This is a genomic window from Shewanella jiangmenensis, assembly GCF_018596335.1.
In the GTDB taxonomy this organism is placed as follows: Bacteria; Pseudomonadota; Gammaproteobacteria; order Enterobacterales; family Shewanellaceae; genus Shewanella; species Shewanella jiangmenensis.
In genome coordinates this window covers 691,398-749,068 of sequence record NZ_JAHEPS010000002.1, presented here as the reverse complement: position 1 = coordinate 749,068, position 57,671 = coordinate 691,398, and the positions used below count along the sequence as shown (strand labels likewise).

Annotated in this window: 47 protein-coding genes and 1 riboswitch (2 of these 48 cut by a window edge); of the genes, 23 read left to right on the top strand and 24 right to left on the bottom strand. The window is 55.0% G+C overall.

The annotated features are described in order from the left end of the window. The 3 genes in view from KJI95_RS08715 to KJI95_RS08705 are tightly spaced (each overlapping or abutting the next) and all read left to right on the top strand, a layout consistent with a single transcriptional unit that may run on beyond the window. Window positions 1-432, top strand: partial view of an RNA polymerase sigma factor gene (locus KJI95_RS08715; protein WP_214506784.1) — the 3' portion only. It extends 132 nt beyond the left edge of the window; only the last 432 of its 564 coding nucleotides appear in the window; its start codon lies beyond the left edge, outside the window; its stop codon occupies window positions 430-432. After that, on the top strand, window positions 429-974 hold the full coding sequence (locus tag KJI95_RS08710; RefSeq protein ID WP_214506783.1) for a hypothetical protein: 546 nt from the start codon (window positions 429-431) through the stop codon (window positions 972-974). The genes KJI95_RS08715 and KJI95_RS08710 overlap by 4 nt, the downstream gene beginning before the upstream one ends. Then, entirely contained in the window at window positions 971-1,903 is a 933-nt protein-coding gene (locus tag KJI95_RS08705) for a DUF4097 family beta strand repeat-containing protein (RefSeq protein ID WP_214506782.1), read from the top strand. Before KJI95_RS08710 ends, KJI95_RS08705 begins: the two co-directional genes overlap by 4 nt. 184 nt (window positions 1,904-2,087) lie before the next feature. On the opposite strand, the gene rsuA is transcribed toward KJI95_RS08705, so the two are convergent. Beyond that, window positions 2,088-2,825 carry a 16S rRNA pseudouridine(516) synthase RsuA gene (rsuA, locus tag KJI95_RS08700; RefSeq protein ID WP_214506781.1) on the bottom strand — a complete coding sequence of 246 codons (738 nt, stop codon included), beginning with the start codon at window positions 2,823-2,825 and terminating at the stop codon, window positions 2,088-2,090. 196 nt (window positions 2,826-3,021) lie between these two features. Here rsuA and KJI95_RS08695 point away from each other — a divergent pair, with 196 nt between their 5' ends. From KJI95_RS08695 to KJI95_RS08685, 3 genes are all read left to right on the top strand, one after another. Then, the gene (locus tag KJI95_RS08695; RefSeq protein ID WP_214506780.1) at window positions 3,022-5,109 is read left to right on the top strand and encodes a M13 family metallopeptidase; all 2,088 of its coding nucleotides are present in this window, start codon (window positions 3,022-3,024) and stop codon (window positions 5,107-5,109) included. A 103-nt stretch (window positions 5,110-5,212) separates the two neighbouring features. Continuing rightward, window positions 5,213-5,614: an SMI1/KNR4 family protein gene (locus tag KJI95_RS08690; RefSeq protein WP_214506779.1), complete on the top strand. Its 402-nt coding sequence runs from the start codon at window positions 5,213-5,215 to the stop codon at window positions 5,612-5,614. A 13-nt stretch (window positions 5,615-5,627) separates the two neighbouring features. After that, window positions 5,628-6,131, top strand: a complete 504-nt coding sequence (locus KJI95_RS08685; RefSeq protein ID WP_214506778.1) for a DUF4447 family protein — start codon at window positions 5,628-5,630, stop codon at window positions 6,129-6,131. Between the two features lie 103 nt (window positions 6,132-6,234). On the opposite strand, the gene KJI95_RS08680 is transcribed toward KJI95_RS08685, so the two are convergent. Further along, complete coding sequence (locus KJI95_RS08680) at window positions 6,235-8,817, bottom strand: TonB-dependent receptor plug domain-containing protein (RefSeq protein WP_214506777.1); 2,583 nt, start codon at window positions 8,815-8,817, stop codon at window positions 6,235-6,237. A 191-nt stretch (window positions 8,818-9,008) separates the two neighbouring features. Here KJI95_RS08680 and KJI95_RS08675 point away from each other — a divergent pair, with 191 nt between their 5' ends. The 3 genes from KJI95_RS08675 (at window position 9,009) to KJI95_RS08665 (ending at window position 12,754) form a co-directional block, all read left to right on the top strand. Continuing rightward, entirely contained in the window at window positions 9,009-10,079 is a 1,071-nt protein-coding gene (locus tag KJI95_RS08675; protein WP_214506776.1) for a serine hydrolase domain-containing protein, read from the top strand. 131 nt (window positions 10,080-10,210) lie between these two features. Next, entirely contained in the window at window positions 10,211-10,675 is a 465-nt protein-coding gene (locus tag KJI95_RS08670; RefSeq protein WP_214506775.1) for a YehS family protein, read from the top strand. Window positions 10,676-11,065: 390 nt separating this feature from the next. Next, entirely contained in the window at window positions 11,066-12,754 is a 1,689-nt protein-coding gene (locus KJI95_RS08665) for an NAD-dependent malic enzyme (RefSeq protein ID WP_214506774.1), read from the top strand. Between the two features lie 105 nt (window positions 12,755-12,859). Here the strand turns inward: KJI95_RS08665 and KJI95_RS08660 are convergent, their stop codons facing one another. After that, window positions 12,860-13,294 carry a DUF3069 domain-containing protein gene (locus KJI95_RS08660; protein WP_214506773.1) on the bottom strand — a complete coding sequence of 145 codons (435 nt, stop codon included), beginning with the start codon at window positions 13,292-13,294 and terminating at the stop codon, window positions 12,860-12,862. A 242-nt stretch (window positions 13,295-13,536) separates the two neighbouring features. Between KJI95_RS08660 and KJI95_RS08655 the strand changes: the two genes are divergently transcribed. After that, window positions 13,537-15,492: a tetratricopeptide repeat-containing diguanylate cyclase gene (locus KJI95_RS08655; RefSeq protein WP_214506772.1), complete on the top strand. Its 1,956-nt coding sequence runs from the start codon at window positions 13,537-13,539 to the stop codon at window positions 15,490-15,492. 177 nt (window positions 15,493-15,669) lie between these two features. Here KJI95_RS08655 and KJI95_RS08650 read toward each other — a convergent pair whose 3' ends face one another. Then, window positions 15,670-16,494 (bottom strand): substrate-binding periplasmic protein, encoded by an 825-nt coding sequence (locus KJI95_RS08650; protein ID WP_250885701.1) that lies wholly within the window; start codon window positions 16,492-16,494, stop codon window positions 15,670-15,672. Between the two features lie 141 nt (window positions 16,495-16,635). On the opposite strand from KJI95_RS08650, the gene queG reads away from it, so the two are divergent. Continuing rightward, window positions 16,636-17,901 carry a tRNA epoxyqueuosine(34) reductase QueG gene (queG, locus tag KJI95_RS08645; RefSeq protein ID WP_214506771.1) on the top strand — a complete coding sequence of 422 codons (1,266 nt, stop codon included), beginning with the start codon at window positions 16,636-16,638 and terminating at the stop codon, window positions 17,899-17,901. A 2-nt stretch (window positions 17,902-17,903) separates the two neighbouring features. Here the strand turns inward: queG and KJI95_RS08640 are convergent, their stop codons facing one another. Continuing rightward, window positions 17,904-18,116: a dodecin gene (locus tag KJI95_RS08640; RefSeq protein ID WP_214506770.1), complete on the bottom strand. Its 213-nt coding sequence runs from the start codon at window positions 18,114-18,116 to the stop codon at window positions 17,904-17,906. A 173-nt stretch (window positions 18,117-18,289) separates the two neighbouring features. Continuing rightward, window positions 18,290-20,560 (bottom strand): 5-methyltetrahydropteroyltriglutamate--homocysteine S-methyltransferase, encoded by a 2,271-nt coding sequence (gene metE / locus KJI95_RS08635; RefSeq protein WP_214506769.1) that lies wholly within the window; start codon window positions 20,558-20,560, stop codon window positions 18,290-18,292. Between the two features lie 163 nt (window positions 20,561-20,723). Between metE and KJI95_RS08630 the strand changes: the two genes are divergently transcribed. Continuing rightward, on the top strand, window positions 20,724-21,620 hold the full coding sequence (locus KJI95_RS08630; RefSeq protein ID WP_214506768.1) for a LysR family transcriptional regulator: 897 nt from the start codon (window positions 20,724-20,726) through the stop codon (window positions 21,618-21,620). Between the two features lie 118 nt (window positions 21,621-21,738). On the opposite strand, the gene KJI95_RS08625 is transcribed toward KJI95_RS08630, so the two are convergent. From KJI95_RS08625 to KJI95_RS08610, 4 genes are all read right to left on the bottom strand, one after another. Next, entirely contained in the window at window positions 21,739-22,470 is a 732-nt protein-coding gene (locus tag KJI95_RS08625; protein WP_214506767.1) for an HDOD domain-containing protein, read from the bottom strand. A gap of 153 nt (window positions 22,471-22,623) precedes the next feature. Beyond that, on the bottom strand, window positions 22,624-23,232 hold the full coding sequence (locus KJI95_RS08620; protein ID WP_214506766.1) for a GDSL-type esterase/lipase family protein: 609 nt from the start codon (window positions 23,230-23,232) through the stop codon (window positions 22,624-22,626). A gap of 83 nt (window positions 23,233-23,315) precedes the next feature. Continuing rightward, the gene (locus KJI95_RS08615; RefSeq protein WP_214506765.1) at window positions 23,316-25,265 is read right to left on the bottom strand and encodes a TonB-dependent receptor; all 1,950 of its coding nucleotides are present in this window, start codon (window positions 25,263-25,265) and stop codon (window positions 23,316-23,318) included. Between the two features lie 85 nt (window positions 25,266-25,350). Further along, window positions 25,351-25,479: riboswitch (cobalamin riboswitch) on the bottom strand. Window positions 25,480-25,657: 178 nt separating this feature from the next. Continuing rightward, window positions 25,658-26,248 (bottom strand): hypothetical protein, encoded by a 591-nt coding sequence (locus KJI95_RS08610; RefSeq protein WP_214506764.1) that lies wholly within the window; start codon window positions 26,246-26,248, stop codon window positions 25,658-25,660. A 392-nt stretch (window positions 26,249-26,640) separates the two neighbouring features. Here KJI95_RS08610 and azu point away from each other — a divergent pair, with 392 nt between their 5' ends. Together azu and KJI95_RS08600 are read left to right on the top strand one after the other, a co-directional pair. Then, window positions 26,641-27,093 (top strand): azurin, encoded by a 453-nt coding sequence (gene azu / locus KJI95_RS08605; RefSeq protein ID WP_214506763.1) that lies wholly within the window; start codon window positions 26,641-26,643, stop codon window positions 27,091-27,093. Between the two features lie 207 nt (window positions 27,094-27,300). Further along, on the top strand, window positions 27,301-29,343 hold the full coding sequence (locus tag KJI95_RS08600) for an MOSC N-terminal beta barrel domain-containing protein (protein WP_214506762.1): 2,043 nt from the start codon (window positions 27,301-27,303) through the stop codon (window positions 29,341-29,343). A 324-nt stretch (window positions 29,344-29,667) separates the two neighbouring features. On the opposite strand, the gene KJI95_RS08595 is transcribed toward KJI95_RS08600, so the two are convergent. The 12 genes from KJI95_RS08595 to KJI95_RS08540 form a co-directional block, all read right to left on the bottom strand. Further along, the gene (locus KJI95_RS08595; RefSeq protein ID WP_214506761.1) at window positions 29,668-31,788 is read right to left on the bottom strand and encodes a methyl-accepting chemotaxis protein; all 2,121 of its coding nucleotides are present in this window, start codon (window positions 31,786-31,788) and stop codon (window positions 29,668-29,670) included. A 125-nt stretch (window positions 31,789-31,913) separates the two neighbouring features. Further along, on the bottom strand, window positions 31,914-33,191 hold the full coding sequence (gene gabT / locus KJI95_RS08590) for a 4-aminobutyrate--2-oxoglutarate transaminase (RefSeq protein ID WP_214506760.1): 1,278 nt from the start codon (window positions 33,189-33,191) through the stop codon (window positions 31,914-31,916). Between the two features lie 21 nt (window positions 33,192-33,212). Next, window positions 33,213-34,655 carry an NADP-dependent succinate-semialdehyde dehydrogenase gene (gene gabD, locus KJI95_RS08585; RefSeq protein WP_214506759.1) on the bottom strand — a complete coding sequence of 481 codons (1,443 nt, stop codon included), beginning with the start codon at window positions 34,653-34,655 and terminating at the stop codon, window positions 33,213-33,215. A 69-nt stretch (window positions 34,656-34,724) separates the two neighbouring features. Continuing rightward, window positions 34,725-36,011, bottom strand: a complete 1,287-nt coding sequence (locus KJI95_RS08580; protein WP_214506758.1) for an NAD(P)/FAD-dependent oxidoreductase — start codon at window positions 36,009-36,011, stop codon at window positions 34,725-34,727. 165 nt (window positions 36,012-36,176) lie between these two features. After that, complete coding sequence (locus KJI95_RS08575) at window positions 36,177-36,992, bottom strand: ABC transporter permease subunit (protein ID WP_214506757.1); 816 nt, start codon at window positions 36,990-36,992, stop codon at window positions 36,177-36,179. Then, window positions 36,989-37,900, bottom strand: coding sequence for an ABC transporter permease subunit (locus KJI95_RS08570; RefSeq protein ID WP_214506756.1), 912 nt, complete (start codon window positions 37,898-37,900; stop codon window positions 36,989-36,991). The genes KJI95_RS08575 and KJI95_RS08570 overlap by 4 nt, the downstream gene beginning before the upstream one ends. Next, window positions 37,897-39,033: a polyamine ABC transporter ATP-binding protein gene (gene potA / locus KJI95_RS08565; RefSeq protein WP_214506755.1), complete on the bottom strand. Its 1,137-nt coding sequence runs from the start codon at window positions 39,031-39,033 to the stop codon at window positions 37,897-37,899. Before potA ends, KJI95_RS08570 begins: the two co-directional genes overlap by 4 nt. Before the next feature lie 113 nt (window positions 39,034-39,146). Next, window positions 39,147-40,247: a polyamine ABC transporter substrate-binding protein gene (locus KJI95_RS08560; protein WP_214506754.1), complete on the bottom strand. Its 1,101-nt coding sequence runs from the start codon at window positions 40,245-40,247 to the stop codon at window positions 39,147-39,149. Between the two features lie 190 nt (window positions 40,248-40,437). Next, the gene (locus tag KJI95_RS08555; RefSeq protein WP_284730693.1) at window positions 40,438-41,817 is read right to left on the bottom strand and encodes an aspartate aminotransferase family protein; all 1,380 of its coding nucleotides are present in this window, start codon (window positions 41,815-41,817) and stop codon (window positions 40,438-40,440) included. A 45-nt stretch (window positions 41,818-41,862) separates the two neighbouring features. After that, the gene (locus tag KJI95_RS08550) at window positions 41,863-43,218 is read right to left on the bottom strand and encodes a glutamine synthetase family protein (protein WP_214506753.1); all 1,356 of its coding nucleotides are present in this window, start codon (window positions 43,216-43,218) and stop codon (window positions 41,863-41,865) included. Between the two features lie 5 nt (window positions 43,219-43,223). Beyond that, on the bottom strand, window positions 43,224-43,988 hold the full coding sequence (locus tag KJI95_RS08545; RefSeq protein ID WP_214506752.1) for a gamma-glutamyl-gamma-aminobutyrate hydrolase family protein: 765 nt from the start codon (window positions 43,986-43,988) through the stop codon (window positions 43,224-43,226). 388 nt (window positions 43,989-44,376) lie between these two features. Further along, window positions 44,377-44,925, bottom strand: a complete 549-nt coding sequence (locus KJI95_RS08540) for a cupin domain-containing protein (protein ID WP_214506751.1) — start codon at window positions 44,923-44,925, stop codon at window positions 44,377-44,379. A 294-nt stretch (window positions 44,926-45,219) separates the two neighbouring features. On the opposite strand from KJI95_RS08540, the gene KJI95_RS08535 reads away from it, so the two are divergent. After that, window positions 45,220-46,527: an NAD(P)/FAD-dependent oxidoreductase gene (locus tag KJI95_RS08535; RefSeq protein WP_214506750.1), complete on the top strand. Its 1,308-nt coding sequence runs from the start codon at window positions 45,220-45,222 to the stop codon at window positions 46,525-46,527. A gap of 66 nt (window positions 46,528-46,593) precedes the next feature. On the opposite strand, the gene KJI95_RS08530 is transcribed toward KJI95_RS08535, so the two are convergent. Further along, a complete protein-coding gene (locus KJI95_RS08530; RefSeq protein WP_214506749.1) occupies window positions 46,594-48,090 on the bottom strand; it encodes an aldehyde dehydrogenase in 1,497 nt (498 codons plus the stop codon). A gap of 271 nt (window positions 48,091-48,361) precedes the next feature. Between KJI95_RS08530 and aptA the strand changes: the two genes are divergently transcribed. The 4 genes from aptA (at window position 48,362) to KJI95_RS08510 (ending at window position 52,510) form a co-directional block, all read left to right on the top strand. Then, complete coding sequence (gene aptA, locus KJI95_RS08525) at window positions 48,362-49,702, top strand: omega-aminotransferase AptA (RefSeq protein WP_214506748.1); 1,341 nt, start codon at window positions 48,362-48,364, stop codon at window positions 49,700-49,702. Between the two features lie 32 nt (window positions 49,703-49,734). After that, on the top strand, window positions 49,735-51,219 hold the full coding sequence (locus KJI95_RS08520; protein ID WP_214506747.1) for a CoA-acylating methylmalonate-semialdehyde dehydrogenase: 1,485 nt from the start codon (window positions 49,735-49,737) through the stop codon (window positions 51,217-51,219). Window positions 51,220-51,269: 50 nt separating this feature from the next. Continuing rightward, on the top strand, window positions 51,270-51,635 hold the full coding sequence (locus KJI95_RS08515; RefSeq protein ID WP_214506746.1) for a cupin domain-containing protein: 366 nt from the start codon (window positions 51,270-51,272) through the stop codon (window positions 51,633-51,635). Window positions 51,636-51,745: 110 nt separating this feature from the next. After that, window positions 51,746-52,510: a TorF family putative porin gene (locus KJI95_RS08510; RefSeq protein ID WP_214506745.1), complete on the top strand. Its 765-nt coding sequence runs from the start codon at window positions 51,746-51,748 to the stop codon at window positions 52,508-52,510. Window positions 52,511-52,728: 218 nt separating this feature from the next. Here KJI95_RS08510 and KJI95_RS08505 read toward each other — a convergent pair whose 3' ends face one another. Next, window positions 52,729-52,911: a cysteine hydrolase family protein gene (locus KJI95_RS08505; RefSeq protein ID WP_214506744.1), complete on the bottom strand. Its 183-nt coding sequence runs from the start codon at window positions 52,909-52,911 to the stop codon at window positions 52,729-52,731. 212 nt (window positions 52,912-53,123) lie between these two features. Between KJI95_RS08505 and KJI95_RS08500 the strand changes: the two genes are divergently transcribed. From KJI95_RS08500 to KJI95_RS08485, 4 genes are all read left to right on the top strand, one after another. Beyond that, window positions 53,124-53,468 carry a DUF3634 family protein gene (locus KJI95_RS08500; protein WP_214506743.1) on the top strand — a complete coding sequence of 115 codons (345 nt, stop codon included), beginning with the start codon at window positions 53,124-53,126 and terminating at the stop codon, window positions 53,466-53,468. 192 nt (window positions 53,469-53,660) lie between these two features. Next, the gene (locus tag KJI95_RS08495) at window positions 53,661-55,760 is read left to right on the top strand and encodes an alkyl/aryl-sulfatase (RefSeq protein ID WP_432653793.1); all 2,100 of its coding nucleotides are present in this window, start codon (window positions 53,661-53,663) and stop codon (window positions 55,758-55,760) included. Between the two features lie 140 nt (window positions 55,761-55,900). Then, window positions 55,901-56,815: a LysR family transcriptional regulator gene (locus KJI95_RS08490; protein ID WP_214506741.1), complete on the top strand. Its 915-nt coding sequence runs from the start codon at window positions 55,901-55,903 to the stop codon at window positions 56,813-56,815. A 142-nt stretch (window positions 56,816-56,957) separates the two neighbouring features. Next, window positions 56,958-57,671 carry the 5' portion of a DUF6662 family protein gene (locus KJI95_RS08485; protein WP_214506740.1) on the top strand. It continues 183 nt past the right edge of the window, so only the first 714 of its 897 coding nucleotides appear in the window; it begins with the start codon at window positions 56,958-56,960; its stop codon lies off the right edge, out of view.

Here is a 57,671-nt window from a genome sequence, read left to right as displayed (position 1 = left end):
CTGGCACTGAGGCTCGCCGGCGAGCCGAGTGTTGCCGATGAAATTCTGCAGGAAAGCTTTGTCCGCCTGTGGCACAAGCTGCCGCAATTTCGGGGAGAGAGCCAGTTTGGCAGCTGGTTTTATTCGCTGGCGCTAAATCAGGCCCTCAATACCTTAAAGCAGCACCGAAGTTTCTGGTCACGCTTTATGCCGGATTGGCATTTGCATGAAGCTGCGCCGTCGGAGCCTTGCGCACATGGCGGCAATGATGATGAGTTGCTGCTCGACCGGCTGATTTTAAGATTGCCCGAGCGGGCGCGGCTGGTGTTTGTGCTGATCGCGGTGGAAGGGTTTTCCCACGATGAAGTGGCCCGATTGCTTGCTATTTCAAGCGGTACCAGCAAGGCCCATTACCACAGAGCGCGGGAACTGATGAAGGAGATGCTGTCATGATAAAGAGCAAAGACGATCGCCTCGATAGCCTGATTGCCAGCGCCCCCCGTGAACTGGCGCCGGCTACTGACAACTGGCAGGCCATCGCCTCAAGGCTCGACAGGCCTTTGCCGGACACCGAGACATTGCCGTACACCGAGAAATCGCCAGATACAGAGAAAGCGCCGCGCCGCTTACCACTGGCAATAGCCGCAATAGCCATGCTGCTGGTGCTGGTGCCGCTTTTTAACCGCGAACCGGCGCCAACTGATGATGGACTGCACGCACTGATAGACAGTATCGAGCTTGCCCATCAGCAGGAGGTAGCGGTGCTCATCGCGCCATCACAGCTGGCTTGGCAGAAGGTCGGTTTCAGCGACAGTATCGATGCCGGCTTAACTGAGCTGCGTGAAGCGGCCAAGCTCATCCTTAATGCACTGAAAGCCAATCCGCAGGATAAACAACTCTGGCAGCTCTGGCTCTGGGTCCAGCGCCGCGAAATTGAACTGCTTACCCAGGGGCAACGGTTGCCACAAGGCGCCACACAAGGAGATACACTATGAAAACGTTGCACTCATTACCGCTGCTGTGGCTGCTCGCCCTGCCGGCACTGGCCGCCGAGCAGGTCAACCAAACCCTGGATGCGCCGGCAAACCTGCTGCTTGATGTCAAAGTCCAGCGCGGCAAAGTCGAGTTCAGCCCCTGGGATCAGCCCAAGGTGCAGGTTCAGGGCACCCTGGATGAACTCAGTGAAGGATTGGTTTTTGAAAACCGTGACGGCCGGATCCTGCTGGAAGACAAAATGCCCAAAAGCTATCAGGGCAACAACAGCGCAGGTTCGATGCTGGTGATTAAGGTACCGGCAAACCTCACCCTGAGCGCCGAAGCCATCTCGGCCGACATCAAGCTGGCAAATTTGAATGGCGAGCTGACTCTGGGCACTGTCTCCGGCGATATCAACGCCCAGACGCTCAGCGGCAAGCTGCAGGTTAACTCGGTATCGGGCGACATAGGCACCAGCAAACTGAGCGGCGCGGTGGCGCTTGAAACTGTCTCCGGCACCATTACCGACACCGAATCCACCAATACCGATGGGCGCTATAAATCCGTCAGCGGTGATATCAATCTGAAAAATCAGGCCGAAACTGTGCGTATTGAGCAGGTATCAGGCGATACCGAAGCAAGCCTTGGCAGCGCAGGCTCGCTGAAATATAACGCCGTCAGCGGCGATGCCAAACTCAGCGTTAAAGGTGATGTCAAACTGTCGGCAGAATCGGTCAGCGGTGATATCGCACTAAGCTTACTGACCAGCCCCGATGTGCGTCTCAGCATCAACGGCGGCCCGGGCGGCGCTATTCACAACGGTCTGTCGGACGATAAGCCGCTGTCACCCAAATACGGCCCCGGCAGCAAGCTTGAAACCCGCATCGGTGAGGGCAAGGGCGTAATTGAAGTCTCCACCCTGAGCGGTGATATCAGCCTTAAAAAGTAAAATAGAAAAAGGGCCGGTTCGCTGGCCCTTTTGCTGCGCGCTTTTTATAACGCACTTTTTTATAACGCACTTTTTTATAACGCAATCTTTTAACGCAATCTTTTAACGCAAGTAAACATGCGCGCTTTGGATTAGGCGCTTTGATTACAGATTGAAGTAAGCCTTTGCCGTAGCGATTTTGCCATCACTTAACCGAGGCAACCTCGGCATCGGTCAAATAACGCCATTCGCCATGGGCAAGCTCTGGGTCAAGTTCAATTGCGCCTACCGCTTCCCGGTGCAGCCCAACCACCTTGTTGCCCACGGCAGCAAACATCCGCTTTACCTGATGATACTTGCCTTCGGTAATCGCCAGCAGCGCCTCGGTGTCACTAAGTATCTCAAGTGTGGCCGGCTTGGTGAGGCCCTCTTCGCCATTAAGCTGCAGCCCTTTGGCAAACACCTCGACCAACTCTGGTGTCAGCGGGTCTGCCAGCTGCACCCGATAGCGCTTGGCGCAGTCGCGCCGCGGCGAGGTGATCTTATGGGACCACTGGCCATCGTCGGTGATGAGCACCAATCCGGTGGTATCGGCATCAAGCCTGCCGGCAATATGCAGTTTGTCCGGGCGGGCGATATCGAGCAAGGATATCACCGACGGATAGTATTCATCCTGAGTCGAGCAGATGGTATCCACTGGCTTATTGAGCATCAGATAGCGAATGCCCACCAACTCCAGATGCTCGCCCTCAAGGCACACCCGCGCCCCTGCTGCCACCTTGAATGCCGGGTCTTTGATAACCTGCTCATCCACAGTGACATCGCCGCCATTGATGGCTTTTTTGGCCAGCCCACGACTTAAGTCAGTGGTCTCAGCCAGAAATTTATCCAGTCTCACGCTTGTGTGCTCCGCTCTTTGCCAAGGCGTCTTTCGGGCCGCCATTATGCCGCGCCCCGCTTAAAAGGCAATCTCGACAATTTTGCTTACAACCACGGCAAAACTTATCTGTGCCCGCCCCTGTTTACATTACCGCAAAAGCTTTAACATATCCGCCGGACATAAGCACAGTAACCGCCTGCAAACAGAACGAAATACTTAAAATGGGTTCGAATGCGGGCGAAACAACCAAGGAAAAGCAATGAGAAAAGTACTCATCGGGGGATTGTGTGCCTCGCTCATCATGGGTTTGGCCGCCTGCAATCAGGAAAAGACCGCAGAAACCAAGGCACCTGAAGTGGCCAAAACCGCCACCGCCGACGCCGTAGCCAAGGCGCTGAGCTCAGGTATTGATTTCGCCAACTTTGACAAGAACATCCGCCCACAGGATGACTTCTACGACTATGTCAACGGCAGCTGGAACAAGAGCACCGAGATCCCGGGCGATCGCACCAGCGTGGGCGCCTTCTACGATCTGCGTGAAAAATCCCGCGATGACGTAAAAGCCATCATCGACGAAGTGGCCGCGACCGCAAATCTGAAAGATGGCACCGACGAGCAGAAAGTGGCCGATCTGTACCGCGCCTTTATGGACGTTGAGACCCTGAACAAACTGGGTATCACCCCAATTCAGCCTGAACTCGATGCCATCGCGGCCATCGCCAGCACCGATGATCTGGTGAAATTTTTCGCCCAGAGCCAAATCGTCGGCGGCGGCACGCCACTGGCATTTTACATCGGCATCGATGCCAAAGACTCCAGCCGCTATGCCACCCACATCTGGCAATACGGCCTGAGCCTGCCTGAGAAAGATTACTACTTCAACGAAGACGAGCGCTTCGTGAAAATCCGTGAAGCCTTCAAGGCCCACATCGAGAAAATGTACCAGCTCGCTGGCCTGCCCAATGGCAAAGCCGCTGCCGAAACCGTACTGAAACTCGAAACCGCCATCGCCAACGCCCACTGGAACGTGGTTGATTCACGCGACAGCACCAAAACTTACAACAAGTTTATGGTGGCCGATCTGGCCAAGCTGGCGCCGGATATCAACTGGAACCTGTACCTGTCGGTGCTGGGCGGCGACAAGCAAGCCGATATCATCATCAACCAGCCAAGCTTTATCGAAGGCCTGAACGCGCTGGTGAAAAACGAGTCTCTGGACAGCTGGAAAACCTACCTGCAGTGGCAAACTCTGACCCACGCCGCCGGTTTCCTGTCTGAGCCGCTGGATAACGAAAACTTCGAGTTCTTCTCCAAGACCCTGAACGGCCAGGCCGAGCAGGAGCCACGTTGGAAGCGCGGCGTTGCCACTGTAAACGGCACTCTGGGCGAAGTGGTTGGCAAGGTGTATGTGAAGCGTCACTTCACCCCAGAAGCCAAAGAGCGTATGCAAGTGCTGGTTGAAAACCTGCGCGGCGCCTACGGCAAGAGCATCGATGAACTGGCCTGGATGAGCGCCGACACCAAGGTTGCCGCCAAGGACAAGCTGGCCAAGTTCAATCCAAAAATCGGCTATCCGAACAAGTGGGAAGACTACAGCAAGCTGACCATCAAGGCTGACGATCTTATCGGCAACAGCAAGCGCGCTGCAGCATTGCAGCACGAGAAAGAGCTGGCCAAGCTGGGCTCACCTATCGATCGCGACGAGTGGCACATGACCCCACAAACCGTGAACGCTTACTACAACCCAACCATGAACGAAATCGTGTTCCCTGCCGCCATTCTGCAGCCACCTTTCTTTAACATGGAAGCCGACGATGCGGTGAACTACGGTGGTATCGGCGCCGTGATCGGCCACGAAATGGGCCATGGTTTTGACGACCAGGGCGCCAAGTTCGACGGCGAAGGCAACATGCGCGACTGGTGGACCGAGCAAGACCTCAAAGAGTTTGCCGCCCGCGGCAAGGCGCTGGTTGAGCAGTACAGCGGCTACAAGGTGTTTGATGACCTGAACGTCAACGGTGAGCTGACCCTCGGCGAAAACATCGGCGATCTGTCCGGTGTGACCATTGCCTACAAGGCCTACAAGATGTCACTGAACGGCAAAGAAGCCCCGGTGATTGACGGCCTGACCGGCGATGAGCGCTTCTTCATCGGCTTTGCCCAGATCTGGCGCGCCAAGATGAAAGAAGAAGCCATGCGTAACCGCGTGGCCACCGACCCACACTCACCGGCCAAATTCCGCGCCCTGGGTGCCCTGTCCAACATGCCTGAGTTCTACACCACCTTCGGCGTGAAAGAAGGCGATGCCATGTATATAGCCCCGGAAAAACGGGTAAAAATCTGGTAAGCGAGTCGCATAAAGCGAAACAAATCAAGGGCGCCTGTGGGTGCCCTTTTTTTTATTCCAGACTGTGCTTATACTCGCCGGAGTATGCCAAGGAGCAACAGATATGCATGAACTCATCGAACAATTACAAGAAATGAGTGAAAGGGTTCCAGTACCGCTGGAATTACCTTCATTTGACCAACTGCTGGATGTGGAAGAAGAAATCCTTATCCCGCTGCCATCGGATTTAAAAGAGTACCTGCTGCACGCCAGCGACGTGATTGTCGGCAGTTTTGAACCCGTGACCGCCGCCGACCGCCACAGCCACACATTTTTGCCGGAAGTCGCAGCCTATGCCTGGTCCATCGGCCTGCCACGCGCCATGATCCCCATCTGCCAGAATGGCGATAACTTTTACTGTATCGACCAGGAAGGTCAGGTACACTACTGGGCTTTTGGCGACTTTACCGACGATCAATGGGATTCCTTCTGGGAGTGGGCCGAAGACGTCTGGATGAACAGTTAATACGGAACCTCTCATGGCAAAAGAAATTGGCCTTAACGGCATCGAAATGCAGTATCTGCGCCTGTCACTCGGTCTGACCGAAGCGCAGGTGGGCAGCATTACCGGCCACAGCGAAGACGCAGTAAAAAGCTGGGAAAGCGGCGAGAGCGAAGCGCCGGGGCTGGCGCAGAAAAAACTGCTGGATATCGATGAAGTGATTGAGATGCAGGTGCTCAATACCTCCGACGGTATCGAGGCCATGTTCAAAAAAGAGCCCAAGCGTCACTTAGCCTTTGTGGTGTACCCGACCCAGGCGTTGTATGCCCAATACAATCCGGAGTTTTTAAGCTCGCTGCCACTGGCAGAGCTTTACAACACTTCCGCCTGGCGCATCAAGAAAGAGTGCCAGTTGGTGCTCGAAGTCGATATCACCCTGGTGCCGCTGGAAGTCGAAAGCTACAAGGCCTATCGCGAGCAGCATGGCCTTGGTGAAAGCCGCGAAAGCCGCGCCAAATGGGCAGCCGCGCAGCTGAAATAAGTGCTGCGGCTTAAAAAGCCCTGGCGTTCTACGCGCGACTACTCATAAAAAAACGGCATCCATTGGATGCCGTTTTTATTTTCCTGTCATCAGGCGGGCATGATTAGAAGTTCATGCTCATCTTGATGTAGGCATAACGGCCCATCGGGTTGTGGGTAGCCATCACATAACCGTACAGATCGGCGTCACCGTCACCAATGGCGAATGGTGGCTCTTCATCCAGCACGTTGTTCAGACCCACGGTCCACTTCAGGGTTTCGCTGAAACGGTAAGAGGCTGACATGTCCACCAGCAGCTGGCCATCGACAGTGCGGGTTTCGTTGTAGTCGGCAAACTCACCGGTGTAGGTCAGGTTAAGGTTGGCGGCAAAGTTATCCATCACCCAATTGGTGGTACCCAACCAGCGATGCTCTGGGTAACGGTATTTACCGGTCCAGTCGGTCAGTACACCTTCTGAGTCCACTTTCTCGAAGTTGATAAGGTAGCTGTATTCCAGACCAAACTTGAGTTCACCGTAGCTGTCGAGCTCCATGCGATAGTGGCTCGACAGGTCGATGCCCTGCACTTCCTGAGAGCTTAAGTTAACAAAGCTTGAAAGGATTTTATCGATAGTGCCGAGGCTGTCGGTGCCCACAGGTGGCAAACGCTTACAGATTGGGCTGTTCTGGTTGGCACAGTTGGCATCGTAAACAGCTTGCGGCTCAAGCTTGTCAATCTTGTTGTCCTGCAGAATGTTGAACCAGTCGAAACTGATATCAAACTCCTGGCTTGGCGCATAAATCATGCCCACGTTCCAGCTCTCAGACTCTTCGGCGTCCAAATCCTTGTTACCGGAGAACAGGAAGTTCTGGTCTAGGTTTTCACACTCAGACTGTGGCAAACCGTTGGCGGCGCAGAAGTAAGTGTCATCCAGGAACAAGCTTTCCTGAGAGGGGCCAAGGCCAATCTGTGCCAGTGACGGCGCACGGAAACCGGTCGCCCAGGAGCCGCGGGCAGTCAGCTCGTCGGTAATGCCCCACTGGAAACCCACTTTCGGGTTGGTGGTAGTGCCAAAGTCACTGTAGTTGTCGTAACGGCCGGCAAGCTGCAGCTCGAAACTGTCAGTCACAGGCACAGAGAATTCGGCGTACGCCGCCCACTGATCCCGCGCCGCTTCAGCAGACACAGCTTCGGTACCAAAAATCAGCCCGCGCTGGAACTGCTCATCGGGCACGTCGCGTACGTCTTCTTCACGGTATTCAACACCGGCGGCCATCATCACGTCACGCTCAGCCAGGGTAAATGCCTGACCTGTGATGTTGGCGTTATAGGCGGTCATGTGCGATACGCCCTGACGGACCAGACTGGTGGTAATGGCATCAATCACTTCCGGTGAGTTAACGGCAGCGCCGAACGGATTGTAGTTACCGGCATCGATTTCACGCTGCAGATAATCCACCCGCACCCAGCCCATGGAGCGATCGCCACTCTGGATTTGTGCCTGACGGCCCTTCTGAGCAGCCATTTCCCAATCCCAGGCATCGTTAAGGGTGCCTTTCAGGCCCGCAACCAGACGCAGCGAGTCAGACTGGATGTCCCAGCGACGGGCGCCGGCATCCACGGTGCGATAACGACCAATCTGGATATCCTTGCCCCAAGGGTTATCAGGGTGAGTGCCGGGCACGGTCAGACCGGCAGACTCATCCAGCGGGGTTGGCGCACCGCCGGCTTCAGAGGTGTTGTGCTGGGCAGCAACTTCAAGGAATGCAGTGACATCTTCACCCACAAAGTATTCAAACTGACCGATAGCGCCCACGCGCTCGGCGGCAGGAATAGTGAGGTTGTATGGACCGTAGTCAAACAAGCAGCTGCCGCTGCCGGTGAGACGATCGGCCGGACAGTCCGGATCCGGAGTTTTCACGCCATCGACATAGAAATAGCCAGGGTAGCCACGTGATGAGCGGTTGTCATCGCCGCCGTAAGGCTCCTGGTTGGCAGTACCGAAGCGGCCCATTTCATCGGCGCCAAGGGTACTGTTGTTGAAATAATCGAGGATGATAGAGGCTGAACCCTTGTCGCTCTTGGTGCCCCACAGCAGGTTTGCAGTCTTTTCATCGTAGGTTGGGCCGAGCGCGCCGCCATAGCCAAGGTTAACTTCAATGCCTTCAATGTCTTTTTTGAGGATGATGTTAACCACACCGGCAATCGCATCCGAGCCGTAAATGGCTGAAGCGCCGTCTTTGAGGATATCGATGCGCTCAATGGCAGATACCGGAATGTTGTTGATATCCACAAACGAGTTACTTACGCCTTCGGCAAAGGAGCTGATGGCAACGCGACGGCCGTTAATCAGCACCAGGGTTGCGTCAGGGCCAAGGCCACGCAAGCTGATCGAGGCCGAGCCGTTGGCGGTAGAGTCCTGGCTGTTGCCACGGGTAGAAAAAGCACCGGCGCCGTTGGCGGGCATTTTTTCCAGCAGCTGCTGCAGGTTATCCAGACCCATGTTGGCAATATCTTCCTTGCCGATGGACTGGATTGGTGACGGGCCTTCAAGGTCGGTACGCTTGATGCGCGAGCCGGTGACTTCCAAACGCTCCACTTTGGCGCCATCGTCGGCTGCAGAGGCCATTGATGGCATTGCCAGCGCAACGGCGAGCGCACAGGCGCTCGGGATCCAGGTTTGAGCTTTCCATGTTTGACGCTTCATTGTCATTCCCCAGTATTTTGGATTGTTGTTTTGCGTTCAGATCCGCAAAATGGCGCTCTGAACTTACTTATGCCAAACCAAAACTACTCAAGCAATTAACAATGTCAACACATTCATCACACAAGCAACCATCACCTCGGCGGCTTGCCGGCGGATTTATCGCTACCAAAGCAGTATTAATATCACTTTTAATGCTACTTAATACCGACGCACTGGCGCAGCAATCACTGGCTGAGTCCCTTAATCAGTGGCGGGATCTGCGCCTGAGCCCAAGCTTCAGTGGCGTTATTCTGGTGCGTAAAAATGAGACAGACCTGCTTACATTTTCAGCGGGCGATACGGTGACCAAAGACAGCCGCTTTATGCTGGGCTCCATCAGTAAACCAGTGTTTGCGAGCTGGTATCTGTCAGCCCACGCGAGCGACCTCGACACCCCACTGGCAGCCAAGCAGTTGCCAGACTTTGCCCATAAGTCCGGCCGCGCCCTGACGCCGCGCATGATGCTAAGCCATACCTCCGGCATCAACCGGCGCGGCAATGGCATAAGCAGCAACCCTCAAAACGCCAATGGCAGCTTGCCGTTTGAGTACAGCAACGCCAACTATCAGATTCTTGTCCAGAGCCTGTTTGCGCCGGAGCCGAAAAATATCGGCGCCGCACTGAGTGCGTTTTTCGCTTCACACAAGCTTGATATTGTTGCCAAAACCGGGGGTTTCACCGAGCTATACCTTGGCATTCAGGGCATGGCACCCGCGTTTGATGAAACTCCGGACACAACACAAAACAGTCACACGAAAAACCTTCACACCAAAAACCTTCACGCCATAAACCTTCACACAAAAGTCAGCCCAGAAGGCAAACAGCGCCATGCCGCCTATCCGCACTCAACGCCATTAAGCCTTGCCTCAGGCACCCTGATTGGCAGCGCAGCCGCCGTGGCTGACTTTCAAACCGCATTGCACCAGGGCAAGTTAATTTCAGACGTCGCCTACCGCGCCATGGTCACGCCCTACAGTCAGCGCGAGCACCGCTGGGGGCCTCTCGGGTATGGTCTCGGCCTGCAAATCGCCAACAAGCCGCTGGAATACAGCCACGGCGGCTATTTGCCCGGCTTTATGAGCCTGATGCTCTACTATCCGGATTCGGGACTGCAGCTGGTGATGCTTGAAAATGTGTCGGCAGATCTCAGCGACCAGCGCAAGGCGTTTGCCCATCAGGATGAGCTTCGCTCGCTGCTGCGGGACTATCTCAATGCAAACTGATGCGAATGCAGCGACCGATATGTAACGCATGACGGGAAAACTGCGCCGCGGGCGCAATCATTAGCCCCGGGGCGCTGGCTTGGGTATAATTGCCCGCATCGGCTCACGCCAACAGACATTGACTGGACTCCATGACCAATAACGATATTTTACGCCGCCTGCGTTTTGCGCTGAATCTTGCCGACGCCAAGGTAGTGGCACTGTTTGCCCTGGTGCACCGCGACATCAGCGAAGAAACCCTGCTCGCGATGCTTAAGAAGGACGATGAAGAAGGCTTTCGCCCTTGCACCGATAACGACCTGTGCCAATTTCTCGATGGTCTCGTAATTGACCGGCGCGGCGTAAAGCCGGGGGCGCCGGCCCCCAAGCCGGAAGAGCTGACCAACAATCTGATTTTCAAGAAGATCCGTATTGCGCTGGAACTTAAAGAAGACGACATTCTCGCCATGCTGACCGCAGCAGGTTTTGAATTGTCCAAGTCTGAACTCAGTGCGATTTTCCGAAGCCCGGATCACCGCCACTTCCGCTCCTGCGGTAATCAGCTGCTGCGCAACTTCTTGAAAGGTCTGTCAATCAAGCTGCGCGGCCGCGGCTAAGCTCAGCCTTATGCGCTGCGGCTCTATATGCTGCAGCGCAGCACTGTGTTGCACGCAATGGCTTGCCCGCTGCAGGCTTGTCCGATTTGAACGAGGCAGCGCAGCCTTTCGCGCAGCCTCAGCAGATTTCAGCAATGCGGGTGGGCATTAACACTCACCCCGCACAACGCAACTCAAACACACCGAGGTGACCGGCGCCGGGTTAAGCGCCCGCCTGCTGTCATTTTGTAACGCTTTTTAACATCCATCCGAAGATGTTTTAAACGCCCATTTGTGAAAAAAACCGCAAAATCCCGGCCTTGCAAAGCTACAAAGATCACATTTCGTGATACTCTTCCACCACAGATAGCTCCACGCCAAATACCAAAAAAAGCAATCAACAGGTAGCCCATGGACGATAACAAACGCCCGCTCTATTTGCCCTTTGCCGGTCCAGCCATTCTTGAAGCCCCGCTGATTAACAAAGGCAGCGCCTTCACCGAAGAAGAGCGGATATTTTTCAACCTCGAAGGTTTGCTGCCTTTTACGGTAGAAACCATCGAGGAGCAGGCATCACGGGCCTACGATCAGTTCAGAAGTTTCAATAACGATCTGGATAAACACATCTACCTGCGCAATATTCAGGACACCAACGAGACCCTGTTCTACCGTTTGGTGCAAAACAATATTGCCGAGATGATGCCTATCATCTACACGCCTACTGTCGGTCTTGCCTGCGAGCGTTTTTCGAAAAACTATCGCCGCAACCGGGGTTTGTTTATCTCTTACCCCTACAAAGACCGGATTGACGACATCCTCAACAACTCCACCCGCCACAAGGTAAAAATCATCGTTGTCACCGACGGTGAGCGCATTCTTGGCCTTGGCGATCAGGGCATTGGTGGCATGGGGATCCCGATTGGTAAACTGTCGCTGTACACCAGTTGCGGCGGCATCAGCCCGGCTTACACCCTGCCAATCACTCTGGATGTGGGTACCGACAATCCGCACCTGCTGGAAGACCCCATGTACATGGGCTGGCGTCATCCACGCATCGGCGGCGAAGAATATGCTGAATTTATTGAAGCCTTTATGGAGGCCGTACACCGCCGCTGGCCGGATGTGCTTATTCAGTTTGAAGACTTCGCCCAGAAAAACGCCATGCCGCTGCTTGAGCGTTACAAAGACAAATACTGCTGCTTCAACGACGACATTCAGGGCACTGCGGCCGTAACCGTCGGCTCTCTGCTGGCGGCCTGTCAGGCAGCCGGCACCAAGCTGTCAGATCAGCGCATCACCTTCCTTGGCGCCGGCAGCGCAGGCTGCGGCATCGCCGAAGCCATAGTCGCGCAAATGGTGTCTGAAGGCATCAGCGACGAGCAGGCACGCAGCCAGGTGTTTATGGTTGACCGTTGGGGACTCTTGCTCGACAACATGCCTAACCTGCTGCCATTCCAGCAGAAACTGGCGCAGAAAGTCGACAAGCTCGGCCAGTGGCAGGACCTGAGCGACAATGTGTCGCTGCTGAGTGTAGTCAACAACGCCAAGCCGACTGTACTGATTGGTGTATCCGGCGCGCCGGGTCTTTTCACCGAAGAGATTATTCGCGCCATGCACAGCCACTGTGCCCGTCCGATCATCTTCCCGCTCTCTAACCCCACCAGCCGGGTTGAGGCTACGCCAAAGGACATTCTGCACTGGACCAACGGTCAGGCGCTGGTTGCCACCGGCAGCCCGTTCGAGCCAGTGGTGGTTGACGGTGTGACCTATGAAATTGCCCAGTGCAACAACAGCTACATCTTCCCGGGCATCGGCCTTGGGGTGCTGGCGTGCGGTGCCAAGCGGGTGTCGGATGAGATGCTGATGGCATCCAGCCGCGCACTGGCCGAGTGCTCACCGCTGGCACAGGATGGCAACGGCCCGCTGCTGCCGCCACTGGAAAAAATCCACGCGGTCAGCAAGCACATCGCGTTTGCGGTGGCCAAAGTCGCCATTGCTCAGGGACATGCGCTGGATACCACGGATGAGCTGCTGCTGCAGTCCATCGAAGCCAACTTCTGGTACCCAGAGTATCGCCGTTACAAGCGCACTTCGTTCTAACGGCACTTCCTTCTAACTAAGGTGCAAATAAGTCCCGCGCTTGTCGCTGACGCCATAAAAAACGCCCGAACTGTTCGGGCGTTTTTTATGGTTCTGATTAGACGCTTATGCGCCCATCACCTCACGCATGCTGTTGAACATGCTCTTGTCGGTGCGGGCTTTTTTGAGTTTTTTAAGGCTCTCTTTCAGCGCTTCATCGGCCACACGGATGTACAAACCATTGTATTCCTGCTCGGCAATGGCCTCATCGGTGTCCTGCAGCTCGGAAATATCGTTGGCAACTATGCTCAATTGGATCCAGGCATTGGCAAGGTAAAAGCCATGAAATTCGGCGCGCTCAAACAAGGAAGCCGCGCTCTTTGGCAGGCTGTCCCAGGCCGAGCCAAAACGGCCGGTTTCATCGGCAAGCAGGTCATCGCAAAGGCTGCGGTACGCCGCCATCAGCCCTTCAGGCAGGCGCTCGAGGGCAATCACCCGACCGGCAACCCGGTCAGACACTTCAAGGGCGCGGCTGCGATAGGCTTCGGTTATTTCAAACATCGACTCATCTCCTCAATGACCCACACGCCATGGCCGCATTGGCCAATGTCCGGGGCAAATTCGTTTGCGCAGTCTTATACACATTCAGGGGCGCAAAAGCAAAATTCCACTCAACGGCCCCGTCTGCAGACACGATAATTTTAACTGTAAGGAACTATTAAAATTTTGTTGGGAAACGTCATAACATACGGTTATGATTTAACCTATAAGAATGCCACCAGAATATATCGGCACACCTATTCATGAATCGCGCTTGCATCGCTTTGTTGTGTTTGCTGGTTTTCAGCCTGCCACTCTCCTCGTCGACCGTTGCCGCAACTTTGTCCACGGAGGAGATTGATGCCATTTTCAAAACACTCGAGAGTGGCGAGGTCGGCAGTGACATAAAAAAAGCCCAGCAATATCTCGATACGCTGCGAAAGAATATCAGCAGTGAAGACATAGAGCGCGGCCTGCGCCTGAAACGGGTCAGCTGCTGGGTGCGCGATCTGACCCAAGACGCCGCTATCGATGACGCCATCCGTTATGCCAATGAGCAGCTTGAGCTCGCGTCCATTCAGTCTGACATTCCCGCCAGGGCCGATCTGACCCTGTGCCGTGGCTGGCATAGTCAGCAAAAAGGCCTTGTATCAGAGGCGATGGACGACTATAACCATGCCGTCGCCCTGGCTTATCAATCGGAAGATCCCCGCCTGATTGCCGACACCCGCAGCGTTCGCGGCGGTTTGCTGTCGTATCAGGGTAATTTTGCCGATGCGCTGGAAGATTTAATCACAGCCCAGCACATGTATGAAAACCTGAACCTTCCTTACTGGGCAACCTTGAACCTGCAGGAACTGGCCACCAGCTACCGCCGCTTTGGCGATCCCGACACCGCCATCCGCTACTACAAAGAGGTACTTGAAAAGTACGAGCGCAAGGAAGACGTATCCGGGGTTATCGCCACCAAGGGCGACATCGCCATTACCTATGAAATCATGGATGACCAGGAGCAGGCGCTCAGTTACTACCGCGAGGTACTCAAAGGCTGGGAAGCTCAGCAGGATAAAATCAATGCGGCCGCGACCAGGGTCAACATGAGCGGCAGCCTGATAAAACTCAATCGCATCAAAGAAGCCAAGACCAACCTTGATGCCGCGCTGCCCTACATCAAACCCGAGCATCCGGCTTTTTATGCCTATATGAATATGTTTATGGCTCAGGTGCTTTTGGCTGAAGGAAAAGCGGCCGATGCCCTGCCGCTGCTCGAAGCCGGTGAAGAGAGTTTTCAGCAGCTGCAAAACCGGCGCGGGCTGGCCGAATTGTATCAGGTGAAAAGCCAGGCCCATGCCGCCGTAAACGATTGGGCCAACGCCTTTTATGCGCTCGAAATCCATAACACCATCCATGCCGAGCTCGATAGTCAGCTGCAAACCCAGCGCACCGCCGAGATGCGGACCCGCTTTGATACCGAGCGCATTGCCGATGAAAACCGCCAATTGATTGAAAACCAGCAGCTGCGCGAAAAGGAAATGGAGATCCTTAAAGAAAACAAACTGCTGCAGCTCACTATTATCGTCATGAGTATCATCATTCTTGTCATAGTGTCGGCCTTTGCCTTTAAGCAGGCTCAGCGCTCACGGATGATGGAGCGACTCGCGCACACAGATCATCTCACGCAGCTTGCCAACCGCCGCCACACCTACCATAAAGGCGAGTCGCTGTTTAATGACGCCAGCGCCAACAATCCGCTGTCGGTGATTATTTTTGATGCCGACCATTTCAAGGCAATCAATGACTTTTTTGGCCACGAGGTTGGTGATAAAGCCCTGATGGCTTTAGCCAAATGCAGTTCATCACAGATGCGGCGTCAGGATTTGGTCGGCCGGGTGGGCGGTGAAGAGTTTCTGGCATTGCTGCCGGGTACCACGCTGACACAGGCGATGGAAATTGCCGAGCGCCTAAGAAGCCATGTGGAACTTGCTGAGCTTGGCGATATCGCCCCTGAGCTCACCTTGAGTATCAGCGCCGGGGTTGCGAGTCTGGATACACAAAACGATAAGAACTTCTCCAGTTTGCTTAACCGCGCCGATCACGCGCTTTACCGTGCCAAAAACAAAGGCCGCAACCGGGTTGAAGCCGATCCACATCATTCGGACACCAATACAGACAGCAATTCAGACAAGAATCCGGACACCAATCCGAGCACTCATGCCTGATAAACAATCTGAGCGGTAAAGCATTGCGACGGCTTGCCCAAAGCCACCAAATCAAAGCGGCTAAATCAACGCCGCTAAATCAAAGCCGCTGAGCTGCATGTATATGTGTAGCCTTTGTTTACTTTCCTTTTTACGTCCCTTTTACTTTTCTTTTTACTTCCCTTTTTACTTTTCTTGCTAGATCCCGTCCGACTTCCCTTCAGGCGTAATGCGCCACAAAATATGGGGCGCTGCGGCGACAGGCTCCAGTAAAAACCACTTGCGATACAAGGCCGCCAAACGACCATCTTCATACAAGCGCGCCAGCGCCTGATGCCAGCGCTCCACCGTCGCTCTGGGCGTACCGCCCGAAAAGGCCAGGTACAATTCAATCCGGTCAAGCTCAAACAGCGGCGTGAGGCTGGATTCAGCAGTGCCCGCCTGCATCAAAAGCCGCGCCACACTCAAATCCACCTGACACCAGAAGCGCACGTGTCCTGCCAGCAACTGACGCAATGACTGCAGCGGATAACTCGACACCTCAAGATTGGCAACACCGGCCTGCTGCAACAATCGCTCGGCCGGTGAGCCGCGGTACACCCCGAGGCTGCCAAGTTTGGCGGCGGCCTGCAGATCCTGTGGGCTCGCGCTATCGACATTGCGCTTGTAAACCATGATTCTCGCCGTCGCGATAGGGCCGACAAAATCGAACAAACTGCGCCGGCTTTCACGCAGCGCGGTGGAAAACAGCAGCACATTGGATTCGCGGGAAGCGATGTTGTAAGCACGCGCCCAGGGCAGCACTTCAATATCGCCGGGCTCACCGAGCTCGACTTTAAGTGCCTCAACCAACTCAACGGCAAAGCCGGTCGGGGTTTCAAGCTCAAGGAAACTTAACGGTGGCAAGGGCTCGGTAAGAAAACGCAGTGACTCCCGCTCAAGCCCGGGGTCGTCCGCAAGCGCGCCAAGCGGACTCAGCAGCCCAATCAGAAAGAAGCAGCAAAAACGCATTACTGTCGACATCAGGCCGCTTGCCCCGCAAATGGCGTTCACTCAATTAACTCCAATAGTAGTGTGCCAAGGCCAAAGCCACCAGCGGCGCAAGCGCCTGACGAGCGAGTGCAAAACTGCTATCATCTGCGCAGTCCTTCAATGATATCGCCTATGACTACGCCAAGCCCCGCCCATCCAGCGCCCGGATCCACACATCAGGAAGCCACAAAGCAAGAAGCCTCAAAGGAAGAAGCCCCCAAGCAAGAAGCACAGGCGCCTGAGCCAAAGCACCCGAGCCCACAGGCACTCACCGAGCTTGCAAGCCTTATCAAAACCTGGGGGAAGTCCCTCGGTTTTGCCCATATTGGCATTACCGATACAGACCTTAGCGAACATGAGGCGCCGTTTCTCGACTGGCTCGAGAAGGATTACCACGGCGAAATGGGCTACATGGCAAACCACGGCTTGATGCGGGCACGGCCTGCAGAGCTTCATCCCGGCACGATCAGGGTCATTGCCGCACGAATGGATTACCTGCCCGAAGATGCGCGCTTTGCCGCCAATCTTCGCGACCCAAAGCTTGGCTACATTTCCCGCTATGCCGGTGGGCGCGACTATCACAAACTCATTCGAAGCCGCCTAAAGAAACTTGGCGACATGATAGATGAATGGCTCAAAGCGCAAGGCTTACCCGATTCAGGCTCGCGCCCCTTTGTCGACTCGGCGCCCATCCTCGAGCGGCCGCTCGCCGAAAAAGCCGGCATCGGCTGGACCGGCAAGCACTCGCTGATTTTAAGCCGCGGCGCGGGCAGCTGGTTTTTCCTGGGTGAGCTTTTGGTCAATCTGCCGCTGCCGGTGGATATTGCGGTTAAGGAAGAGTGCGGTCAGTGTGTGGCCTGCATCAAGAGTTGCCCCACGGGCGCCATTGTCGAGCCCTATGTGGTGGACGCAAGGCGCTGCATCTCCTACCTCACCATCGAGCTGCAGGGCGCTATTCCCGAGGAGCTTCGCCCGCTCATGGGTAACCGCATATACGGCTGTGACGACTGCCAGCTTGCTTGCCCGGTCAACAGCGAAGCGCCATTAAGCCGGGAGCTGGACTTTCAAACCCGCCCGGCGCTGCGCTTACCGCCTTTGATTGAACTCTTTGACTGGGACGAGGCAACATTTTTAAAACAAACCGAAGGCAGCGCCATCCGCCGCATCGGGTTTGCGCGCTGGCAGCGCAATATCGCCGTAGCCCTTGGCAACGCGCCCTCAAGCCCGGACATTATTGCCAGGCTGAACGCACGCCTTGAAGATGCAAGCCTTGATGAGATGGTTGCCGAGCATGTTCGCTGGGCACTAAAGCGTCAGCTGGCGGGCGACGGCGCCGAAAGCCGCCAAACAGCAAGGCTGGTGCGCGCCATCGAAAAAGGCATGCCCAGAGACGCCTGATCCTAGGGCGTATTATCCAGGGTAAAGCCGATTTTCACCGTTACCTGCCAGTGGGCAATCAGGCCTGACTCAAGATGTCCACGGGTTTCAATCACTTCAAACCAGCGTAAATGGTGTAATGACTGGGCGGCTGCAGCGACAGCATTGCGGATGGCATCGTCACTGCTTTGGCTGGAAGAACCTGTGACTTCGATGATTTTGTAAACATGATTCATAGGGTATCTCCGTTTAAGGTGCCCTATGAGTATAGCCCCGCAGTGCGGGGCTATTTTTTTAACCTTACCAAGGCTTGATATCAGCGATTCTATTGCATGGCCTAAGGCAATCAAGATGCCATTAACCACTGGCGCAACGGCATCAAACCCTTGATAACACGCAGGCCAGAAGGTTAACCGAGGCGGCGACGCAGCTCGCGGGTCGCTGCCACCATGTTTCGAAGCGCAGGCTCCACCTCATCCCAGGTGCGGGTTTTAAGGCCGCAGTCCGGATTAACCCACAGCTGGCGGATGGCAATACGCCGCGCCGCGCGCTCCATCAGCGCCACCATGGCCTCCACTTCGGGGGTGTTTGGCGAGTGAATGTCATATACACCCGGGCCAATTTCAGCCGGATAATCAAACTCTTCAAAAGCGTTCAAAAGCTCCATCGCCGAGCGGCTGGTTTCGATGGTAATCACATCCGCATCCATGGCGGCGATCGCGCCTATGGTGTCATTAAACTCGCTGTAGCACATGTGGGTGTGGATTTGTGTGTCATCCTTTACACAGGCGGCGCTGAGTTTGAATGAGTCCACCGCCCAGTCAAGGTAGGCCTGCCAATCCTGTTTACGCAGCGGCAAACCTTCACGAAACGCCGGTTCATCGATTTGAATAATCGCAATACCGGCACGCTCAAGGTCGGCCACTTCATCGCGGATAGCCAGCGCAATCTGCTTACAAATGGTGTCGCGGCTGATGTCTTCGCGGGCAAACGACCAGTGCAATATGGTCACAGGGCCGGTCAGCATGCCCTTAACAGGCTTATCGGTCAGGCTTTGGGCGTAGCGGGCCCAGTCCAGCGTCATCGGCTGTGGCCGCGATACATCGCCATAAATCAGCGGCGGTTTGACGCAGCGGCTGCCATAGCTCTGCACCCAACCATTTTTGGTAAAACCAACACCGCAGAGCTGCTCACCAAAGTATTCCACCATGTCGTTGCGCTCGGCTTCACCGTGCACCAGCACGTCGATACCGAGTTTGAGCTGGCGCTCTATGGTGTCGCGGCACACTTGCTTAAGCTGATTATCGTACTCCAGCGCCGTTAACTCGCCCTTGCGAAACCGGTTACGCAGCGCCCGGATGGCCGGCGTTTGCGGAAATGAACCAATGGTGGTGGTTGGCAGCAGCGGCAACTTTAACCTTGCCTGCTGCTGTTGCTGGCGCTCGGGAAAGGCGCTGTCACGCTCGTAATCCGAAGCGGTGAGCCCGGCAAGCCTCGCCTGGACTGCAGGATTGGCGGCACGCTCACGCTGGGCGCGGCGGCTGATACACTCTTTCACCACAGCCCTGGCCTCATCTGAGTCTGGATTGGTCAGCAGCGTTTTAAGGCTTCGAAGCTCAATCAGCTTTTGTCTTGCGAATGCGAGCTGACGCTTAAGTTCTGGCGCAAGCGAAGTTTCCAGCGCCAGATCCACCGGCGAGTGCAGCAGCGAGCACGAGGTCGCAAGCCAAAGCCGCTCACCCAAATCCCGCGCCACCGGCAGAAGACGCTCGGCAATCACATCAAGATCTGCCGCCCACACGTTACGGCCGTTGACCACCCCAAGGCTCAGCACCTGAGATGCGCCAAGCCTTGAAAGGAATACCGAGAGTTGCTCCGGCGCCGACACCAGATCCAGATGCAGCCCCGCCACCGGTAAACCGGCAATCAGCTCAGCATGATGGGCGATGCTGCCGTAGTAACTGGTCAGCAGCAGCTTTATCTTCAGCGCACTGAGCGCATCAAAGCTCTGTTTGAGGGCATCCAGCCAGGGCGCATCCAAATCGAGTGCCAGCACAGGCTCTTCAATCTGTACCCAGCTTACGCCCTGCCCGGCAAAGCGCCCAAGGAGCTCAGTGTAGGTTTCAAGCAGCGCCGGCAGCAGGGTTAACTTGTCAAACTCACTGCCATAAGCTTTGGATAAATAAAGGAATGAAACCGGCCCAAGCAGGCAAGGTTTTGGGTCGTACCCAAGCGCCTTCACTTCCTCCACCTCATCAAAATACTGCTCCCAGGCGATGGAGAAGCGCTGACCTTCAGTCAACTCAGGCACTATGTAGTGATAGTTGGTGTTGAAGTATTTGGTCATCTCCGCCGCCGGCGCCGGTGTGCCGCTGGGGGCGCGGCCGCGGGCAACCCGGAACAGGGTGTCCAGATCCACCTTGTCGCCATCACGGTGACGCGCAGGGATAGCATTTAAGGTTGCCGCCAATGTAAGAACCTGATCGTAATAGGCAAAATCCCCCACAGGCAGACGTTCTACCCCAGCGTCGGCCTGCCACTGCCAATGGGTGTGGCGCAGCGCTTTGGCGATGTCCTGCAGTTCTTGCTGTGGCAATTCACCACGCCAATATTGCTCCAACGCAAATTTGAGTTCACGGCGGCGTCCTATCCGTGGAAAGCCAAGACTATTTAATTGCATATTGTATACCTTATTGGTGTAATATGAGCCGATTTCAGAGCAAGCGCGCTGTTAAACAATTTCAACAGGCGTCTGGACGTCTAGAAGTTTATTGTGATAGTCTTCTGGGCAGCAAACGAATTGCGTTCACGGGCAACATGAACAAACTTCATGTGGAGTAGAGATGATAGAGCTAAGACACCTTCGCACCCTGATGGCACTGAAAGAGAGTGGCAGTCTGGCAGCCGCGGCCAAAAAGCGGTTCGTAACCCAGTCGGCTCTGTCACATCAGATTAAAGAGCTGGAAACCCGCATCAACTCCCCGGTGTTCGTAAGAAAGAGCAAACCCCTTTCCTTTACCCAGGAAGGCGCACGCCTGCTGCATCTGGCCGAAGAAATTCTGCCACGGGTCATGGAAACCGAATCTGTACTACGCAAAGGGCTTGAGCAGGACGACAGCCTGCTCAGGGTTGGCATTGAATGTCACAGCTGTTTTCGCTGGCTGATGCCGGTGATGGAAAACTTTCGCGCCGAATATCCGGATGCCGATTTGGATCTCTCAAGCCGTCATCTGTTTGATTCGCTGAACGCACTGGAGTCCGGAGAGCTGGATATAGTGCTGACCTCAGATCCCGTGCCCGGCCACCAGCTCGCCTATCAGCATTTGTTTGATTTTGAAGTAAGGTTAGTGGTTGCCAAGGATCATCCGCTGGCGGCCAAACCCCATGTTCTGCCAACGGATCTCGAAGGCTTGCCGGTGATAAGCTACCCGGTGCCGCTGGAGCGGCTCGATTTGTTCCGGCTTTTTATGGAGCCGGCCGGCATTGCGCCCGGGGTGCAAAAGACCTGCGATCTGACTTCGGTACTGCTGCAGCGCATCGCCTGTCAGGAAGGCATTGCCGCGTTGCCGAACTGGTCTATCAGCGAGTCGCAGGGTTTAAGCCTTGCCAGCGTGCGCCTCGGCGCCGAGGGGCTCAAGCGGCCGCTGTTTGGTGCCTATCGCCGTGGCAGCGCCAATTCTCGCCGGCTGCAGCGCTACCTTGAACTGGTTGCCGCAGAAGGACTGGCACGCCAGCAATAGGTCACCAAAACCGGATAACATCCACCGAAACACCAATAAAAAACGCCTGCTGATGCAGGCGTTTTTTTATTGGTTTTTCGGTCTTCTATTTGCGCTTAGCACTCACAGCAAGCATGGCTTACAACGGATTAAGCAGCAGGCCGCGCATCGACAAAATGCGCCGCAGCACCAAACCGGCCGAATTCGGGTTACGGGTCTGGCGCAGGTTATGGGCCACCATAAACTCTTCTTTCAGCTCTTCATCCAGCCCAAGCGACTCAAAGGCTTCCAGGGTCAGGGTTTGCTGCTGAGTATCAATAATTTGCTTTATGATACTTAAGGGGAATGACTCTTCCGATTCGGCATTCAGATAAGCAAACGCAGTAAGGGCAATGATTTGCCCGAATACGCTGAACAGCGCCAGCGTTTGCACTTCATCCGGGTCAATGCTGACGCCGGACAAGTCCTTCAGGCTATCCACCGCCGAGGCGGCAATGCTCTCGGTCAAACGCCAATAGCCCTGCACCAGCTTTTTATAGGGCTGGGGCAGCTCATCGAGGCGCTCTTTGAGGTAAAAGCTGAAGGCATAACGGTAAATGTTAACCTGCCCAAGGCGAATAAGCGCATCCTTGAGGCTGCGGTTTTTGCTGTTATTGGACACACCGGCAGCATGAGCTGTAGTGCTGCGCCAAAGCAGATGGGCTGCCAGCGCCGGATCGCTCGACACTATGTCAACCACGTTACGCACATCACCATCGGCGATGATGGCCTTTTTCAGGGGGATAAGGATCCCACGACGGCCAATGACCTGTTCTTCATTGGCAATGATCGCCCTGATTTGAGAAAAAACCTGATGCTCAAGCTCAGTCATGCAACTAACCTATTTTTGTCCGGGCAAAACACCTGGCCCCAGCGGCCATCTCGATAACCCGCCCTGGTTATTATTATCGGGGAATTTACCCACAAAATCCTGTCCATGGTCAAGTCGATTTCCGGTTGGCGGAACATTTTTCCGGGGCCGCGCTTAAAAGGCGCCGCTTTCCAGTGCCAATTGGTGAATTTGCTCCGCCAGCGCGTGATATCCGGCGTCATTAAAATGAACAGTGTCCGATTTCATGGCGCTTTGCGACAGTAATTCGGCCACGGTATCTTCGAGTAAAGGCACAGCAAACTCATCCGCCAGCTCACGGTAAAGTGGCAAAGGTTTTAACATAATTTGCCGGTCCGGCACTGCCACCAACAGCACAGGTATGCTGCGCTGCTTAGCTTCCCTAAGCATAGTCGCCAAATTGGCTTTTAAGGCGTCTTTACCGGTGGATTTAAGAATATCGTTGCCACCTTCAAGCAAAATGATGAGATCGGGCTGGGTTTCATCCAACACTTCGGGCAGGCGCGCAGCGCCCTCGGCAGTGGTTTCGCCGGAAACGCCGGCATTAATGACTTCGCACTGACACAGCAGCGCCAGACGGGATGGATAATCCATGCCCTGTGCGGCGCCTACGCCTTGGGTTAAACTGTCGCCAAAGGCCAGCACCCGCCCATCTTCCCCAAGAAAGGGCAATTGCGGCTGGCTGCAGCCCGGCAGCAAACTGAGCAGCAGACAAAAAGGCAAAGCAAGTAACAAGGCGCGCACTGACGTTCTCCCGCAAGATGAACCCCAGTTATCGCCGAAAAAAAAACCGGACACAAGTCCGGCTTTGGCAAATTATTGAATTATCAGTAACGCACTGACACATTCAGGCTGACTTTGCGACCTTCGCCCGGATAATAGCCATTTCCCCAACTGCTGAAATAGCCTGATGCGGCGTATCGCTCATCAAACAGGTTATCGACACGCAGGCTCGCGCCCACGTCACCAACGCTCAGGTTAACTGCGGCATTGGTCAGCCATACCGCATCGATGCGGCCGCCTTCGTTGGCATTATCGCCTTCAACAAAGCGCTCGCCGGTGTAGGCTTGATCCAGATACAGCTGCCATTTGTCAGACAAATCCAGGCTGACATAGGCGCGGCCGCTGTGCTCGGCCACCCAGGACAGGGATTTGCCGTCATTGGCACCAGCGGTAAACTTGGCGTCGGTATACTGGTAATCAATACCAAACTTAAGCGTATCAATTACCTGCCAATCCCAGTCCAGCATGGCGCCAATACGGCGCGACTCATCGGCGTTGACGTTGGAACCGGGGAAGAAGCCCCCCGGCGGTGTTGGCGCGCTCGGGTCGAATACAATTTCATCTTCCAGCGCCAGCTGGTACAGGCTCAGGCGCAGGCTCTGCTGGGCACGCTGATAATCCCAGCCCGCTTCGTAGCTGCGGCCGGTTTGTGGTTTTAAGCTGCCCTGGGAGGTGTAGGCCTGCTCATCCACCTTGGCAAAGCGGAAGTTGTCTTCGGCGCGCACATACAGGCGCTGAGCGTCACTCAGGCGATAATTGAGGCCAAGCTCCAGCGCGTGGGCATCGTTATCGAGTTCGCCGCCATTGGGGAAGGTATTACCGTCGCGGATATCATCGGTGATTTCGGCGTAGCGGCCACCGACCACGTAGCTTAAACGCTCGGTAAGCGGCACCGAGGCCTGCACAAAAGCAGCCCACTGTTTCTGCACGTTGGCGCGGCTCATGTAGGCAGACACAAAATCAGACTCACCTCGGGACAGGTCAACCCCTGCCACCAGTTTGAGTTCACCGTTTCGGGTAGTAAAGCGGCCGGTAGCCTTGGGGGTGAGCGCCAGCAGCGAGCGCTCGGTGGTGCCCTGCCCGCCCCAGCTGATGTAGTTCACCCGGGTGTCACTGGCATCCAGATCCGCCGCCAACGTCCAGTTAGACGTCAGCGCATGCTCATAACCCACCCGGCTTGCCTTGGTGATGGTGTGGTTATAATCATCGGCGTTGGATGGATTGGCCTGCTGCGGGTCTTCAATCAGCTCGGCTTCACTCAGGGCGCCAGCCAGCAGACGGTCCTCATCATAGAAGGAGCCCTCGGCATAAAAGCGATTGTGCTCGCCACGATATTCGATGCGACCGAGCACATTGCCGGTTTCGCTTTCGGCGTGACGGCGATAGTTATCGCTCTTGTCGTAGCTGCCGGAGAGGAAATAGAACCAGTTATCGGCAAAACTGCCACCAAAATCGGCGCTGGTGTTCATGGTGCCAAAGCTGCCCCCACCAAAAGACGCGCCGCCGCTGCGACCTTCTGGACGTTTGGTGATGATGTTAATCACCCCGCCCACGGCCTGATCGCCATAAAGCACACCGGCGCTGCCGGACAATACTTCAATGCGCTCCACCTGACTTAACGCCACACCCGACAGGCTTGGCGCGGCGATATCGATATTATTAAGGCGACGACCATCCACCAGAATCAGGGTGTTGTTGGCCGCCTGACCTGAGCCGAAACCACGCATGGCAAACACAGGGCCGGTGCCATTGTCACTGATTTGAATATCGCTTTGGCCGCGCAGGACATCGGCAAGGGAGGTTGCACCACTGTTTGCAATCTCTTCGGCGCTGATCACTGCCACGTTGGCTGCAATATTCAGCGGGGTATCGAGGGTTCGGCCAATCACCACCAGATGCTCGTCGGTTGAGCTTGTGGCAGTTTCAGCGTGAGATAACGCAGGGGTCAGCGACACTGCCAACGCCAATGCGATAAGAGAAGGTTTGGTTCCCATTTTCCTTTCTACTCCGTTAAGGGAAAAGGGGCATAAGCCACCGGCTCAAATAAGCCGCACGCGGGGATCTGCCCACCGAAATCCTCGACGATACCTGCTTTGGGCCGGTCTCCGGACTCAGGCTTACGCCATTACCGTTGCGGGGGCAGTGTCGGATTTACACCGACTTCCCGATTATCCCGCGCCTGCGGGCACCCAAAGGGCTGACAAAAAATAACCGCCCGCAAGCTGCGGGCGGCGCATTATAGACGTCTGAACGTATAAAAGTCTAATACCTTAGTCTGGGCAGCGACGATTATCCCGGCCTGCTGCAGCGCTGGCGCTCATCGATGCCGCGCACATTGATGTCGGCCAATCTATGCCGGGCTCAAAAGCCAATCAAAACCTTAAAATTACAGCAGCTTGATTGGCATCATGGCTGAGATAAACGCCTTATGATTGGCACCGGTGAGCGGGACTTTATCTTCTTGAAACACATCACCGCGCATGGATTTATGCAGCAGTAACAGCTGGCCCGGACGGCTTATCACTGAAAAATAGCCCACTTCACCGGTAGGCTCACTGAAGAAAGGACGCTGGTTTTCCATCGACTGGTGCTGATTGGGCATACGTGAGCAGCCCAAAATCCCGTGCACGCCACGATGACCATTCACTTCGACATCACCGAGTTTTTCGTAGGTGACATTGCCCTGGCAGGCGCCGGCGTAACTGCTTGCCAGCGAATCGAGGAAGTTTTCCGGTAACATGCCCGCGTCTGCCACCTTGAAACTTTGCACGCAAATCAGTGAATTCCACTCATTCAGGTTCTCAAGCTCAGGCACAAACTCGGCGCTGATCACCCCCGGACGCTCCTCAAAGGACGCCTGCTTCCAACCGGCGGGCAATTCAAACGCAAGCGACTGACCAAACAGGTTCAGCGACTGGGTTTCGGCCTGTGCCGTCAGTGCACACAGCAGCGGCGCAGCTACACAAAATCGGAACATGGTAAGCATCCTTGTTATTCTCCGGGCAGTGCCTTCGATGGCAACAGCGCTAACTTTTATCTCATTATCAAAATCTTAAAACGGCATTCACCAAGCGCGTTGATGAGGGACTATCCAAGCGCCAGGAATGGGCTATCGGCAGACAATATTGGCAAACAATATCGGCAAACACTATCGGAAAGTAATGCAGACCTGCGCAACTGACCGCAAAAGCGCTTCATACAAACTAAGTATTTACCAGCCGTTAACAGGGGCAATACTTTACCACAGTCACCCGAGTTGGCCAGCTTTTGTGCTGCGCCGCACAAAACCAACAAATGTAAATTATTCTCATTTGCGACATTTGCGCTGCTAAGATACGCGGCAATATTAGCCAACCGGAGTATATCCAGATGAAAGCATCTCTCGCCCCGTTATTCTGTTTAGCGCTACTTGGTTCACCAGCCGTGCTGGCCGGTGAATGTGATTTAACCATCAGCGCCAATGATGCCATGCAGTTCAGTGCTCAGGAGCTCAGCGTCAGCGCAAGCTGTAAAGAAGTGACCCTGACCCTCACCCACTCTGGCAGCCTGCCCAAAACCGCTATGGGCCATAACTGGGTACTGGCCAAGGCCGCCGATATGCAGGCCGTAGCAACCGATGGTATGGCCGCTGGCGCCGATGCCGCCTTCGTAAAGGCCGGCGACACCCGTGTGATTGCCCACACCGGCGTAATAGGTGGCGGCGAGTCGACCAAAATTACTTTCAGTCTTGAAGGGCTCAGCGCCGCCGAGGCTTATCGCTTCTTTTGCACCTTTCCGGGGCACTGGGCCATTATGCAGGGCAGCTTTGTCATCAAGCCCTGAGACTCCATCGTCATCTCTTCAGGTAATTACCGCTAACTACGGGTACAGGTCTTAACTGGCCTGTACCTGCCATCATCGCTATAGTGTCGCTATTCTTATGCTTTATCGGGTCAGCTTTATAGGCTCAGCACTTGTTGGCCGCTGTTAATCGCAATCGTCATTAACAGCCGCCGCAAACCTTAAGGCTTGCCGTCAGGGATTGGTAAAATGGCACAGTTAAGCGACATCAGTATTTATCCGGTAAAATCCATGGGCGCACAACGCCTTAGCCGCGCGCAGGTCACTCTGGAGGGGCTGATGGGCGATCGCCGCTTTATGGCAGTCAAACCCAATGGCGAATTTATTACCGCCCGCACCCACCCCAAGTTACTTAAGGTTGAGCCTCAGGGCAGCGACGAGCAAACCCACTGCGGCGAGCTGTGGCTGCGGGCTGAGAATATGCCTGAGCTGCGCATACCGGCCTCTGAATTCAGTAAAGAGCCTATGACGACCGGCGTGTGGAAAGACAGCTTCAGCGCCTTTTCAACTACCCCATTGGCAGACGCCTGGATTTCTACCCTGCTTGGCGAAAGCGCCCGCATATTGTGGCTTGGCGAAACCTCGGCACGCTTTCGTGAAAAAACCGGCACAGCGGTCAGCTTTGCCGACGGCTATCCGCTTTTGCTGATTGGTGAAGCCTCCCTCACCGACCTCAATCTTCGCGCCGACGCGCTCTGTCAGATGAGCCAGTTTCGCACCAATCTAGTGGCAAGCACCCGCGAGCCTTTTGAAGAAGACAGCTGGAAGCGTATCCGTATTGGCGAGGTGGAATTCCTTGTCGCCAAACCCTGCAGCCGCTGTGTGATGACCACAGTCATCGCCGGCACCACTGAATTTCACCCCCGCCAGGAGCCGCTTGCGACCTTAAGCAAATACCGCAAAAGCGCCTCCGGTGATGTGAATTTCGGCCAGAACCTGATTGCCCTGAATAGCGGACAAATCCGTGTTGGCGATAAAATTGAAGTGCTTGAAACCCAGGAGGCTGAACATTACCGCAGCCTGGCACCGGCAAAGCGCCTGCTGACACTCAGGGACAAAGCGGCCATCGCCAGGGACTTTTACCGCTTAAGCTTTGCCGCCGCAGACGGCAAACCGCTTCCGGGAGCCATTGCCGGACAACATCTGCCGTTTGCCTTTGATATTGACGGCACCCGCCACATCCGCCGCTACAGCCTCACTCACCCAACTGGCGACGGGCTTTATCATATTGCGGTAAAACGCACGCAAAACGGCCTGATATCCAACTGGCTTATCGATAACCTTGCCACAGGCGACACAGTGCTTGGCGGCCGCGCCGAGGGGCGATTTACCCCAAAAGCCAGCGCCAAGCTCACGCTTATCAGCGCAGGATCCGGCATAACGCCTATGCTCGCCATGCTGCGGGCTGCCATCGCAAAAGCTCGCTTATCCAATGGCAATAGCGCGCCGCTCGGCCATATTCACTTTATTTATCAGTGCCGCACCGAAGAGGATATTCCCGAAACGGCGCTGCTGGCCAAATGCGCGGCGGCCGGCATGACGCTGGAGATATGGCTGAGCGCAATGGCCGAAAATGCTACCGTTGAAAATGCTGCCGTTGAAAATGCTGCAATTAAAAACGCTGCTGTTGAAACTGCTGCGATTAAAAACGCCGTAGTTGAAAACACAGCAATGGGTTCCGTTGATGCAGACAGAGTTGCTTTAAAACTAAGTGAAACTGGCACGGAGTCAGAAGCAAGCACGCGTTACCAAACACTGCCCACGCGCCCTGGCCGCTGGCAGGCGTCCACACTTTCTCCCTCCTCTGCCGATTTCAAGGCTCAGGGACGCGAGGTGTTCATATGCGGCCCGCAGGGCTTTATGGAAGCGGCCCGAGATGGGCTGCTGGCATTGGGGGTGGATGATGCAAACATTCATATCGAAAGCTTTGGCGGACTCGCAAGCTCAGCCAATCGACCAGTGAAAAGCGTGCAGATATTGCTCGACGAAAAGCCATTTCAGGGCAGTAATCAGCAAAGTTTGCTTTCACAGGCTGAGGCCCATGGCCGGGTCATTCCCTGGTCCTGCCGCGCAGGTATTTGCGGCAGCTGCAAGTGCTATTTGCTTGAAGGCGAAGTCCATCAGCCCAAGGCCGAGGCACTTTCTGACAGCGAGCGACGCGATGGCGTCATCCTCGCCTGCTCGGCAACGCCGCTGACGGATATCCGGGTAAGCCTTAAAAAGCCGTCCTGAAAATCAAAAGCGCTGCTTATGATCAAAAGCACTCCTTATCATCAAAAGTGGCAAAACTCCCGCTGGCGGACTAACTGCGCCAGCGACTTAGCCAGCAACGTAGCCAGCAATCTGTGCCAGCAATATGTGCCAACAACGTATGCCAGCATCGCCCAGTCTCAGCAAAAACTTCGCATAAAAAAGCCGCCCGAGGGCGGCTTTGGGTGGTGATGGCGCTATGGATAAGGCGCCATCTTTAATGATCCCGAGTAACACTAGCTTCAAGGCGCGGTCTGACTAAGCAAAGCGTGCTAATCAGCACGATCTTGCCTGGTGCAAAGCCTGTCAGGTGCGAAGCTTGGCAAGCTGGCCATCCTGACGACTCACAAGCCGTGCCAGGGTTTCGCTGCTTTCCCGCGCCTGTCCGGCAAGGTTCATAAGCTCCGCGGCCTGATCTGAGATACCTGTGATATTGCGGCTCACTTCTTCGGTCACCGCGCTTTGCTCTTCGGCTGCGGTCGCGATTTGGGTCACCTGATTGGAGATTTCGTTAATCCGCTCCACCATGGACGACAGTGACACAAAGGCAAGCTCGGTGCGCTCCGTCGCCTGGCTTGCGAGCTGAACCCCTTTATCTATGATGCCGGTTGCGCCGCGCACCTCAAGCTGCAGCGCATCGATAAGCCGGCCGATGTCATCGGTGGAGGCCTGGGTTTTGGATGCCAGCGAGCGAACTTCATCGGCCACCACCGCAAAACCGCGTCCCTGCTCACCGGCGCGCGCCGCTTCAATGGCAGCATTCAGTGCCAGCAAATTGGTTTGGGCGGCGATGGCACTGATCACATCCAGAATTTTGCTGATATTGCTGCTGCTTTCAGCCACCTTGGCCACCGCCAGCTTGGCCTGCTGCGACTCCTGGGCCATAGTAGACACCAATTTCACCGCTTCAGTGAGGCTGGTTTGGCTGTCGCGCACCTGCACCGCCATGGCGGACGACTCGGCGGCGGTTTGCTCCGATGCCTTGGCAACCTCGGTGGCGGTATGGCTCATCTCATTGACCGCAGTGACCACGCTGTCGATTTCACTGTACTGGCGGGTCACGCTCTGTCTGGTGTGCTCGGCAATGGCAGCCGTGGCTTCGCTTTCGCGTCTGGAGTCAGCCGCCACCGACTTAAGGTCGCTGATAAGCATGTGCAGCTTACCGATAAAAGCGTTAAACCCTTCGCCAAGGGCAATGAGCTCAGCATGCTCATCCACTGTGAGTTTCTGGGTCAAATCCCCTTCGGCACTGGCGAGCTGGCTCACGCGCTGCTGAATTTGCTGAATCGGCCTGACCACGCTGCGGATAAAGAGCGCAATCAAAATCACCGCCACCGCCGCAATACCAATCCCCAGCAGCAATACAAAACGGCCAAGGCTCGCGGCCATGGCCTCCATGCTGGATTCAACCTGATTGGCACTGGCAAAGGCGATTTCCTTCGGCACTTCGATACTCAGGCGCCACTGGCTGCCCGACAGCGGTATGTCGATGGGATAGGCGACAATCATGCTGCTGTCATTCAGCAGATAATTGTTGTCTTTACCAAGGCCAAGGATTTGATTGGCAAGCCCCTTGTCCATTGATTCACTGAGCGGGCGAGCCTTCTTATCATAGTGGCTCGCTGCCACAATGAGCCCCTTGGTCGACAGCAGCGTCACCTTGGCCTGGCCCTGATACAGGCTTGCCGACAGCTCATCAATCAGCTTCTGAAACACCGGCAAATTCAAATCGACACCGACCACGCCACGAAATGCGCCATCGCGCACTATCGGCACAGTGAGCGAGGTCATCAGCATGTTGTTGCCGGGGGAGATCTCATAAAGGTAGGGCTCCATCAGGCAAGGTTTGAGGCTGTCTTTGGCGCACAGATACCACTCGGCTTCCCGCAGGCCAAACTCGTTGAGGGTATCAACATACTTCTCGCTGGCATCCTCCACCTGCTGCTGGGTTTGGCTGCCATCGTCATTGCGGTAAAAGTACACCTCCAGTGTGCCTGCGCCTTCCACCGAGTGCATCAACCCCGGGGCGGTAAATTCGCTGTCGCGACCATCAAATCCGTTGGGCTCAAACTGAGCATACATGGAGGATATCTGTTTATTTTTTTGCAGAATTGAGCTCACCGCATCCTGCACACTTTCGCGGTTCATCCGGCCGACCAGGGCATTGTTTTCCATCATGGCGCTGAAGGAGTAAGGAATACGGTAGGCCTCGTTGATAAAGGCCGCGACCTTCTCGCCGTAGCGGCCGGCACTGGCGGTCAGTTTGGTGCGGATTTCATCATTGAGCGCTTTGTCGACTTCGACAAAGAGCTCGTCGGTTTTACTGTTAAGGGTGCTCCAGAGCGTCACCGACATGGTGGCGACTGTGGCCAAAAACAGCGCCGAGGTCATCCAAAGGAGTTTTTGTCGCAGGGGAAGATGTTTCATGCACTCTCCGCAAGGTCCTGAAAATACATGGGTAGACTTGTGTATGATTGAGTATAGACCTGTTCTGCGTCCTTGCAGGTAAATAACAAAAAAGCGGCCTGTTGGGGCCGCCTTTGTTTATTGGCTTACTTGCCGAGCACGGCTTCGAAACACTCTGCCATGATTTCAAGTCCGCGCTGAATTTGCGCATCCGGCGCCGTGATGGGCACCAAAATCCGCAGCACGTTGCCGTAAGTACCGCACGACAACAGGATAAGACCGCGGTTACGGGCCTCAGCGAGCACCTGCGGGCAATACTCAGGTGCAGGCTTGCCATTTTCCATCAGTTCGATGGCAATCATGGAGCCCAGACCACGCACCTCAGCGATTTGCGGATAACGACCGGCGAGCTCACCAATGGCAGACTTGATGGTCTGGCCAATGGCGTTGGAGCGCTCCAGCAATTTTTCTTCTTCAAACACTTCAATCACGGCGAGCGCCGCGGCGCATGCCAGCGGGCTGCCGCCGTAGGTGCCGCCAAGGCCACCCGGGCCAATGGCGTCCATCACATCGGCGCGGCCAGTGATGCCAGAGAGCGGGAAGCCACCGGCAATCGACTTGGCGAAGGTGGTGATGTCTGCGGCAACGCCCATCTGCTCCATGGCAAAGAAGGTACCGGTACGGCCAGCGCCGGTTTGCACTTCGTCGGCAATCAGCATGATGCCTTCGCGGTCACAGAGTTCGCGCAGGCGCTTCATAAAGCTTGGGGTCGCGGCATAGAAACCGCCCTCGCCCTGCACAGGCTCAAGGATAATGGCGGCGATGTCGCTTGGCTCGGCGTCATTCTTGAAAATACGCTCGATGGACGCCATGGCGTCATCTTCACTCACCCCGTGCAGCGCACAGGGGTATTCGGCGCGAAACACGTTGGCCTGCATCAAGCCCATGCCCTTGCTGTAAGGGGCAACCTTTCCGGTCAGCGCCAGCGCCGCCATGGTGCGGCCGTGGTAGCCTGAAGTAAAAGCAATCACACCGGCACGCTTGGTGTAGGCGCGGGCCACCTTAATGGCGTTTTCCACCGCCTCGGAGCCGCTGGTGAACAGGGCTGACTTCTTGGCAAAGTCACCGGGCACCAATTGATTGAGCTTTTCACACACAGAGATGTAGCTCTCATAGCCCAGCACCATAAAGCAGGTGTGGGAGAACTTCTCCAGCTGCTCGGCCACTGCGGCCTTTACTTTTGGATGCAGATGGCCTGTGTTCAGCACCGCGATGCCGCCGGCAAAGTCGATATACTCACGACCTTCAACGTCCCACACGGTGGCGTTTTCGGCGCGCTCGGTAAACACAGGGTGGATTTGGCCAACACCACCGGCTACAGCTGCGCGGCGACGAACCATCAATGAATCATTGGTCAAGCTCATAGGGTACTCCTGTTTCGCCGGTCAAACCGACAGACAGATATATTTGATTTCTACATACTCATCGATGCCGTACTTGGAGCCTTCGCGGCCCAGACCCGATGATTTCATGCCGCCAAAGGGGGCCACTTCGGTGGAAATAAGCCCGGTGTTCACGCCCACCATGCCGTATTCCAGCGCCTCGGCCACCTTCCAGATAAGGGAGATGTCACGGCCGTAGAAGTAAGCCGCGAGGCCAAACTCGGTGTCGTTGGCCTGACGAATCACATCGTCCACATCGCTGAAACGGAACAGCGGCGCCAACGGGCCGAAGGTTTCCTCGCGGGCGACCTTCATGCTGGCATCCACGTTGGTCACAATCGCAGGTTCCATAAAGTTACCGCCAAGCAACTTGCCGCCACTGAGCAGCGTCGCGCCTTTATCGAGCGCATCCTGAAGATGGCTCTGCACCTTCTCAAGCGCCGCGCCATTGATCAGCGGCCCTGTGGTCACGCCGGGCTCGGCGCCATTGCCGACCTTAAGCTTGGCCACGGCGGCGGCAAGCTTCTGGGCAAAGGCATCGTACACGCCATCCTGCACATAGATCCGGTTGGCACAGACGCAGGTTTGACCGGCGTTGCGGTATTTGGAAATCATCGCGCCTTCAACGGCAGCATCGAGATCCGCATCATTGAACACGATAAAGGGCGCATTGCCGCCAAGCTCAAGCGACACTTTTTTGAGGGTTGGCGCGCACTGCTGCATCAGCTTGATGCCGACATTGGTGGAGCCGGTGAACGACAGTTTGCGCACCACAGGGCTTTCGCAAAGCTCGTTGCCGATGGCTACTGCATCGCCGGTCACCACACTGAATACGCCGGGGGGAATACCCGCCTCCTGCGCAAGCTCAGCCAGTGCCAGTGCCGTAAAAGGTGTTTGCGGCGCTGGTTTAACAATCATGGTGCAGCCCGCAGCGAGCGCAGGGCCTGCCTTACGGGTTATCATCGCCGCAGGGAAGTTCCACGGGGTAATGGCCGCAGTTACGCCCACGCCCTGCTTAATCACCATGATGCGCTTGTCGCCCTGATGACCGGGGATGGTATCGCCATAAAGACGCTTGGCCTCTTCGGCAAACCATTCGATAAAGGAGGCAGCATACACCACCTCGCCCTTGGCTTCGGCGAGCGGTTTACCCTGCTCTGTAGTCATCATCAGCGCCAGATCATCGGCGTTTTCCAGCATCAGCTCATACCAGCGGCGCAGCTTGGCACCACGCTCTTTGGCGGTGAGCTTACGCCAGGCCGGCAGCGCGGCTTCGGCGGCGGCAATGGCTTCACGGGTTTCATCGCGGCCCATCACAGGCACAGAGGCAATAGCCTCATTGGTGGCTGGATTGGCAATGGTCACCGTCTCACCGGACAGGGCATCGCGCCACTGGCCGTTGATATAACACTGGGTTTTCAAGAGTGAAGGACGTTTTAGCTGCACAGCTGACTCCTCTTCGTCGGCATGGTTGCCGTTAATTCTGTTAATGCCCCTTGGGCTCAGTTGCCTGTGTTAAATGCCCAGCTTGTCGCGCATGGTGTAGTACCAGGCGCCGATGGCGCTGAACGGTACCCGCAGCGCATGGCCACCCGGGAACGGGTAATGGGGCAGCGCAGCAAACGCATCAAAGCGAGTCGCCTGACCATTAAGCACCTCGGCAATCAGCTTGCCGGCGAGATGGGTGTAAGTCACACCGTGTCCACTGCAACCCTGGGAGTAATAAATGTTCTTGCCGATACGGCCAACCTGAGGCAGGCGCGACAGGGTCAGCAGGAAGTTACCGGTCCAGGTGTAATCGATTTTGACGTCTTTGAGCTGCGGGAAGGTTTTCAGCATCTTGGGCAGAATAATCGATTTGATGTTTTCCGGATCGCGGGCGCCGTACACCACACCGCCGCCGTATATCAGGCGCTTGTCGCCGGAGAGACGGAAGTAATCGAGCAGGTAGTTACAGTCTTCAACGCAGTAATCCTGTGGCAGCAGGCTTTTTGCCATTTCATCGCTCAGGGGCTCAGTGGTAATCACCTGGGTGCCGCAGGGCATGGACTTGGCCATCAGCTCAGGCATCAGTTTGCCAAGATAGGCATTACCGGCCACCACCACAAAGCGCGCCCTTACCTGACCGAACTCGGTTTTGACGATGGCAGGCTCGCCTTCAATCACGTCTACTACCGCCGAGTCTTCAAAAATCTTGCCGCCGAGGCTTTCCACCGCGCGGGCTTCACCAAGGGCCAGGTTCAGCGGATGAATGTGGCCGCCGCTTTTATCCAGCATACCGCCGACGTAGCGTTCAGTATTCACTACATTGCGGATACCAGCCTCATCGAGGATTTCCAGTTTGCCAGTGTGGCCATGGGCTTCCCACAGCGCCTTTTGCGCCTTGAGGTGTCCCATCTGTTTCTGGTTTATCGCCGCGAATACACCGCCGTTTTTGAGGTCACAGTCGATGTTGTATTTCTCGATACGCTCGCGAATGATGCGGCCGCCTTCGAATGCCATTTCGCCGAACAGTTTAGCTTTTTCTTTGCCCACGTTTTTTTCGATGACATCGATATCACGACTGTAACTATTCACAATTTGGCCGCCATTGCGGCCAGAAGCGCCCCAGCCGATGCGGGCGGCTTCAAGCACAACCACCTTGAAACCGGCTTCCAGCAGATGCAATGCTGAGGACAAGCCGGTGTAGCCAGCGCCTATAACACACACGTCAGTGTCAAGATGCTCCTCAAGGCGAGGACGAATACGGGTGTCATTGGCGGAAGCGGCATAATAAGACGAGGTATGAGGTGTAGCAGACATGATGCTTCCTTCTTTTTATGTTCATTATTTTAAACAACGAGAACATCCTACACCTTAGCAATGGGAAACTCTAGCCGTCGATGCCGAATATTTTGAATATTTGTTGAATATATTAAACAAAAGAAAACGGCCGCGTTAGCGACCGTTTTGATGGGTTGGTAAGCCTTACTCCATGGCTGCCTTGGCTTTTTTCTCGGCCCGGCGGGCAAAGTACCAGGACAGGAAGGCCATCAGCGATACTGCCATGATAATAAGGGTCGCCAGGGCGTTGATCTTGGGTGACACACCCAAACGCACCGAGGAGAACACCACCATCGGCAGGGTAGTCGCGCCCGGCCCCGAGGCAAAGCTTGCGATAACCAGGTCATCCAGCGACAAACTGAAGGACAGCAGCCAGCCCGCCGTCAGCGCCGGTGCAATCATGGGCACAGTGATAAGGAAGAAGGTCTTGAACGGAGTAGCCCCCAAATCCATCGCCGCTTCTTCAATCGACATGTCCAGCTCACGCAGACGGGACGACACCACCACAGCCACATAGGCGGCGCAGAAGGTCGAGTGCGCGAGCCAAATGGTCAGCCTGCCGCGCTCGGCCGGCCAGCCAATCATGTCGGCCATGTGCACAAACAGCAGCAGCAGTGACAGACCGGTGATCACTTCAGGCATTACCAGCGGCGCTGTGATCATGTTCGACAGCGACAACTTGGCCCAGCTGCGGCGAAAACGGGTCATTACGAAGGCGGCCATGGTGCCGAGCACCACCGCCATCGAGGCCGACAGGAAGGCAATCTCCAAACTGGTCCAGACTGCATCGAGGATCTGCTGATCCTTGAACAGTTCCATATACCACTTGGCCGAAAAGCCGCCCCACACGGTCACCAGTTTGGACGCGTTGAAGGAATAGAAAATCAGGATAAACATCGGGGCATAAAGAAAGATGAGCCCCAACCACAACATCACGGTAGAAAAACTCAGCTTTTTCATGCTTCTTTCTCCAAATCACGGGACTGATAATGATGGAACAGGGTGATAGGGATAATCAAAAGACCCAGCATCACTATCGCCAGCGCCGAGGCCACCGGCCAGTCGCGGTTGTTGAAGAACTCCTGCCACAGAACCTTACCTATCATCAGTGAGTCCGGACCGCCGAGCAGTTCAGGAATAACGAACTCACCCACAGACGGAATAAACACCAGCATGGAGCCTGCAATCACACCGCCCTTCGACAGCGGCAGGGTGATTTTCCAGAAGGTGTTGATACTGCGCGAGCCAAGATCAGCCGCCGCTTCCAAAAGACTCATGTCCATCTTCACCAGGTTGGCGTACAGCGGTAGCACCATAAACGGCAGATAGGCATAGATAAGGCCGATATACACCGCAATATCCGTGTTCATTATCTTCAAAGGCTCGCTTATCACCCCAAGCCACATCAGCACATTATTGATAAGGCCGGTGTCGGCAAGGAGCCCCATCCAGGCGTACACCCGGATAAGGAATGACGTCCATGACGGCAGCATGATAAGCAGCAGAAGCACGGTTTGCATCTTGGCCGGCGCCCGCGCAATGGCGTACGCCATGGGGTAGCCAAGCAGCAAACAGCCGATGGTGGCCACCACCGCCATTTTGAGCGAGCCAAGATAGGCGGTGTAATACAGCGCATCGTCCAGAAGCAGCAGATAGTTACCCAGGTTCAGTGCAATGTTCAGCAGCTGATCGCCATAGGTAAAGGTCGGTTCATAGGGCGGAATGGCAATGGCCGCGGTGGAGAAACTGATTTTCAGCACTATCGCAAAGGGCAGTGCGAAAAACAGCGTCAGCCACAGAAAGGGAAAGCCCAGGGTAAAGTGCCTGCCACGGATGGCAAAGCGAAAACCTTTCTTTCGTTTGCTCATGATCTCAATACCACACCACTGGTGGCCTCCCAGCTGATGAACACATCATCACCCCATGTGGGATGGTCGGCGCGCCGCTCGGTGTTGGTCATGGAGCACTGCACAATACGGCCATCCTCAAGACGGATGTAATACACCGACAGGCCACCAAGGTAGGCAATGTCATGCACTTTGCCGCTGGCCCAGTTGTATTGGCCTTCAGGCTGCTCGCGGGTGATAAGGGTCTTTTCCGGACGCACCGCCAGCCACACGTGCTTGTCTTCGACACTGGTGGTCACGCCGTGGCCGATAAAGAATGGCTGCGTCAGGGTGGGCGACTTGAGCACCGCGTGGTCGGCTTCGTCTTCAACGATTTCACATTCGAACAGGTTCACGCTGCCGATAAACTCGGCAATCATGCGGCTGTTAGGGCTCTCATAGATGTCCATTGGGCTGCCGACCTGGGCAATCCAGCCGTCGCTCATGATGGCGATACGGCCCGCCATGGTCATGGCTTCTTCCTGATCGTGGGTTACCATCACACAGGTCACACCGACACGCTCAAGGATTTCAACCACTTCGAGCTGCATCTGGGTACGAAGTTTCTTATCCAGTGCGCCCATCGGCTCATCGAGCAGCAGCAGTTTGGGGCGCTTGGCAAGGGAGCGAGCCAAGGCCACGCGCTGACGCTGACCGCCAGAAAGCTGGTGCGGCTTACGCTTGGCGTATTGCTCCATGTGAACCAGCTTGAGCATTTCGGCCACCCGCTGAGTGATTTCATCCTTTGGCAGCTTGTCCTGCTTAAGGCCGAAGGCGATGTTCTGCTCCACTGTCATGTGCGGGAACAGCGCGTAAGACTGGAACATCATGTTGATGGGACGCTCGTAAGGCGGCAGATCAGTAATATCCTGACCGTCCAGATAAATGCGTCCTTCAGAAGGTCTTTCAAACCCTGCCAGCATACGCAGCAGAGTGGATTTGCCGGAGCCGGAGCCGCCGAGCAGTGCAAAAATTTCCCCTTTATTGATGGTCAGCGACACGTCGTCGACGGCGCGAACATCATCAAATAATTTGCTGACCCGTTCAATTTTGAGCAGCAATTCATCCTGCGTCTTTGTTAATGGTTTATTGGTGACGCCCGAAGTCATAGCCATAATACATCTCCATTCCAAACTCGCCAGAACAAGCCTCCGGCCTGCTGGAACTCGGTTTACTTGTGCAATTAGAGTAAAGGAGGGGCAGCAATCCACTGCCCCTAAGTCGTTGCTTATTGACCGGACTTGATCTTGGTCCAGATCCGGGTCATGGCACGCTGGGTCTTCATTGGACGCACTTCACCAAGGTAAAGCTTGGCAAGGGTTTCTTCTGATGGATACACGGCAGGGTTTTTGGCCACAGCCTCATCCAGCATTGGGGTAGAACCATCGTTGGCGTTGGCATAGGCCACGTAGTTACTGATGGAGGCAATCACCTCTGGGCGCATCAGGTAGTTCATCAGCGTCAGGGCATTGTCAGCATTGGCCGCATCGGCAGGAATGGCCATCATGTCAAACCACAGTGGCGCACCTTCTTTTGGAATGCGGTAGTCAATCACGTTGCCATTACCGGCTTCTTCAGCGCGGGCCTTGGCCTGCAGAATGTCGCCTGACCAGCCGATGGCGGCGCAGATTTCGCCGTTGGCCAGATCGGAGATGTAACGTGATGAGTGGAAATACTTAAGATAAGGGCGGATCTTGAGCAGCACATCACCGGCCTTGTCAAAGTCGGCAGGATCGGTTGAGTTAGGCTGCAGACCCAGATAATTCAGTGCAGGAGGCAGAATTTCATCGGGTGAATCCAGCACCGCGATACCACACTTGGCGAGCTTCTCGGCATTGGCCGGATTGAAAATCAGCTCCCATGAATCCACAGGTGCGTTTTCGCCCAGCACTTCTTTTACCTTGGCGACGTTAAAGCCGATGCCGGTGGTGCCCCACAGGTAAGGCATGGCGTGCTCGTTGCCCGGATCGCTCTTTTGCAGCTGCGACATCAGGTTGGCGTTCAAATGCTTGGCGTTTGGCAGCTTGGACTTGTCCAGCTTCATAAAGGCGCCGGCCTTGATTTGCTTCGCCAAAAAGTGAGCGGAAGGTACCACCAGATCATAACCACTGCGACCGGACAGCAACTTGGCTTCCAGTACTTCGTTGGTGTCGAACACGTCATAAATCACCCGGATCCCAGTTTCTTTCTGGAAATTTTCCAGGGTGTCTTCGGCGATATAGTCAGACCAGTTGTAAACGCGAACCACTTCTTCCGCTGATACCACTGCGCTGCCCAATACCCCGGCGGTCACCAGTGCCAGAGCGGTCATCTTCTGTAATAACTTCATGCTATCTCCTTTTGCAGGTAGCAGTAATTGAATGGCAATTACTCTGATTGTGTCGCCGACTGAGCCGGCTTTAGTGTTATTGTTAGGACCAATGCTACAACCTGAAAAAACGCATCGGCAGTTGCTGCTGCCTACCACCTTTGTTAACCAAGGGTTAACGTTCAGGCAGACTTTTACTATGCCCTCAGTTTTACCGAGCTGCAATCTTTGCAAATGTCAGCGAAAGTGCCTGACTTGCTTTTAAAATCAGTTCATCAATCTCAGCGCGGCTGATGCAAAGCGGCGGTGAAATAATCATGGTGTCGCCCACGGCGCGCATCACCAACCCCACCTCAATACAGGCCTCGCGGCACAGCATTCCTGCGCCCATGTCGGCGGGCAGTCGCGCGCCGCTGTCTTTGTCAGCCACCAATTCAATGGCGCCAACCATGCCAAGGCCGCGCACTTCACCCACCAGCGGATGCTCACAAAGCTCACGAAGCCGCGCCTGCAGATAAGGGCCCGTGTCTTCACGCACCTTATCGACCAAACGCTCCTCTTCGAGAATACGGATATTCTCAAGCGCCGCGGCGGCCGCCGCCGGATGGCCTGAGTAAGTAAAGCCGTGGGCAAATTCACCGCCCTCGTTTACCAGCACATCGGCGACCCTGTCAGACACTATTACCCCGCCCATGGGGATATAACCTGAGGTCATGCCCTTGGCGATGGTGATTAAATCCGGAGTGAGGTTATAGGTAGTCGCGGCAAACCAGTTGCCGGTACGGCCAAAACCGCTGATGACTTCGTCCAGAATAAACAGAATATCGTACTTAGATAAAATCCTTTTGATTTCATCCCAGTAGCTATCAGGCGGAATGATGACGCCACCCGCGCCCTGAAAGGGCTCGGCAATAAAGGCCGCGACCTTGTCTTCACCGAGTTCAAGAATTTTCGCTTCCAGCGCCCTGGCGGCCTTGATGCCGAAATCCTGCGCTGACAGCTCACGCCCCTCAGCAAACCAGTAGGGCTGGTCGATATGGACTATGCCGGGAATGGGCAGGTCGCCCTGCTGATGCATAAAGCCCATGCCACCAAGGCTGGCACCGGCTACAGTGGAGCCGTGATAGGCATTTTTGCGGCTGATGATGGTCTTTTTACCGGGCTTGCCTTTCAAATCCCAATAACGGCGCACCATGCGCAAATTGGTATCGTTGGCTTCGGAGCCGGAGCCGGTAAAAAACACCCGGTTCATGTGCACGGGCGCCAGGCTTGCAATTTTGGCTGCAAGACGAATGGCGGGCTCATGGGTACATTGGAAAAAGTTGTTATAGAACGGCAGGGTTTTAAGCTGCGCCGCCACCGCATCGGCGATGCTGTCACGGCCATAACCCACGTTGACACACCACAGCCCCGCCATGGCATCGAGCAGTTTGTTGCCGTGGATATCCCACACATAGACCCCATCGGCGTGGGAAATAATTCGGGTGCCTCGCCCGGCAAGCTGCAGAGTGTCAGTAAAAGGATGCAAATGGTGGCTTGCATCCAGAGACTGCAGTGCGCCGATGGCTTGTTGTTCTTGTTGTTGCATCATCGCCCTTCCCCAGAATGTACCCGGGGTTGCCCCCGGGCTCGTGCGTTATACCGTCAATAACAGGAATTGACGCTCCCAGGCACTGACCACGCGCCGGAAATTCTCAAGCTCGGTTTGCTTCACCGCCACGTAGCCGGTGGTAAAGGTATCACCCAGGTATTTGCGTGCCGCATCACTCTGGTCGAGGGCAACCAGTGCTTCTTCCAGTGTCAGCGGCAGACAGTTGGTCTCGGCGGTGCGGCTTTCGTTGGCGCGGCCAAGGGCTGGATTAGTCGGCTTAAGGCCTTCCACCATGCCGATATAACCGGCGAGCAAGCTCGCAGCAATGGCCAGATAACAGTTGGCATCGGCGCCCGGAATACGGTTTTCGATGCGGCGGTTCTGTGGTGATGACTCAGGAATACGCAGACCACAGGTACGGTTTTCTTCGCCCCACTCCAGGTTTACCGGCGCAGAAGTGCCGGGCAGGAAGCGGCGGAAAGAGTTCACGCTTGGGGCCATCAGCGGCAGAAACTCTGGAATGTATTTCTGCAGGCCGGCGATGTAGCCGAGGAAGTGCGGGCTCTTGGTACCATCTTCCTTGGTGAAAATGTTTTTGCCGGTCTTTTTATCCACCACACTCTGGTGAATGTGCATGGCGCTGCCTGGCTCATTGGTCACAGGCTTTGCCATAAAGGTGGCGCATACGTTGTGCTTGAGCGCGGCTTCACGCAGGGTACGTTTGAACACAAACACCTGATCGGCCAGTGACAGCGCATTGCCGTGGCTGAAGTTGATTTCCATCTGCGCCGGGCCGTCTTCATGGATCAGGGTGTCAATGTACAGGCCCTGGGCCTCACACCACTCATACATGTCTTCAAACAGCGGATCGTATTCGTTGGCGGCATCAATCGAGAATGACTGACGACCGGCTTCAGGGCGACCTGAGCGGCCAAGCGGCGGGTTAAGCGGCAGATCCGGATCGTCATTGCGCGCCACCAGATAGAATTCCATTTCAGGGGCAACCACAGGCTCCCAACCCTTTTCTTCGTAAAGCTTCAGCACGTTTTTCAGTACGTTACGTGGTGAAAGCTCAATAGGATTGCCCATGCGGTCGTACATGTCATGGATAACCTGTGCCGTGGCTTCCACGGTCCATGGCAACACGTACACGGCGTTTTCATCCGGTACACACATAAAGTCCACGTCGGCTTCGTTCAAAAGCTTGTAATACAGCTCATCATCAACAAAGTCGCCGGTCACGGTCTGCAGCAGCACGCTTTCGGGCAGGCGCATGCCACCTTCGTTGATAAACTTGTCCACCGGCGCAATCTTGCCGCGGGCAATACCAGACATGTCACTGATTACACATTCAACTTCGGTAATCTTCTTTTCTTTCAAAAACGCTATCAGCTTATCCATAGTTATTATCTCGCTCGCTTTTGAGCCCTGGCGCGGCAGGCGTCACCGAATGCCTTGAAAATCGAAAGGTAAAAGGCGTTATCGGCAACTTTCCATTCGGGGTGAAACTGCACACCGAGGGCAAAATTTTTGGCATTTATCACGGAGAAGGCTTCTATCAAGCCATCCGGAGCATAGGCTTCTGGCCGCAACCCGTTTCCAAGGCGCTCAACGCCCTGCGTGTGGACGGAATTCACTTCCGCCGAGCTGCGGCCCCAGGCTTCGAAAATTACCCCCCCGGGCTCCAGAGTAACGGTATGGGCCAGGCCATACTGCCCCTCCAGCGGCGCTTCTCTGTCTTCCCTGTGTTCCATGTATTTGCCGGTTTCATGGAGTTTCTGATGCAGACTGCCACCAAAGGCGACATTCATTTCCTGAAACCCGCGGCAAATACCCAGCACAGGTACACCAGCGTCTATCGCAGCACGAATAAGTGGCAAGGTGGTCGCGTCACGGCGCGGATCATGATGGGTGCCCGGCTCACTGGCCGGTCCCGCATAATGATGTGGCTCCACATTGGATGGAGAACCGGTAAACATAATGCCGTCGAGGCGCGTTAATAATTCCTCAGTGGGCATTCCTGCACCAACCGAGGGGATAATCAGCGGCCAGCCGCCGGTGCCATTGATAATACCGAGGAGATACTTTTCCCCAACAATACTGAATGTTTGCAACCCTATTGGGGCATTACAGGAGGAGACACCAATCACGGGCACCGTGGCGTCAGACATACTTCACCTTGCATCTGTGTCGAAGTTTGGGTTTTGTGATCGCCTTCAAACACGGCGTTCATTTTTTCACACAGTACACCGAAATATTGAACGAGGCAAGTGCCACCACCCAAGTTGGCAGCACTTTTATAACAATGTGATAATAACCGTTATTTTTCAGCTAGATGATGGAGTTACATTCTGTAACTTGGCCGTCTTAAGCCTGGCTGCACAGAAGTTGTGCAACCCAGACAGAATTGCACCAGGATGGCCGCGGAGCCCCGTCAGCACGGCGCTTGGTTAAAATTATTTACATCGGCGGAGGAATTTGCTGCTGCGCGGAAGGTGGCGTAGAAAATCAGAGCGCAGAAATGACTGCGGCCCGAGTGGGCCGCAGTGGAAAGCTTTTTCAGAAGTTGGCGGGAGTAGTGGCACTCACCAGATGACAGGGCTCATCAAAGGGATTTCTGAAACGGTGCGGCAACTCGCTGTTAAAGTAGTAGCTGTCACCGGCTTCGAGGATAAAGATTTCATCACCAACGGTGAGTTCAAACTTGCCGGTGATCACCATCGCGGCTTCTTCACCCACATGCTTGAGCATCTCTTCCCCTGTGTCGGCGCCGGGCGGATAGGTCTCGCTCATCACCGACATGGCGCGGTTGGGATAATCCCGGCCAATTACTTTAAACTCGAGCGGGCCTGTGCCTATGTCGAGCAGTTCGTCGGCCCGGTACACAATCTTTTGCTCGGACGACGCCGATTCGCCGATGGAGAAAAACTCCACCAATGACATGGGGATCCCCGACAATACCTTTTTCAGCGAGCTCACCGACGGGCTGACGCTGTTTTTCTCAATCATGGAAATGGTACTGTTGGTCACGCCGGCTCGCTTGGCCAGCTCACGCTGGGACAAGCCTTTGAGTTTCCGTACGGCTTTGAGGCTGGCTCCGATATCCAAATTTGTCACCCCCACTCAGGTTCAGTTATCTGCACAGCAGATAAAGTGCAAATTGTCTGCTCCGAACCGGGCACTGCCATTGCTCCATGTTCGAAAATTTTTATTTATCAATTAGCTTTCTGCGTCAGACCAGTCAATTGCGGCGCTGCTTCTGGCATTGCTCACAAGATACACATTGTATTCTGGCGATCAAGTATGTTAAATAAAATGAACACTGTAAAGTTATCCGCAAAAAGTGTGATGAGTATACAGAGACAAGTCCAATTTACAATAAAAACCAATGCCGGAGCCCTTATGGCAAACAATTCTCCCATTCACAGCGACAAGTACCCAGAATCCTTCTATTTTGCGACCGCAAAAGAGATTTATCAGTATCCTGTACTGGATGGGGTTATCGATGTGGACGTCTGTGTGGTGGGAGGCGGTTTCAGTGGTTTGAATACCGCCATCGAACTGCGACAGAAAGGATTCAGCGTAGCCCTGCTGGAAGCCAAACGTGTTGGCTGGGGCGCATCAGGCCGCAACGGCGGCGAGCTTATTCGCGGCATAGGCCATGGGCTAGACCAATTTCGTAATGACATAGGCCAGGAAGGGGTGGATGCCATCACCCAGATGGGTTTTGAAGCCGTAGATATAGTGCGCGAGCGGGTTGCCACACACCATATCGACTGCGATCTGCAGATGGGCTATTGCGATCTTGCGGTCAAGCCGCGCCACATGCAGGAGCTTGAAGCCGAGCTTGAACACCTGCGCGCGGTTGGCTATCGCCATGAGCTTAAGCTGCTCGATAAATCACACATAGGCGAAGTGATTGGTTCGGACTGCTATCAGGGCGCGTTGATGGACATGGGCAGCGGCCATTTGCATCCCCTGAATCTGGCGCTTGGCGAAGCACGGGTTGCCAGAGAGCTTGGGGTGCAGATTTTTGAATACAGCGCCGCCAGCAACATCGTCAAAGGTGAGCGCCTCAAGGTGCAGACAGAGCGCGGCGAAGTGCGCTGCGACAATCTGGTGCTGGCCGGTAACGCCTACATAGGCCACAAGCTTGAGCCCTATGTCGGCGGCAAGGTGCTGCCCGCAGGCAGCTATCTGCTGGCTACCGAGCCGCTCTCCCCGGAGCTGCAGCGGCAAATCATTCCGCAAAACATGGCTTTTGCCGATATGCGTATTGCGCTCGACTACTTCCATTTATCCGCCGACGGCCGGCTGCTGTTTGGCGGGCTTTGTACCTATTCGGGTAAAGATCCCAAAGACATTGAAGCGGCGCTGCGCCCCAATCTTGAAAAGGTGTTTCCGGCACTGAAAGGGGTTCGGATTGACTACCAATGGGGCGGCATGATTGGCATAGGCGCCAACCGCCTGCCGCAGCTTGGTCGTCTGCCGGATGCGCCCAATATCCTGTTTGCCCAGGCCTATTCCGGCCATGGCGTCAACGCCACCCACATGGCGGGCCGTCTGGTGGCCGACGCCATTGCCGGCAACAGCGAGCGTTTTGATATTTTCGCCAAAGTTAAACACATGACCTTCCCGGGAGGCCCTGCCCTGCGCTCGCCGCTGCTGGCTGCCGGTATGCTGTATCACCGCTTTATGGATATTTTCTGATAAAAGGCAGTATAAAAAGAAACCCGCCGATTGGCGGGTTTTGTTTGTCTGCGGCTTGCGCAGCGGTTACAGCGCAATCCAGGTCGCTTTTACTTCGGTGTACTTTTCAAAAGCATGCAGTGACTTGTCGCGGCCATTACCCGACTGCTTATAACCACCGAATGGCGCGGTCATATCGCCGCCGTCATAGTGATTAATCCACACCATGCCGCTGCGAAGCGCCTTGGCGGTCTTGTGGGCCTTGCTGATGTCCGAGGTCCAGACACCGGCGGCGAGACCATAAATGGTGTCGTTGGCGATGGCAACGGCCTCATCCATGCCGTCAAAGGTGATAACCGACATCACCGGGCCAAAGATTTCCTCGCGGGCAATCCTCATCTGATTGGTAACACCGTCAAACACAGTCGGAGTGACGTACACGCCGCCGGTTTCTTCCAGCACCCGCTTGCCGCCGCACAAGAGCTTGCCACCTTCATCGTGGCCGGCCTGAATGTAGCTCAGCACAGTATCGAGCTGCTGCTTGTCGACCACAGCGCCGCAGGTGGTGGCCGGGTCCAGCGGATGGCCGGGCTGCCAGGAGGCGAGCTCTTCTACTATTAATTTCAAAAGCTCATCTTTCACGCCGGATTCCACCAGCAGGCGCGAGCCTGCGGTGCACACCTCGCCCTGGTTAAAGGCAATGGCAGAGGCAGCAGCTTCGGCGGCCGCTTTCAGATCCGGCGCGTCGTTAAACACGATATTCGGGCTCTTGCCGCCCGCTTCGAGCCATACCCGCTTCATGTTGGACTGACCGGCATACACCATCAATTGCTTGGCAATCTTGGTCGAGCCGGTGAATACCAGGGTATCCACATCCATATGCAGCGCCAGCGCCTGGCCGACTGTGTGGCCAAAACCCGGCAGCACGTTCAGCACGCCATCGGGAATGCCTGCCTCTTTGGCAAGCTGTGCCATACGAATGGCGGTAAGCGGCGATTTTTCAGATGGCTTGAGCACCACGCTGTTACCGGTGGCAAGGGCGGGACCGAGTTTCCAGCAGGCCATCAGCATCGGGAAGTTCCACGGCACGATGGCGGCCACGACACCCACTGGCTCGCGGGTGATCATGCCGATTTCGTTATGGGGGGTTGGCGCCAACTCATCGTAAATCTTGTCGATGGCCTCACCGGACCAGCGGATGGCACGGGCGGCACCGGCTACGTCAACGGCTTTGGAGTGGGCAATCGGTTTACCCATGTCGAGGGTTTCCAGCAGCGCCAGCTCGTTGGCATTGGCCTCGAGCAAATCAGCAAAGCGGATCATCACCTGCTTGCGCTTTACCGGCGACAGCTGCGACCAGATCCCGGACTCAAAGGTCTCGCGGGCATTGGCCACCGCCAAATCAGCATCGGCCTGCTGGCAGCTGGCAACCTTGGTCAGCACCCGACCATCGACCGGACTGACACAATCGAAGCTCTCTTTGCCAATCGCATCGCAATAGCGGCCGTTAATAAAGGCTCTGCCATTGATCTCCAGCGCGGCTGCCATTGCCTCCCAGTCGCTGCGGCTTTTGGGTGTACTCATGATGACCTCTTATCTCACTGATTATTATGATTATAACTATCGATTGCCTGTGCATTTCAGCGCATGACCCAGCTCATTTTCCAAGGGGGTCCAAGTGGCGTTGCAGTCCAGAGATTACGCTGCGACCGGCATCATTTCAATATTTTTTACAACTGCAGCATTTTTGCCACAAATAAATGCACAAGGGTATTCCATGTTCATTATTTCTGACATAGCATAGCGAATATTAACCACCCCAAAGCCCTATAACAACAGGAACAAGGTATAATGTATGGTCGACTTCAACCCCGCTTCCGGACACGACAAACCGTCCCTTGAGCACTACTGGATGCCGTTTACGGCTAACCGCCAGTTCAAAGCCAGCCCCCGACTGCTGGCCAGTGCCGAAGGCATGTTTTACAAAGATGTGGACGGCAATCCCGTGCTCGATTCCACCGCCGGTCTGTGGTGCTGCAACGCAGGTCACGGCAGACAAAAAATCAGTGAGGCGGTCAGCCGCCAAATTCGCGAGCTCGACTACGCGCCATCGTTTCAAATGGGCCACCCCATCGCCTTTGAACTGGCTAGCCGCCTCGCCGAAATCGCCCCGCGCGGTCTTAATCGCATCTTCTTTACCAACTCCGGCAGCGAGTCAGTCGATACCGCACTGAAAATGGCACTGGCCTACCACAGAGCCAACGGCCAGCCTACCCGCACCCGCTTTATCGGCCGCGAGCTTGGCTACCACGGTGTTGGCTTTGGCGGCATTTCTGTTGGTGGTATTGGCAATAACCGCCGCACCTTCAGCCAGCAGATCCTGCAGGGCGTAGACCATCTTCCCCACACGCTGGATATCGGCAAAAACGCATTCTCACGCGGATTTCCAGCCCATGGTCTTGAAAAAGCAGAAGTGCTTGAGCAGCTCATCACCCTGCACGGCGCCGAAAACATCGCGGCGGTTATCGTAGAGCCCATGTCCGGCTCCGCCGGTGTGATCCTGCCACCCGAGGGCTACCTGAAGCGCCTGCGCGAAATTACCCAAAAACACGGCATCCTATTGATTTTCGATGAAGTGATCACAGGCTTTGGCCGCGTGGGCGACGCCTTTGCCGCCCAGCGCTGGGGCGTTACCCCGGATTTGATGACCACTGCCAAGGCGCTCAATAACGGCACCATCCCCATGGGCGCGGTATTTGTCAGCCAGGATATTCACGACGCCTGCATGCACGGTCCGGAAGAGCTGATTGAATTCTTCCACGGTTACACCTACTCAGGCCATCCGGTCGCGGCCGCTGCCGCACTGGCCACCCTGGATATCTATAAAGAAGAGAAACTGTTCGAGCGCACCAAAGAGCTGGAAGGCTACTGGGAAGATGCGGTGCACAGCCTCAAAGGCCTGCCCAATGTCATCGACATCCGCAACACAGGTCTGGTTGCCGGTATTCAGATGTCACCCAATAACGAAGGCGTTGGCCGCCGTGGTTATCGGGTATTCGAGCGCTGCTTTAAAAACGGCACCCTGGTGCGGGTCACCGGCGACATCATCGCCATGTCACCGCCACTGATTGTCGAAAAAGCGCATATCGACCAGATGATTAACACCCTCGCCGATGCCATTCAGACGATTGGATAATCCGTTTCTTTTTTTAAGGTAGCCAGATAAACATGCAAAGCATTACTCATTTTGTAAACGGTCAGCACACAGCCAAAAGCGCCCGTACCCAATCAGTATTTGAACCCGCCACCGGTGAAGCGCGCGCCGAAGTTTCCCTCGCCAGCAGCGATGAAGTCGCCGCTGCCATTGGTGTTGCCAAGGCCGCGTTCGAGAGCTGGTCGCAGATGACGCCGCTCAACCGCGCCCGCATTCTGTTTAAGTTCAAGGCCCTGGTTGAGGCCAATCTGGATGAGCTGGCCGAGCTTATCACCCGCGAGCACGGCAAAGTGCTGGACGATGCCAAGGGCGAGCTTATCCGTGGCCTCGAAGTGGTGGAATTTGCCTGCGGTATTCCGCATCTGCTCAAGGGCGAGCACACGGCGCAGGTCGGTACCGGCGTGGATGCCTGGGCGGTAAACCAGGCGCTGGGTGTGGTGGCCGGTATTGCACCCTTTAACTTCCCGGTGATGGTGCCTATGTGGATGTTCCCCATCGCGATTGCCTGCGGCAACACCTTCATCATGAAGCCATCTGAAAAAGACCCAAGCTCTGTGATGCGTATTGCTGAGCTGCTCAAGGAAGCCGGTCTGCCCGATGGCGTGTTCAACGTGGTTAACGGCGATAAAGAAGCCGTGGACACCCTGTTGACCCACAAAGACGTTCAGGCGGTGAGCTTCGTAGGCTCTACCCCGATTGCCGAGTACATCTACGCCACGGCGTCGGCCCACGGCAAGCGGGTGCAGGCCCTCGGCGGCGCCAAGAACCACATGCTGGTCATGCCGGACGCGGATCTGGATCAGGCAGTCAATGCGCTGATGGGCGCCGCCTACGGCTCTGCCGGGGAGCGCTGTATGGCAATTTCAGTAGTGCTGGCGGTGGGTGATGCCGGTGATGCGCTGGTCGAAAAGCTGCTGCCCAAGATTGCCGCGCTCAAGGTCGGCAACGGCCTCGACACCGAAATGGAAATGGGCCCGCTGATTTCAGCTCAGCATCTGGACAAGGTGTGCGGCTATGTGGATGCCGGTGTGCGCGAAGGCGCCAAACTGTTGGTCGATGGTCGCAACATGAAGGCCGATGCCAATGGCTACTTCCTCGGTGCCTGCCTGTTTGACCATGTAACGCCGGAAATGAGCATATATAAGGAAGAGATTTTCGGCCCAGTGCTCAGCATAGTGCGGGTGGCTGATTATCCAAGCGCCCTGAAACTCATCAACGACCACGAGTTTGGCAACGGCACCGCTATCTTCACCCAAAGCGGCGAAGCGGCCCGTCACTTCTGTCATCACGTTCAGGTTGGCATGGTCGGGGTCAACGTGCCCATCCCAGTGCCTATGGCATTCCACAGCTTCGGCGGCTGGAAGCGCTCGCTGTTTGGCCCGCTGCATATGCATGGCCCGGATGGCGTGCGCTTTTACACCAAGCGCAAGGCGATTACCGCCCGCTGGCCTCAGGGCAAGCAGCTCGCGGCTGAGTTTGTAATGCCAACCATGAAGTAAAAGCCACGGGGCGCACTGCGCCCCAAGATCCCAAATCCAAGGGAGTGAAGATGACAATTTTGGTTAAAGATATTCAACACTTTTCCAGCTCAGCGAGTCAGTCTGAACACTACTTTTTGCCAGAGCAAAAACGACTCGAAGGTAACCCACAGCAAATACTGACAAATCATTACTCCAGCGGCTGCAGACAATTCCACGTCGGAATTTGGCAAAGTGCTGGCGGCAAATGGAATGTCAACTATACTGAACACGAATATTGTGACATTCTTGAAGGGTGCAGCATCATTTGCGACACCGAAGGCAATAGCCTGACCGTGGCAGTCGGAGATAAGTTTGTTATCCCCGCCGGTTTTATAGGCACCTGGGAAGTGATTGAAAACTGTAAAAAAGTCTATGTCATTTTCGAGCAAAAATAATCTGTAAAACCCGCCATGAGGTCACAGCACTGCGCTGATGTTTGGCAACCCATGTGGAGCGGCGCGCCAGCGCCATTCCAACAAACATAAAATAAAATGGAGAATCAAGCGTGGCTAAATATTTCAATAAAAACAAGCTTGCACAGCTGACCGGGATCCTTCTGACAGGTGCGCTGCTGTCGCCTCTGGCCAACGCCGGAGAATTGAGTGGTGAAGTGGGCGTTGCCAACGACTACCGTTTCCGTGGTGTGTCCCAGACCGCCGGTGAATTTCAGGTTTCTGGCGGAATTGACTACTCAATGGAATCAGGTTTTTTCGTTGGAGCCTGGGCGAGTAATGTTGATTTTGATGGTTGCTCTACTTACTCAGATAACTCGGAAGACTGCACCGAAGCAGGTGATGAAGTCGACGCCAGCTTCGAGCTGGATGTGTATGCGGGTTATTATCATGAGGTGAATGAAAACCTGAGCTGGGATGTAACTCTCTATCGCTACAATTACCCAGGCGACAATCTGGATGCAGATTACTTTGAAGTAACCTTCGGATTCGATTTCCAAGGTGTAAGAACCGCTTATTGGTTTACCAATGATTACTATGGTTCAGGCCTTGACTACAACTACTTAGAAGTCAATTACAGCTGGGAGTTTGTTGAAAACTGGAGCCTTGATCTGCATGGCGGGTACAATTCAGGAGAAGCTGTTGATGAGTGGATGGGCGCTTACACAGACTACTCCATCGGCGTATCTACCGAGGTATTTGGAGTAGGTTTGTCCTTAGCTTGGCTCGATTCAACTATTAATGAAGAATTTGCAGTTAAGGACGGTGTAAGTAAAACCGAAGGCACTGTACTGGCAAGCGTAAGCTACGCTTTCTAAACCAAGCCCTTCCCAAGCACGCCTTAAGTGAGTTTTCATCGCTTCCGGCACCATAAAAAACCGCCTCTGCTGGCGGTTTTTTTATGGCATTTTTTAAGGGGCTTTTTTGAGCTTTTTACGGAGCTTTTACATCGCTTTGTCTACGGCGCTTTGTCTAAGCAGCTTTATCTACGGTGCTTTGCCCGCAGAGCTTTGCCTTCTGTGCTTGGCCGCCGCGTTTATTTGTGCGGCAGTATGCGCGGGATCCCGCCCTGATCGAGCTGACGCTTTAAATCGCGCCAGTGGTGACTGAGCTCGGTCAAAGGTTCGCGGCGCTCGGGAAAATGGCTGCGCATGTTTTCCATCAGTTTGGCTTGTTTGTCACACATCAGTGACCAGTCGCGGGCGTTGGTAAGTGGCATGGCGTTATCCTTAACAGGTTATCTCCGAACGGCTCGATCCTACTGGTAACAGATGGTAGCAGCTCATAACAGAGAGTGAGTGACTGAATCCCTTTCCTGTAAAACCTTAGTTGCCATAGGCCATTTGTTCAAGCGCATTTACTGAGAGGTATCTCACTTTTCAGCGCCGCACTTTAGGCGTATCTTAAGGAAAAACGGCCAAAGGATTTGTTATGACTGCCAACCTGTTGAAACTGCTGTTCATTGCCATCGGACTCTACCTTATCTACCGTCTTATCTTCAGCGGAAAAAAAGGCCTGACGCTGTTTGAAATGCATTTTAAAGACGGACGTCTAACCAACCACAGCGGTAAAATTCCGGAAAAATTTGAGCGTGAAAGCCGCAAGCTCGCCAAGGCGGAAAAGCTGACCTGCACCATACGTGCCGAGCGTCAGGGCGATGTGCGGCTGCATATCTCTGCCAATGTGTCGGATGAGATTGCCCAGCGACTGCGTAATCAGTTCCCGTTTGAACTCTATGATAAAAAATCAATCGATAACTCCCGACTGACGGGCTGATCCCCAAAGCTTCTGTTTCAAAGCAAAACGCCAGCCCCGCGCTGGCGTTTTGTTTTCTGCAAGGCGAGCAGCGTGCCTTATTCATTCACACTGTGAATATTTGAAATATAGCTCCCGGCATTTATCTGAATAATTGAGCTTTTTAATATTTCTGCATTGGCAAATGCCTACCCATCAAGGAGCACTACCATGCTGAAACTCAATCTCGTCTCTGTCGCCGTTATCTCTCTCTTGTCTGCAGCGCCAAGCTATGCGGGCGCAGGCGACAGCCATGGCGCCGGTCAGGATGAACACGCACTGACCACCAGCTTTGCCTATCAGGGCAAACCCGCCACCGAAGCCACAAAGGCTCATAATGCTGCCGTCGCCGCCGGTCTTAACTTTGCCGATCAGGAAGCCTTCAATAACACCCGGGCCAAGCTCATCGCCAAACTCGATGATGCCACCGCCGCGCTGCTGGCCGATAAGTTTGAATTTATCGGCGATGAGACCCCGGACACGGTCAATCCTTCTTTATACCGTCAAGCGCAGCTCAATAATGAGGCCTACGGCCTCTATGAAGTGCGTGACGGCATCTATCAGGTGCGTGGCACCGACCTTGCCAATATGAGCTTTGTGCGTACCGATAATGGCTGGATAGTCTTTGACCCGCTTACCACCTATGAGTCTGCCAAGGCAACCCTCGACTTTGCCCTGAAACACCTGCCCGGCGGCGATAAGCCGGTGGTGGCCATGGTCTATTCACATTCCCACGGCGATCACTTCGGTGGCTCTCGGGCGGTGGCCGAGCGCTTCCCCGGCGTGAAGGTGTACGGCTCGCACAATATCACCGCCGAAATGGTGGATGAGAACGTTCTCGCCGGCAATGCCATGGCGCGGCGGGTCTCCTATCAGTACGGCAATACCCTCTCCCAGGGCAACACGGGTATAGTCGATGCGGCGCTGTCCAATGGTATGGCCAAGGGGCAAATCACCTATGTGATGCCCCACTACGAAACCAATGCCCAGGGGCAAAAGTTTGAGAAACTGACTATCGACGGCCTCGACATCATCTTTATGGATGCCTCAGGCACCGAGGCTCCGTCCGAAGCCGTGGCCTATATCCCGTCGAAAAGGGCTATTTGGGGAGCCGAGGTGATGTATCACGGCATGCACAACATCTACACCCTGCGCGGTGCCAAGGTGCGTGATGCCCTTAAGTGGTCGAAAACCATCAATCAGATGATTGAAGCCTGGGGCGGCGAAGCCGAATTTCTGTTCACCGCCCACAGCGCCCCGGTGTGGGATAACGACAATATCCTGTCTTATATGAAACTGCAGCGGGACAACTACGGTTTTGTCCATAACCAGTCACTGCGTCTGGCAAATTCTGGTGTAGTGATGCAGGACATAGGCTGGGAGATCCAAAAGGTTATCCCCGACAGCATCCAGCAGGCCTGGCACACCAACGGTTACCACGGCACCTACAGCCACAACGCCCGCGCCGTGTACAACATGTATCTGGGTTACTTCGACATGAATCCGGCTAACCTCAACCCTCTGCCGACCAGAGAAGAAGCAACTAAGTTCGTTGAATACATGGGTGGTGCAAAGTCGGTGCTGAAAAAGGCCAAGAAGGATTTCAGCCAGGGCGAATACCACTTTGTTGCCACCGCACTGAACAAGGTAGTGATTGCCGAGCCTGGAAACAAGGAAGCACGCAACCTGCTGGCCGATACTTATGAGCAATTAGGTTATCAGTCTGAAGGTGCGGGCTGGCGCAATGTGTATCTCTCGGGCGCGCAGGAGCTGAGGATTGGCATCCAGAGCGGCGAAATCAAAGCGGCCTCCGCCGATGTGATAGCCAATATGCCTGTCACCAGCCTGCTGGACTACATGGCCATCAAGATTGACTCGGTGAAGGCTCAGAAGCACAGCTTTGGGATAAACCTGGTGCTACCGGATATCAACGAGACCATTTATGTGGAGCTTGCCAACGGTAACCTCAGTAACATCAAGGTCGACAAACCCAAGGCCGGTGCTAACCTGACCGTGACCTTAAACAACCAGGATGCAATTGCCATGAACCTTGGCAAGGTATCACTCAAGCAGCTGTTTGAAGCCGGCAAAGCCAGCTACGAAGGCGATGTGCAGCTTCTCGATACCCTAAAGAGCCTGATGGTGGACTTTGACCCACGCTTCGAAATCGTGCCCCTGCCCACTCAGGCCGAGGCCGATGCCAATCAGAAAATCTATTACCAAGCCCAGCCACAACATGACGACACGCACTGGGGGCGCAGACATCAGCACTGAGCACTGAAGCCCGGCACGGGAGCAAGGTTTAACCGCCCCCGCGACAGGTTTCAAAGACAAGAGGCAGCCCTGGCTGCCTCTTTGATTTTCAAGCAGATAAAGTTACCTTATTAGCCAATCGGTCATCCATTGGGTCTGCCATGGGACAATTCAGTAAACTTGACCTGAACCTGCTTCGGGTATTTCTGTGTGTATATCAGCAACAATCCTTTTCCCGGGCGGCGGATATGCTGGGATTGACCCAATCCTCAGTCAGCAATGCGGTGCAGCGTCTCAAGTCGCAAATCGGCGAGGAGCTGTTTGTCAGAGCGGGACGAGGCATTACCCCCACCGCGGCAGCCCATCAACTGTATCGGGGCTTATCCCATGCGATGGACGATATTTCCGCGTCACTGGATGCTTTCAATCAGTTTGACCCGCACACCAGCACCCGCCAGTTTACGGTTTACACCTATGAGGCCGCGTCCCACACCCTGCAACCGGCACTGGCGCCGCTTTTGAGCGGATTGGCATTGGGAATAGTCTTTAAAGACATGACCTCCCATCCCGAACATGTCTATCAGGCGCTCTACAGTGGCAGCGCCGATATGGTGATAGACATCTTGCCTCCCGCAGGCAACAACCTGAAAAGTCAGCTGCTGATTGAAGAGCAGTTTGTCTGCGTCGCCGCCAAAGACCATCCGAGGCTTAACGGCAGCCTGAGCACCGAGCAATTTGCAGCCGAACGCCACTGTATCCTTAACCTCAACCGACGCGGCTTGAGCCTTGGCGAAATATTCTGTGAAGAGCCTTTGCCGGAAAGGCGCATTTACTGTGAGAACAGCAGTGAAATCAGCATGATGGCCAGCATTTCCCGCAGTGATGCCATCGGCATAGCCCCGCTTCGGCTCGCCCAGTCCTTTGCCCCCATGTTGCAGCTACAGCTGTTACCCTTCCCGTTTAAAAGCCGCCCAATCCCGGTTTACATGGTCTGGCCAAGGCGGCTGGACAATCAGCCCGCCCACCGCTGGCTGAGAGACACCCTCAAGCATGCGGTAAGCGCTCTCAAACCTTAAAATAACATTAAATTTATTTTCAATTACCGATCAATGCCTTAGCCTGGAAATCACTACAAAACAAAATGCTAACCATTCCTATTTGTATTTTTAACACCTAGAATGTCTGCCGTTTGAATGACACATCAAGATGGGAATGAAGATGAACAAAGCAAAGTTTGGCTTGTCGGCCGTTGCGCTAATGATGGCGGTATTCAGTCAGCAGGGCGTTGCCGGTGAAGACCTGTTCGGCTACCTCAAAGGTGCCGAAGCCCTGCCCCAGGGCGCATCGGAGCTGTACCAAAAAGTCACCCTGCGTGACGGCAAAAGCCAGGGCAGTTATCAGGGCATCGACTTTGAAACCGAATTCGAATACGGCTTCAGCAACAAGTTCTCCTCGTCGTTTTCGGCCAAGTTTATGTCGCTGGATACCTCTGGCCTCGCGGTCGACGGCTATCTGCCCGGCGCCAAAGACATCGACTTCAAGGCCTCCGGCATTGAAGCAGGCATGGCCTACATGTTCTTAAGCCCGGCCAAGGACGATATCGGCCTGCAGATGAGCATGTCGCTGGATTACGACTGGATTGATAAGCACTCGGGCTACGACAAGGACACCCTGTCGCTGGAAGTGGGTCTGCAAACCCAGAAATACCTGCTCGAAGGCGAGCTGGTATGGCTTGGCAACATGGCGGTGGAAAGCACCTATGCCAAGCGAGCGCCCATCGATAATCTGCCGGAAGACTTTGACTGGCCGACCGAACCTGAGATGGAAATCGAGCTTAAGTTTGGCACGGGCCTCAGTTACCGCTTCGCGCCCAACTGGTTTGTCAGCGCCGAAGTGCTTTACGAAACCGAGTTTGAGACCGAAGTGGGTCAG

Excerpts from the sequence above, each read along its gene's own strand:
- aptA (WP_214506748.1), top strand. The coding sequence starts at position 48,362 with ATGGTCGACTTCAACCCCGCTTCCGGACACGACAAACCGTCCCTTGAG.
- KJI95_RS08630 (WP_214506768.1), top strand. The coding sequence starts at position 20,724 with ATGATAGAGCTAAGACACCTTCGCACCCTGATGGCACTGAAAGAGAGT.
- KJI95_RS08650 (WP_250885701.1), bottom strand. The coding sequence starts at position 16,494 with ATGTCGACAGTAATGCGTTTTTGCTGCTTCTTTCTGATTGGGCTGCTG.
- KJI95_RS08660 (WP_214506773.1), bottom strand. The coding sequence starts at position 13,294 with ATGTTTGAAATAACCGAAGCCTATCGCAGCCGCGCCCTTGAAGTGTCT.
- KJI95_RS08665 (WP_214506774.1), top strand. The coding sequence starts at position 11,066 with ATGGACGATAACAAACGCCCGCTCTATTTGCCCTTTGCCGGTCCAGCC.
- KJI95_RS08615 (WP_214506765.1), bottom strand. The coding sequence starts at position 25,265 with ATGGGAACCAAACCTTCTCTTATCGCATTGGCGTTGGCAGTGTCGCTG.
- KJI95_RS08545 (WP_214506752.1), bottom strand. The coding sequence starts at position 43,988 with ATGTCTGACGCCACGGTGCCCGTGATTGGTGTCTCCTCCTGTAATGCC.
- gabT (WP_214506760.1), bottom strand. The coding sequence starts at position 33,191 with ATGAGCTTGACCAATGATTCATTGATGGTTCGTCGCCGCGCAGCTGTA.
- KJI95_RS08575 (WP_214506757.1), bottom strand. The coding sequence starts at position 36,992 with ATGAAAAAGCTGAGTTTTTCTACCGTGATGTTGTGGTTGGGGCTCATC.
- KJI95_RS08705 (WP_214506782.1), top strand. The coding sequence starts at position 971 with ATGAAAACGTTGCACTCATTACCGCTGCTGTGGCTGCTCGCCCTGCCG.
- KJI95_RS08670 (WP_214506775.1), top strand. The coding sequence starts at position 10,211 with ATGACCAATAACGATATTTTACGCCGCCTGCGTTTTGCGCTGAATCTT.
- azu (WP_214506763.1), top strand. The coding sequence starts at position 26,641 with ATGAAAGCATCTCTCGCCCCGTTATTCTGTTTAGCGCTACTTGGTTCA.
- KJI95_RS08520 (WP_214506747.1), top strand. The coding sequence starts at position 49,735 with ATGCAAAGCATTACTCATTTTGTAAACGGTCAGCACACAGCCAAAAGC.
- KJI95_RS08695 (WP_214506780.1), top strand. The coding sequence starts at position 3,022 with ATGAGAAAAGTACTCATCGGGGGATTGTGTGCCTCGCTCATCATGGGT.
- KJI95_RS08600 (WP_214506762.1), top strand. The coding sequence starts at position 27,301 with ATGGCACAGTTAAGCGACATCAGTATTTATCCGGTAAAATCCATGGGC.
- KJI95_RS08530 (WP_214506749.1), bottom strand. The coding sequence starts at position 48,090 with ATGAGTACACCCAAAAGCCGCAGCGACTGGGAGGCAATGGCAGCCGCG.
- KJI95_RS08610 (WP_214506764.1), bottom strand. The coding sequence starts at position 26,248 with ATGTTCCGATTTTGTGTAGCTGCGCCGCTGCTGTGTGCACTGACGGCA.
- KJI95_RS08640 (WP_214506770.1), bottom strand. The coding sequence starts at position 18,116 with ATGAATCATGTTTACAAAATCATCGAAGTCACAGGTTCTTCCAGCCAA.
- KJI95_RS08500 (WP_214506743.1), top strand. The coding sequence starts at position 53,124 with ATGACTGCCAACCTGTTGAAACTGCTGTTCATTGCCATCGGACTCTAC.
- queG (WP_214506771.1), top strand. The coding sequence starts at position 16,636 with ATGACTACGCCAAGCCCCGCCCATCCAGCGCCCGGATCCACACATCAG.
- KJI95_RS08505 (WP_214506744.1), bottom strand. The coding sequence starts at position 52,911 with ATGCCACTTACCAACGCCCGCGACTGGTCACTGATGTGTGACAAACAA.
- KJI95_RS08710 (WP_214506783.1), top strand. The coding sequence starts at position 429 with ATGATAAAGAGCAAAGACGATCGCCTCGATAGCCTGATTGCCAGCGCC.
- KJI95_RS08595 (WP_214506761.1), bottom strand. The coding sequence starts at position 31,788 with ATGAAACATCTTCCCCTGCGACAAAAACTCCTTTGGATGACCTCGGCG.
- KJI95_RS08515 (WP_214506746.1), top strand. The coding sequence starts at position 51,270 with ATGACAATTTTGGTTAAAGATATTCAACACTTTTCCAGCTCAGCGAGT.
- rsuA (WP_214506781.1), bottom strand. The coding sequence starts at position 2,825 with ATGGCGGCCCGAAAGACGCCTTGGCAAAGAGCGGAGCACACAAGCGTG.
- KJI95_RS08490 (WP_214506741.1), top strand. The coding sequence starts at position 55,901 with ATGGGACAATTCAGTAAACTTGACCTGAACCTGCTTCGGGTATTTCTG.
- KJI95_RS08655 (WP_214506772.1), top strand. The coding sequence starts at position 13,537 with ATGAATCGCGCTTGCATCGCTTTGTTGTGTTTGCTGGTTTTCAGCCTG.
- KJI95_RS08570 (WP_214506756.1), bottom strand. The coding sequence starts at position 37,900 with ATGAGCAAACGAAAGAAAGGTTTTCGCTTTGCCATCCGTGGCAGGCAC.
- KJI95_RS08560 (WP_214506754.1), bottom strand. The coding sequence starts at position 40,247 with ATGAAGTTATTACAGAAGATGACCGCTCTGGCACTGGTGACCGCCGGG.
- KJI95_RS08690 (WP_214506779.1), top strand. The coding sequence starts at position 5,213 with ATGCATGAACTCATCGAACAATTACAAGAAATGAGTGAAAGGGTTCCA.
- KJI95_RS08550 (WP_214506753.1), bottom strand. The coding sequence starts at position 43,218 with ATGGATAAGCTGATAGCGTTTTTGAAAGAAAAGAAGATTACCGAAGTT.
- KJI95_RS08625 (WP_214506767.1), bottom strand. The coding sequence starts at position 22,470 with ATGACTGAGCTTGAGCATCAGGTTTTTTCTCAAATCAGGGCGATCATT.
- potA (WP_214506755.1), bottom strand. The coding sequence starts at position 39,033 with ATGGCTATGACTTCGGGCGTCACCAATAAACCATTAACAAAGACGCAG.
- KJI95_RS08680 (WP_214506777.1), bottom strand. The coding sequence starts at position 8,817 with ATGAAGCGTCAAACATGGAAAGCTCAAACCTGGATCCCGAGCGCCTGT.
- KJI95_RS08535 (WP_214506750.1), top strand. The coding sequence starts at position 45,220 with ATGGCAAACAATTCTCCCATTCACAGCGACAAGTACCCAGAATCCTTC.
- metE (WP_214506769.1), bottom strand. The coding sequence starts at position 20,560 with ATGCAATTAAATAGTCTTGGCTTTCCACGGATAGGACGCCGCCGTGAA.
- KJI95_RS08685 (WP_214506778.1), top strand. The coding sequence starts at position 5,628 with ATGGCAAAAGAAATTGGCCTTAACGGCATCGAAATGCAGTATCTGCGC.
- KJI95_RS08675 (WP_214506776.1), top strand. The coding sequence starts at position 9,009 with ATGCTACTTAATACCGACGCACTGGCGCAGCAATCACTGGCTGAGTCC.
- KJI95_RS08555 (WP_284730693.1), bottom strand. The coding sequence starts at position 41,817 with ATGATGCAACAACAAGAACAACAAGCCATCGGCGCACTGCAGTCTCTG.
- KJI95_RS08580 (WP_214506758.1), bottom strand. The coding sequence starts at position 36,011 with ATGTCTGCTACACCTCATACCTCGTCTTATTATGCCGCTTCCGCCAAT.